Here is a 56,242-nt window from a genome sequence, read left to right as displayed (position 1 = left end):
CGCCGGAGCGCGACTACTACCTGGTCTCGGGCCTGGAGCTGGAACTGTACCCGGACGAGAACGAAGGCTATTTCGAGAACGTGATGGCGCCCGAGTCGAAGGTCTTCGTGTTGTGGCGCATGGAAGAGGGCCGGGCGATGCCGGTGCGGGCCTCGGTCAGCTATGTCGAGGGCACCCGCATGTTCGACTCCGGCGAGAACGCCGACGGCGTGACCATGCCGGCCGATATCTATGCCTGGGTGGCCGGCTACCTGCGCGAACACTACCAGCCCAAGCCGCGCCGCGGCCGCCAGCACGGATAAGGAAGCGCATGGCCGAAGAAGGTTTCCTGCGCCGTTGGGCGCGCCGCAAAGCCGAAGTGCAGACCGAGGGTCGCGACACGCACGCACCCTTGCCAGACTCGGCGCTGGCGCCGGTGCCCTCGCTGGGAGGCCAGCAGCCCGCCATGCCGGCGGCAACGGCACTGGCGGCCGACACCGCAGCCCGCCAGCCGGCACCGGCGCCCGCCCCGACCCCGGAACCTGCGCCGGCGCGCCCGCTGCCCACCATGGAAGACGTCGCCAGGCTGGACAAGGACGCCGACTTTTCCGCCTTCGTCGCGCGCGGCGTCGACCAGGCGGTGCGCCGCAGCGCGCTGAAGAAGCTGTTCGCCGATCCGCATTTCAATGTGATGGACAAGCTGGACGTCTATATCGACGATTACACCAAGCCCAGCCCCATGTCGGAAGCCATGCTGGCCTCGCTCGAGCACGCCAAGAGCGTGTTCGCGAGCATGCTCGAGGAGAAGCCGGAGCAGGAAGACGACGCAAAAACCGAAACACAAACACAAACACAACAACCACCTGAACAAGAGACACAATGAATATCCGTTTCATCGAAGGGCAGGGTGCCGATCCGGCCCGCGAGGCGAGAAACCTGCTCGCCAGGACGGCCGCCATCGCCTCGCTCGCCGGCATCGAAGCGCCCGAGGCGCTCGACACGGTCGGCTACAAGTCGGCCGGCCATACCCTGGTCATCGGCAGCAGCGAACAGGCCTTGCCCTGGGCCGACCGCCTGGCCGGCGGCCTCAACGTGACCGTGCTGCTGCTGGATGCCGACCAGGCAACCCGGCCACCAATGCGCATCTACCCGGTGTTCGCGGTGCGCGCGGTGGTGCTGTCCGGCTGGCTGGGCGCCTTCCAGGCGACCTGGCAGGCGCCCAAGCGCGCGCCCGAACACGGCAAGTTCGACCTGGTGCTGGATCTCGGGGCGGTGCCGCAGATCGGCACCCACCAGCGTCCGCACGGCTACTACGCGCCGGGCCCGGACGAGGCTGCGCGCGCGGAAGCCGTCGAAGAGCTGCTGGAGATGGTCGGCGAATTCGAAAAGCCGAAATACTTCAGCTACAAGGAGCGCCTGTGCGCCCATAGCCGCAACCAGTTGGTCGGCTGCAATGCCTGCGTCGAGATCTGCTCGGCCGGCGCCATCGAAGGTGCCGGCGACCTGATCAAGGTGAATCCTTACCTGTGCGCCGGCTGCGGCGCCTGCACCACGGTCTGCCCGACCGGCGCGATTTCCTACGCCTACCCGGCCGCCAGCCACACGGGCGGGCGCATCAAGACCGTGCTGCAGGCCTATGCGCAGGCCGGCGGCGAGGAACCGGTGCTGCTGCTGCACGGCCTCGAAGGCGCCGCGCTGCTGGCCCAGCTGGGCGAAGCCGTTCCCGGCCGCCTGCTGCCGCTGGGTCTGCATCACACGGCATCGACCGGCATCGACGTCTGGCTCAGCGCGCTGGCCTATGGCGCGTCCGGCATCACGGTCTTGACGACGGAGGCCGAAGCGCCCCAGTACGCGGCCGCGCTCGGCCAGCAGATGGAGATCGCCCAGGCCATCCTCGACGGTCTCGGCTATGCCGGCCCGCACCTGCAATTGCTGCGGGTGAGCAGCCCTGACGAACTGGCGGTGGCGCTGCAGCACGCGCCGCGCGGCGAGGTGCCGCCTCAACCGGCCGGTTTCAACATCGCCGCCGACAAGCGCAACACGCTGGATTATGCGCTCGACCACCTGGTCAAGCACGCGCCGGTCAAGGCCGAGCAGATCGCGCTGCCGGCCGGCGCGCCCTTCGGCACGCTGGCGGTGGACAGCGCCGCCTGCAGCCTGTGCATGTCCTGCGTCGGCGCCTGCCCGAGTTCGGCGCTGATGGATGGCCAGAATGCGCCCCAGCTGCGCTTCGTCGAAAAGAATTGCGTGCAGTGCGGCCTGTGCGCAACCACCTGCCCGGAAGATGCGATCCGCCTGGTGCCGCGCATGAACCTGACGGAGACACGCAAGCAGACCGTGGTGCTGAACGAAACCCAGCCCTTCCACTGCATCCGCTGCAGCAAGCCTTTCGGCACGCTGCGCATGGTCGAGACCATGCTGGCGCGCCTGGCCTCGCACCCGGCCTTCGCCGGCAACCTGGACCGCATGCGCATGTGCGGCGACTGCCGCGTGATCGACATGATGACGCCGAAGGACGAGATGTCGATCGGCGAAGTGAAAGAATTACGACGTTCGTAGGGTGGGCACCCCGTGCCCACGCACAAGCTTCGTGTGACCGCACGGCCGTAAGCCATGGCAGAATGTTCGAAACAGAACATACAAGGAGACAGCCATGGCCGCATCCCCCCACGAGCGCTTCATCCAGGCGCGCGACTTCCTGCAACAGCACCGCCTCGACTACGACACCGCCTACCGCGACTACTGCGCGCCCGAACTCGATGCGTTCAACTGGGCGCTCGATTACTTCGACGTCCAGGCAAAAGGCAGCGACACCCCGGCCCTGTGGGTGGTCGAGGAAGACGGCAGCGAAAGGAAGATCAGCTACGCCGACATGTCGGCGAGGTCAAGCCAGGTGGCCAACTGGCTGCGCGCGCAGGGCGTCCAACGCGGCGATCGCGTGCTGCTCATGCTGCCCAACCGCGTCGAGCTGTGGGAGATCATGCTGGCCGGGATCAAGCTGGGCGCGGTGCTGGTGCCGACCACCATGCTGGTGTCGCCGGCCGACCTCGAAGACCGCCTGCAGCGCGGCCACATCCGCCACGTGATCGCGCAGGCCTCGGAAGCGCACAAGTTCGCAACGCTCCCAGGGGACTATACCCGCATCGCGGTCGGCACTGTGCCCGAGGGCTGGCGCGACTTCGCCGACAGCGCCACGGCGCAGCAGCAGTTCACTGCCGAAGGCGTCACGCGCGCCACCGATCCGCTGCTGCTCTACTTCACCTCGGGCACCACCGCCAAGCCGAAACTGGTGCTGCACAGCCACCAGAGCTATCCGGTCGGCCACCTGTCGACCATGTACTGGATCGGCCTGAAGCAGGGCGACGTCCACTGGAACATCTCTTCGCCCGGCTGGGCCAAGCATGCCTGGAGCTGCTTCTTCGCGCCCTGGAATGCCGGCGCCACCATCTTCGTCTACAACTACGAGCGCTTTTCGGCGCGCGCCTGCCTGGACGTGATCTGCCGCTGCGGCGTGACCTCGCTGTGTGCGCCGCCCACGGTCTGGCGCATGATGATCAAGGAAGACCTCACGGCGTGGAAGCCGCCGCTGCGCGAGCTGGTCGGCGCCGGCGAGCCGCTGAATCCGGAAGTCATCGAGCAGGTCGAACGCGCCTGGGGCATCCGCATCCGCGACGGTTTCGGCCAGTCCGAGACCACCTGCCAGATCGGTAATCCGCCAGGCCAGCTCGTCAAGCCGGGCTCGATGGGACGACCGCTGCCGGGCTACAAGGTAACCCTGCTCGACCTCGACGAACAGCCGGCCCAGGAGGGCGAAATCTCGCTCGTGCTGGACCCTGCACCGCTGGGTCTGATACTGTGCTACGAAGGCGACGAAGCCAAGACCGCGGACGTGATGCGCGGCGGCCACTACCACACCGGCGACACCGCCACCGTCGACGAAGACGGCTACTACTTCTACGTCGGCCGCAACGACGACGTGTTCAAGTCCTCCGACTACCGCATCAGCCCCTTCGAGCTGGAGAGCGTGCTGATCGAGCACCCGGACGTGCTGGAAGCGGCGATCGTGCCGAGCCCCGATCCGCTGCGCCTGTCGGTGCCGAAAGCCTTCGTCACGCTGCGGCCGGGCGTCGAGCCGACCCGCGAACTGGCCGGCGCGATCTTCGCTTTTGCGCGCGAACGGCTGTCGCCCTATAAGCGGATCCGGCGCATGGAGTTCACCGAGCTGCCGAAGACGATCTCCGGCAAGATCCGCCGGGTCGAGCTGCGCAAGGCCGAGCAGGCAGGCGGACGGACGGGGACCGAGTACCGCGAGGAGGATTTCACAGCTTGACCGATTGGGCCGGCTGGGGGCGGGTCTCGTGATGCTGCGCGGTCGCCGGGTCGATGGTCCCCATCAGCCGGTCCCAGATCAGGAAGTAGTAGCCATAGTTGTGGCGCCCCTTCGCATGGTGGGCGTTGTGCGCGGTCGCGGTGTTGATCCACCGCCCCAGCCAATGCCGGCTCATCGAAGGCGGATACAGCTCGTAGCCCAGGTGCCCGTACACGCCGTAGATCACGTTCAGCCAGCCGGCGATCATCAGGGCAGTGAGGTGGGCCGGTACGGCAAACAGCACGATCAGGTTCACGCCGCTGAGCACGAGCGCCTCCAGCAGGCTCATCGAATAGGTGCTCCAGGGATTCGGATTGACCGAGCGGTGATGCTGCAGGTGGAACCAGCGAAACAGCCGGCGGTGGTGCATCAGGCGATGGGTCCAGTAAAACCAGGTGTCCTGGATCAGCAGGAGCAGGACGATGCTGAAGAAGAAATACGGCCAGCCGCGTTCCCCGATATGGCGGTACACCTGCGTGTGCTTGCCCAGGCCAAACAGGAACAGCACCGGCACGAACAGCCCGAATACCAGCACCGGCCCGATGCTGGCGAGCAGTTCGCGGCCGATCTGCCTTGCCGCCACGGGCTTTTGCTGCAAGGGTGCGCGGCGCGCAGGCCGGGCACGCCACCACAGCCAGGCGGCAGTGAACAAGGTGGCGACGATCAGATAGATCATGGCGTTGGTCCAGACGCTCGCGCCTGCACGTTTGAGCCAGAACTGAAAATGGTAGGGCAGCGCCAGCGAGTCGCTCAATTGCTTCCTCCTTGTTCGAGCTTGCAGAAGAAGCAAATGTAAGCCATCTAGACCATGTTGTCTACATTATCCTGTGTTACAGCGCCAGGCCGATCCCGGCGGCGCCGGCAAGCACCAGGCTGGCGCCCCAGACCGCATCGAGGTTGAGCCAGGCGCGCCGCAGGAAGCGCAGGCCGAGATAACGGTAGACGATCCATGCCATGGCCATACCGGCCAGCAGGGTGGCGAGCGTGTGCACGGTGGCGACCAGCACCGTGGCGGCGAGATTCGTGCCGATGTTCGCCTGCGCCCGCGCCAGCCCGGCCGCGAGCGCATCGTGCCCCGGCGCGGCGCACAGCCCGAGCATGAAGGGCGCCAGCATCAGCCCGGCGCCGTGGGCGGTCGCCATCAGGAAGGACCACCACGCCAGCCGGGTCGGCGGAATGCGCGCCAGCAGGCGCGGGTGGCGCCGGTTGATCAGCTTGAACACGCCGAACAGCAGCACCGCCGCGCCGGCGCCGATGCGGATCGCCTGGCTCCATGCCACATACCAGCTGAGCAGGGCGAAGGGCGCCAGCCCCACGGCGATGGCGGCAAAGTGTCCGCCGCCCAGCGGCAGCAGGGTGGCGAATACCGAGGCCGCGCGCCGGTCCGCCATGCCGTTCGCGACCGCCAGCGGCCAGCCCATGGCCGGGTTCAGGCCATGGTAGAGGCCCAGGCCGATCACCGCGAGCCAGAGGACGCCGGTATTCAAGCAGATGGATAGCAGAACGAATCGGTCGAGCAGTCGCCGCCCTGCAGGCGGATCTGGTGCGCCGCGTAATCCGGCCCGAAGTCGACGTAGAAGGCGGGGTCGAGCTCAATGCCGCCGTTCTCGCCCACCTTGCACATCAGCTGCACACCCGGCACGCCGTCCGGATAGAACTGCGCATCCCAGCTGCTGTACAGCGAATTGGTGAAGTAGACCCGCTTGCCGTCGCGGCTGATCTCGGTCATCTGCGGGCCGCCGCCGATCGGCCGGCCGCTCGGGTGCTGCGCATGGCGGGCGATGCCGCCGGCGCGCACGCTGCCCGTCAGTCTGGGGTGCATCGGGTCGCTCACGTCGTACTGGCGCAGCTCGCCGGTACCCCAGCAGGCCACGTACAGGAAGCGGTCGTCGAGCGAGAGGTCGATGTCGCTGATCAGGGGCGGCACCGCGCCGAAGCCCTTCAGCAGCGGCGGCAGCTGGTCGGCCTCGGCCGGCTCGGGCGGGATGGTGGCGGTTTTCCTGATGTGGAACTCGCCGTTTTCGCGGTACCAGGTCCAGATCGAGCCTTCCAGGTTGGTGGTGTCGACCACCACGCCCAGGAAGCCGTATTCGCGCGTCGGGTCGTGGGCCGGGCGGATCTCGAGCGCCATCTGGTGATTGCTGCCCAGGTCGATGGTCTGCAGGTGCTTGCGCTCGCGCAGGCTCCAGAAATGCACGGCGTGGCCGTATTTATTGGCCAGCAGATCCTCGGCGACGATGCCGTTCTCGAACTGCGGCGGCAGACCCCATTCGCTCGACACCATGTAGTCGCGCGGCAGGTTCCACCAGAAGTCGTAGTGCAGCTTCTGCGGCCCACGCTCGATCTCCCAGCGCCCGAGGATCTCGAAGTTTTCGCAATCCATGATGGCGATGCCCGGCGGCCCCTGGGTGCCGTCGGCGCCGGCGCCGCCCAGGGTGCTGATGTAGATGCCTTCCGGGCCGCAGTGCACGGTGTGGGGCCGCGAGTAGCCGGTCTTGCGCAGCAGCTCTTCGGGTTCGATGGTCTTGACCAGTTGCGGCTTGCGCGGATCGGGTTGGGTGTCGACGATGTAGATGCGCGAGGAGCGGATGCCGGGAATGACAAGAAAGCGGCGTTGCAGGTGCGCGTGGCCGGACATCGGCGACAGCGCCGAGCTGCAGGCATTCCAGCCGAAGTGGTGGAATTCGTCGCCCAGGTTGGGCATGACCAGCCGGTCGATCACCGTGCCGTAAGTGTTTGACGCCGGATCGACGTCGACGACCGCCAGCGCATCGGGTTGCGAGCGGTCGGGCGACAGCAGCACCGTGTAGGCGATCCGTTCGGGTTCCGCTTCCATCGCCAGCCGCGGCGAGGGATGGAATGTGGGATCAGGACGCATGGTTTGCAGCATGATGGCTCCTCATTCAAGAAAGCAGCGAAAATCGGCCGAGCCTTCAAGACTGTGCCCCGCCTTGGAGACTGTCAAGGACGCCGCCGATCTCTCTTGCCATAGGTCAGATCAAAAACCATTCGCGTGCGGCACGAATCATGCTTTTCGGTCAATAATAGGCATCCTCTTCGTTCATCCACCGTCCACGAATCTGTAATGAGCCCATCTGCGAAAAGCTACGAAGTCAGGAAGTCTCCGGTACACGGCAATGGCGTGTTCGCGCTGCGCCCGATCGGCGCCGGGGAACGCATCATCGAATACCGCGGCGAACGCATCTCCTGGGATGACGCCACCCAGCGCGCCGTCGAGCGCGGCGGTCCCGTCAACCACACCTTCTATTTCAGCCTCGCCGACGGCAATGTGATCGACGGCGGCAGCCGCGGCAACGATGCGCGCTGGATCAACCATGCCTGCGAGCCGAACTGCGAAGCCTATGAGGAAGACGGCCGGGTCTGGATTCACGCCCTGCGCGATATCGACGAGGGAGAGGAACTGAACTACAACTACGCGCTCATCTACGACGAGCGGCACACGCCGGCACTCAAGCGCCTGTTCGCCTGCCGCTGCGGCGCGCCGTCCTGCAGCGGCACCATGCTGGCGCCGAAGCGCCGCACCAGAAAGCGTACCGGCACGAGCACCGCCGCTGCCGCCTGAATAGAAAGGTCTTCATGAAACCCGTTGTCCGCAGCCTGTTAGAGACCGATCTCTACAAATTCACGATGTGGCAGGCCTTCCTGCACATGCATCCGGGCGCCACCGGCGAATACGAATTCAAGTGCCGCAACACGCCGGCCTATCCGCTGGCCGAACTGAAGGACGACGTCGAGCGCGAGCTGGACCTGCTGTGCGAGATGATGTTCACCGAGGACGAAGTGAACTACCTGCGCACGCTGCGCTTCATCAAGAGCGACTTCGCCGACTACCTGACCCTGTTCCGCTTCCAGCGCAAGTTCATCCAGGTCGAGACCGACGGCCCGCACCTGCGCATCCGCGCCTGCGGCCCGATCGTGCACGTGATGGGCTTCGAGATCTTCGTGCTCTACATCGTCAACGAACTCTACTTCCGCCGCTTCGACCAGGCCGCGGCGCTGGAGGAGGGCCGCAAGCGCCTGGCGCAGAAGGTCGAGGAATTCCGCGCCTTCGACCTCGAACCCAAGCGCCTGAACCCCTTCGAGTTCTTCGACTTCGGCGTGCGCCGCCGCTTTTCCGGCGAGTGGCACGAAGAGGTCGTCGAGACCATGGCGCGCGAACTGCCGCGCTTCTTCAAGGGCACCTCGAACGTCTACCTGGCCAAGAAATTCAACCTGGTGCCGATCGGGACCATGGCGCACGAATACATGCAGGCTTTCCAATCCTTCGACGTGCGCCTGCGCGATTTCCAGAAGAAGGCGCTGGAAGACTGGGTGCAGGAATACCGCGGCGACCTCGGCACGGCGCTGACCGACGTGGTCGGCATGGACGCTTTCCTGCGCGACTTCGACCTGTATTTCGCCAAGCTGTTCGACGGCCTGCGCCACGATTCCGGCGACCCCATCGAGTGGGGCGAGAAGGCGATTGCCCACTACGCCAAGCTGCGCATCGACGCCCGCACCAAGCGCCTGGTATTCTCGGATGCGCTGACGGTGCCGAAGGCGCTGAACCTGTACCGCCACTTCGCCGACCGCGTGCAGCTGGGCTTCGGCATCGGCACCAAGCTCACCAACGATACCCAGTACGAGCCGCTGAACATCGTCATGAAGCTCACCCGCTGCAATGGCCAGCCGGTGGCCAAGCTGTCCGACAGCCCGGGCAAGGGCATGGGTACCGACGAGACCTTTATCGCCTATCTGCGGCAGGTGTTCGACCAGCACATTTGAAAAAGGAGGCCGGCCGTGAAGCTCGACGGGCGCAGTGCCATCGTGACCGGCGCGGCCGGCGGCATCGGTCTTGCCACCGCGCGCCGCCTGCTGAGGGATGGCGCCAGCGTGCTGCTGGCCGACCTGAACCAGGACAAGCTCGAGGCGGCGGCGTCGCAGCTGGCGCTTGAAGCCAAGGCCGACCCCAGGCGCATCGCCACCGTGGTCTGCGACGTCAGCCGCGAAGACCAGGTCGTGGCCGCGGCGGACGAGGCCATCGCCCGCTTCGGCCATTGGGACATCGTCGTCAACAATGCCGGCCTGATGATGTTCAAGCCCATCGAAGAGCAGACCGTCCAGGACTGGCAGCGCATCCTCGGCGTCGACCTGCTCGGCGCCTTCCTCTTCATCAAGCAAGCCTTCCTCAAGATGAAGGGCGGCGGGGCGGTGGTCAACGTCTCCAGCGTGCACGCGGTCGAGACCGAGCCGCTGGTCGCGCCCTATGCGGCGGCCAAGACCGCGCTGCTGTCGCTGACCCGCTCGGCGGCGCTGGAGGGCAAGCCCAAGGGCGTGCGCGTGAACGTGGTGCTGCCGGGTGCGGTCGACACGCCGATGTTATGGGATAACCCGAACGTGCGCTCCGGCGCCGAAGTCATCAACAAGGCCGAAGTCGGCACCCCCGACGATATCGCCGCCGCCATCGCCTTCCTGTGCGGCGAGGATGCCGCCTTCATCTGGGGCGCCGAGCTGCGCGTGGATGGCGGGCGCCTGGTACGGCTTTGATCTTCCAGCGACGACATCGCTTGCACATCGCTTCATAGCACCTATCCTGCATAGGACGGCGCCGGCCGGCGCCGACCTGCTGGGGGTGCAAGCATGACGAACATGAAAAACGAAGTGGTCGATGCATTCAAGGCCACGCTGCGGGAACCGGTGCTGCAGCCGGGCGACCCCGGCTACGACGACGCGCGCGCGATCTGGAACGCCATGATCGACCGCCGTCCCGCCATGATCGCGCGCTGCGCCGGCACCGCCGACGTGGTGGCAAGCGTGAACTTCGCGCGCGAGAACGGCTTGCCGCTGGCCGTGAAAGGCGGCGGCCACAACATCGCCGGCAGCGCATTGTGCGAGGACGGCATGGTGATCGACCTGTCGCCGATGCGCGACGTCCACGTGGACCCGCGTTCGCGCCTTGCCTGGGCCGGCGGCGGCGCGCTGCTGTCCGACATCGACCATGAAACCCAACCCTGCGGCCTGGCGGTCCCGCTCGGCATCAACTCGACCACCGGCGCCGCCGGCCTGACCCTGGGCGGCGGCTTCGGCTGGCTGAGCCGCATGCATGGCCTGGCGGTCGACAACCTGGTCGGCGCCGAAGTCGTCACCGCCGACGGCCGGCGCCACTGGGCCAGTGAAGAGGACGAGCCCGACCTGTTCTGGGCCATCCGCGGCGGCGGCGGCAATTTTGGCGTGGTCACGCTGTTCCAGTTCGCCCTGCACCCGGTCGGACCCGAAGTCACGGCCGGGCTGGTCGTGTTCCCGGCCGCGCAGGCGCAGCAGGTGATGCGGCATTACCGCGACTTCGTCGACGCGCTGCCCGACGAGATGAGCGTCTGGGCCGTGCTGCGCCAGGCGCCGCCGCTGCCCTTCCTGGCGGCCGACTTGCACGGCACGCCCATCGTCGCGCTGGCGCTGTTCTCGCCGCAGGCGCCGGATGCGGTGGCGCCCATGCTCGAACAAATACGCGGCTTCGGCCAGGTGCTGGGCGAGCACGTCGGCGCCGTGCCCTACGAAGCCTGGCAAAAGGCCTTCGATCCGCTGCTGGCGCCAGGTGCGCGCAACTACTGGAAATCGCACAACTTCACGCGCCTGTCCGACGAAGCCATCGACGTGGTGCTGCGCTACGCCGGCGCGGTGCCGACGCCGCACTGCGAGATCTTCCTCGGCCTGATCGGCGGCAAGGCGAATACGCTGCCGCCCGACGCCACCGCCTACCCGCACCGCGACGTGCAGTTCGCGATGAACGTGCACGGACGCTGGATCGATCCTGCGGACGACGACAAGGTGGTGAGCTGGGCGCGCGAATTCTTCGCTGCCGCCGCGCCGCACGCCGCCGGCAGCGTCTACATCAACTTCCTGACCCAGGACGAGGGAACGCGCATCCGCGAAGCCTACGGTCCCAACTACGGGCGCCTGCAGGCGATCAAGCAGCGCTACGACCCCGACAACCTGTTCCGCTTCAACCACAACATCCGTCCTGACGCATGACGCGTCGGATCGATGCCCGGAGGCCGTCCTCGCGGCGGCTTCCGGGACCCCTCGGCCTGGTGCTACACTAGCCCGATGGTTTCCACCGTCGACCTCCACCTGCGCAGCTACGGCGCGCTCAGCGCCCCGGACCGCCACGACTACGGCCAGCTGGTGCTGCCGCTGCGCGGCGCGCTGCTGCTCGAGGTCGAAGGGCGGCAGGGCATGCTGGATCCGCTGCGCGCCGGCTTCGTCGCGCCCGGCGCCTGGCATGCCCAGGTCGGCGATGCCGGCAACCGCTCGTTCATCGTCGACATCGCCGCCGAGGGGCTGGCGCCGGAGACCGCAGGGCGCCTGTTCGAACGCCCGTTCGCGCCGCTGGGACCGGCCGCGCGCAAGCTGGTCGAGTTCATGGCGCTGATGACCCAGGCCGGCGCGGGTTCGCCATCGGCGGCGCCTGTGGTCACGCCCGCGGTCCTGCGGGGCTGGGTGCCGCTGCTGGTGGACACCCTGGCGCTGGGCACGCCGCGCCCGGCATCGCGCCTGGCCGCGCTGCTGGCCCGGATCGAGGCCGAGCCCGGCCTGCCGTGGAGCACGGAATCGATGGCGCGCGCCGCCGGCTTCAGCGTCAGCCGCCTGCATGCGCTGTTCCGCGAGGAGCACGACAGCACGCCGCATGCCTGGCTGCTGGCGCGGCGCCTGGAGCGCGCGCGCGAATGGCTGGCGGGCAGCGACGCGCCGATTGCCGAGATCGCGCTGCGCGCCGGTTTTTCGGAGCAGAGCGCCCTGACGCGGGCGCTGCGCAAGGCCACCGGGATGACGCCGGCGGCTTACCGGCGCCGGCAGCGAAGCCCGGGCGGATGACATCCGGCTTGAACACGCGCGACTTGCTGACCGCCTTCGGCTGCGCCCTGGCCGCGGCCTTGCTTTGCTCGCTGCGGTTCGGGCTGGCGCAAGGCAATCCCGCGAGCTTCGTGATGCTGTCCCTGTTTGCGGTCCCGCTCGCGCTCGGCGCGACAGCCCTGGTCCTGCTGCCGGCGCTCGTCGCCATGAAGGCCTGGCGCTGCCGGCGTGCGTTCGGCTACGTTGCCGTGCCCGCGGCCGTGGTGCTGGCCGTGTCGGTGGCACCCATGCTGATCCCCGGCCCGACCAGTTACCTGCGGATCGACGGCAGGCAGCTGATCGAGAACGGGCATGCGGTCTGGGCGAACTTCGGCTGGATCGTTTTCTTCAATAGCGAGCCCGCGCTCTGGGCCGGCGGGGCGGGCTTTGCGTACTGGTGGCTGCGGGTCCGGCGCGATGCGGACCTGCAGAAAAGGTCAATCTAGCGCGAGGCCAGGTCAAGAATTATCCGAGCGGTTCCCCCATCATGCCCGCTCGGGAGGTTTTACTTACATGCTTACACGAAATCACTGGCTCGGCATCGGCGCGAGCATCCTGGCCGGCGCCTTCTGGGGCCTGGTCTTCCTGACCCCCGAGCTGACGCGCGGCTTTTCGCCGCTGCAGCTCTCTGCCGGCCGCTACCTGGCCTATGGACTGGTGGCGGCCGTGCTGCTGGCGCCGTCCTGGCGGCGCGTGCGCCCGATGCTGGGCTGGCGCGACTGGCGCACGCTGGCCTGGCTCAGTTTCGCCGGCAACATCATCTATTACGTGTTCCTGGCGAATGCCGTGCAACTGGGCGGGGTGGCCATGACCTCGCTGATCATCGGCCTGCTGCCGGTGACGGTCACGCTGGCGGGCCGGCGCGACGTCGATGCCGCGCCGCTGCTGCGGCTGCTGCCCTCGCTGGCACTGGGCATTGCCGGGCTGGTCTGCATCAGCTGGCAGTCGCTGTCCGCGCCGCGCCATGGGACCATGCAGGCGGCGCTCATCGGCCTGCTGTGCGCGACCGGTTCGCTGGTGTCCTGGACCCTGTACGCGGTCGGCAACAGCCGTGCGTTGGCGCGCCTGAAGGGCGTCTCGGCGAATGACTGGAGCCTGCTGGTCGGGCTCGTCACCGGTCTGCAGGCGCTGCTGCTGGCGGTGCCGGCTTTCATCCTGCATCCGGGGACGCATGCGACCTCGTCCTGGCTTTACTTCGCCGGCCTCGTCACCACCGTGGCGATCCTGTGCTCGGTGGTCGGCAACGCCCTGTGGAACCACGCCAGCCGCCTGCTGCCGCTGACCATGACCGGCCAGATGATCGTGTTCGAGACCCTGTTCGCGCTGCTCTACGGCTTCATCTGGGAACAGCGCCTGCCGACCGGGCTGGAATGGCTGGCGATGGCGCTGCTGATCGCGGGCGTGCTGAGCTGTGCCTCGGCGCACCGGGAGCGCAAGATCAATCGCCAGGCAGGCGCAGCCGCCACAACTGCGTCGGCAGGGCAAGGGGCGCATCCCGGTTGAAGAACGCGGAGTCCTGGATGCGCGAACTCGTCACGTAGAGGCTGCCGTCCGGTCCCTGGCTCAGGGTGTCAGGCCAGCGGAGGCGCGGATCCTGGGCCACCACGCGCACGCCGCCCGCCGGGCCCTGGCTCAGGTCGCGCGCCTTGACCGCGTTGTCTTCGATCGAGGTGATGAACAGGGTCTGGCTGTGGCGCCCGATCCAGAAGCCGTCGGTGGGGCCGACCTGGCCGTAGACCTGCACGTTGCCGGACACGTCCTGGCCGGCGAAGCCGCGGGTTTCCAGTACCGCCGCCTGGATCCGGTACAGCGTGTTGCCGGTGAGCGGCTTCCAGTAGAGGTAGGCGCCATCATTGGACAGGGCGATGCTGTCCGCCGCGAAGCGCACCTTGCGGCCATCCGGATAGCGCAGCGGACGGCCGTCGGTTTCCACCACCACGCCGCGTTCCGGCTGGGTCGAGGGATGGCCGTCCAGCACGCGGCGTGCCTGGCCGCTGGCCAGCTCGACCACGACGAGGGCGCCGCGCTGCCCGGAATCGGTGATGAAGGCAAACCGGCCATCCTTCGAGAAGCGGACATCGTTCAGGTAGGACCCGGGAATCGCAACGCTCTGGTCGAAGCGGATCACCTGGGCCACGCGGTTGCTGGCCAGATCGATGCGGACCAGCTTCGGCCCGCCCGGCACCAGGCCGTCGACGGCGGGCGCGGCCGGGTCGAGCACCCACACGCTGCCGCGGCCATCGGCCACTACGCTCTGCACGCAGACCCAGTAACGGGCCGGATCGAGTTCGTCGGCACGGACGTTGCGCCAGGCATTCCAGCGGGCGTCCGGGTAGGGCCGCAGACTGCCGTCGCGCATCACTTCGGCGACGGAGATTGGACTGTCTTCGGTCCAGCGCGGGAAGTTGACGAAGATCCGTCCGCCTTCCGTGACGGTAACGCCGGTAACCTGGTGCGCGAATTGCGCCACGGGTTCCACGGCGGCGGTATTGCCGGTCCAGCCCGAGGCCGGGAGCAGCCAGGCCAGGCTCGAAAAAGCGGCACCCGCCAATGCGATTACGGACAGACTGCGTCTCAGCGTCATGTCGGCCTCCTTATCGGTCAGGCCATCAGTCTGGCATGACGCCGACGCCATTCGGGTAGGCGTACGCTGGTTAGCGGCTAGGAATCGGCTTCAAAAATGCCGCAGCGCCCACAGCCAGGCCGGCATCGTCGCCGCGCAGAGCAGGCTGGACAGCAGGATGGCGGAATGGACCAGTTGCGTGCCGTCGCCCGCCGGCTTGACGACGAAGGCCGCGTTGATGCCGACCGGGCAGGACGCCAGCACGATCAGCACCATCGCCGCCGCCATCGGCAGGTGGAACACGAACACCGACAGCAGCGCCACGCCCAGCGGCAGGAGCAAGAGCTTGGCCAGCACGATGGCGCCGGTGGCGGCCCAGCGGCCGGGTTTGAGTGTGGCCACCGAGGCGCCGAGCGACAGCAGCGCACAGGGCAGGGCGGCGGCGCCCAGCATGCCGAGCGCGCGCAGCAGCGGCTGTGGCAGCCCGACCCGCGCCAGATTCAGCGCCAGGCCCAGCAGCAGCGCGGCAACGATCGGATTCTTCAGCGTGTTCAGCAGCGGGCCGAGCCAGCCCGACGGTGCGCGATCCTCGCTCAGGTGGTAGAGCGTGAAGCAGAACAGGCTGTGGAAGGCGATGACCGGATAGGCGAACTGCAGGCTGCCTTCGCCCAGTACCTGGACCAGCACCGGCACGCCGACGAACACCGTGTTCGAGTAGGTGGCGGCCAGCGCCGCCGCGGCACCGCCGCCACGGCCGGCCGCGAGCAGGCGCGCGGCCAGGAACAGCAGGCCCAGCGGCAGATAGAAAGCGCACAGCACCTTCCACGACATCGACGCCGGCATACCCGTGCGCCAGGCGCTGACGAACAGCAGGCAGGGCACCAGGAACTTCGCGGTCAGCTCGGTGGCGCCGGCATGCCAGCCCGGCTTCAGCCAGGGCAGTTGCACCAGCAGGGCGCCGAGGCCGGCAAGCAGGAAGATGGGGAGCAGGAGCGTGAAACTCATGCGCGCCACAGCATGGTCTGCACCTGAATGTGAGGATGGCTGGCCACCCTTGAACGGATCGTCATGCCCGCCAGCTTATCAGTTCCACACCGAGAGTGTTGCTTTCGAGTCAGTCGTTACAATTCGCGTATTTTTGCCACGCAAGCCTTGGTATGCTGAGTCGAATGTTCCCTGCATAAATACACCAAGGAGACCTCATCATGCGCCGTTCCCTGCCTTCCACCCGCCTGCGCCGCCTCGGTCCGCTGGTCGCCCTGGCCCTGCTGGTGGCCGCCGCCAGCCTGGGACTGGCCCATGCCGACACCAGCCTGCCGGCCGCCAGCCAAACATCAATCGTCAAATAATCGTCAAATTTCCGGGCGCGCCGTTCGCCGGCGCACAGTCGGCACGGCGCCGCGCACTTACAGTCCTCGCATCGGCCATCCCGGCCTTCGGAGAGGACTATGGATTCGATCAACCGCAACCAGCCCGAAAACAACCGCAAGGATCTCAGCGGCCATGACGCCGTCAAGCGCGTCAAGGACATGGCCGATGACGCCGAGACCTGCTTTTTCGTGACCGCCACGGCGACCGGCGAAACCAATGGCGTGCGCCCGATGAGCGTGCGCCAGACCGACGACGCCGGCAACCTGTGGTTCCTGAGCGCCAGCGACAGCCACAAGAACCAGGAGCTGGCCGCCAACCCGGCCGTCAAGCTCTACTTCCAGCTCGGCCACCACGCCGGCTTCCTCGAGCTCGAAGGCCAGGCCGAAGTCATGCAGGACAAGGCCAGGATCCATGACCTGTGGAACAGCATGCTGAAGACCTGGTTCACCGAAGGCGAGGACGACCCGCGCATCACCGTGATCCGCTTTCGGCCGCAGTCGGGCTACTACTGGGACAACAAGCACGGCACGGTCGTTGCCGGCGCCAAGGTGGCGGTCGGCGCGCTGGTCGGCAAGACCCTCGACGATTCGATCGAGGGCCGCCTGAGCTTTTAAGCGCGGACTCAAGCGCCCAGGTTCAGCTTCCAGAGTTGCGTCGGCAGGGCTGCCGGCGCATCCGGCTTGAAGAAGGCCGAATCCTGGATGTGCGAGGTGGTCACGTAGATGGTGCCGTCCGGTCCCTGGCTGAAGGTGTCCGGCCAGCGCAGGCGCTCGTCCTGCACCACCACCCGGGCCTGCGCCTGCGGTCCCTCGGCCAGGTCGCGCACCTTGATGCTGTTGTCCTGCACCGAGCTCAGGTACATCTTGTCGGTGCCGCGGGCGATCAGCAGGCCGTCGTTGACGCCGTTGGTGCCGTATTGCTCGACCTGGCCCGAGACGTCTTCGCCCTGCATGCCGGGCCCGGTCAGGGCGGCGGTCGGGATGCGGTACAGCTCGTCGCCCTTGATCGCCTGCCAGTACAGGTATTGGCCGTCCTTCGACAGCTCGATGCCGTCGGCCGAGAACTCGACGCCGCGGCCGTCCGGACGGCGCAGCTCCTTGCCGTCCACCTTCACGTTCAGGCCCTTCTTCATCTGCGTCGACGGATGGCCGTCGAGCAGGCGCACGGTCTTGCCGGCGGCGATGTCGACCACCAGCAGCGCGCCGACCACGCCGGAATCGGTGATGTAGGCATACTTGCCGTCATCCGAGAAACGCACGTCGTTCAGGTAGGAACCCTGCGGCGCGGCGTCCTCGTCGAAGGCGATGACTTGCGCTACCTTGTCGGTCGCCAGGTCGATCCTGACCAGCTTCGGGCCTTTCGAGACCATGTGGGCCTGGGCCGGCGCTGCCGGGTCCAGCACCCACAGGCTGCCGCGCTGGTCGGCCACGATGCTCTGAACACAAACCCAGTGGTCGTCCGGGGTGATCTCATCCTTTTTCGCGTTGCGCCAGGCGTTCCATTCTTCGTCGGGGTAGGGCTGGACTTCGCCGTCCTTCAGCTCCGCTACCGAAATGGCCGTGTCCTCGGTCCAGCGCGGGAAGTTGACGAAGATGCGGTTGGTTTCCGAGACCGAGACGCCGGTCACCTGATGGCCGAAATCGGCCACGAGTTCGATGCTTGCTGTCATTGATTCTTCCTTTCCTTGTTGGTAGGGTCAGGCGGCCTTGCGGCGGCTCTGCACTTTCTTGGGTTCCGGCGCGTCATGCGCCAGGCGCTGCTGCAGCATGGCCAGCACCGCTGCTTCTTCGGGTTGCAGGTCCTGCAGGTCCTCGGCCAGGCCTTCCTCGGCGCGCGCCAGCAAGCCCTCGATCATGGTGCCGTCCATGTAGGAGTCGAGCACGGCCGGGTGGACGTAGCATTTGCGGCAGACCGAGGGCGTGTTGCCGAGCTTTTCGGCCACCGACTCGATGGCGCGCACCACGTTCTTCTTGGCCTGGGCCTCGGAGTCGAATTTCTCGAATTCCTGCAGGGCGATCGCGGCCAGCACGGTGCCCGACCAGGTGCGGAAGTCCTTGGCCGTGTAATCCTCGCCGGTGATCTCGCGCAGCCAGTCGTTGACGTCGGACGAGTTGACGGTGTGCGGCTGCTTGTCCTCATCCAGGTATTCGAACAGGTCCTGGCCGGGCAGGTCGCGCGAGCGCTGGATGATGCGCGCCAGGCGCCGGTCGTGCACCTTGACGTCGTGGTAGACCCCGCTCTTGCCGCGGAAGCGGAACTCGACCTCGCTGCCGTCGATCTTCACATGGCGGTTGCGCAGGGTCGTCAAGCCATACGATTTGTTCTCCCGCGCGTATTCGTCGTTCCCGATCCGCATCATGGTCGCTTCCAGCAGGTAGACGATGGTCGCCAGCACTTTTTCGCGCGGCAGGCCCGGCAGGCTGAGGGCGCGGTCGACTTCCTTGCGGATCTGCGGCAGGGCCTTGCCGAACTTGATCATGCGCTCGTACTTCACCTCGTCGCGCACTTCGCGCCATTTCGGGTGGTAGCGGTACTGCTTGCGGCCGCGCGCGTCGCGCCCGGTGGCCTGCAGGTGGCCATTCGCCTGGGGGCAGATCCAGACGTCGAGCCAGGCCGGCGGGATCGCCAGCGAGCGGATGCGCTTGAGCGTGGCCTCGTCCTCGACCGGCTCGCCGCGCGCGTCGAGGTAGCGAAAACCATCCTGGTCGGGCTCGCGGCGGATGCCGGGACGGTCGTCGTGGACGTAGCGCAGGCCGGCGGCCTTCGCTGCGGTGGGCGGGTCGGCGTTCGGTATCGAATCGCCTTCCGCGGCACGTTGTTCAAGGTCGGTGTCGCTCTTCATGATGGTCCCGTTCGCGCTGCATGTCAGGGTAGGGTGGGCATACCGCGCCCACGCCGGGTCATGCGAAGTCTACGCTTTCAGGACAGGCGCACCGTACGGGAGCGCACGTAGATCTAGCGTCCCGCTTCCGGCCGCGTCGCCAGCGCCACCACCGCGGCACCGGCGCCGACGACCAGCGCATCCTCGATCAGGCCGCTGCGGGTCTGGCCGATGCGCGCCATCGCCTGCTTGCGGCCGGCCAGCGTCAGGTAGGCCAGCGGCACGGCGGTGGCGATCGCGGCCGCGACGCCGGCCTGCTCGCGACCGCGCGGCGCCAGCGCCGCACCGGCGATGCCGGCGCTCATCACGCGCGCCAGCAGTCCCAGGAAGACCGTGCGGTCGGGCGCGGTCTTCATCTTGTCGCCGGCCAGTTCGCCGACGCCCATGGCCAGCGCGCCGTACTTGAACAGCGGCCGGTCCAGCAGCGCCAGCGTGCCGGTCGTGTCGCGGCCGGCCAGGCGCGCGGTGGCGAGAGTGGCCATCGGCGTCATGGAGCGGGCGCTGGCGACGGCGCCGATCAGGATGGAGGGAAGCAGGCTGCGTAAACTCATCGTTGTCGACTCCTCGGTTGGGTGATCAGGATTCCCGCTCAGTTTTCGCGATACCGCGCCTCGACCAGGTCGATCTCGCGCAGCAGTTTGCGCGCGGTCTCGTCCGAGATCTCGCGGCGGCGCCCCAGGCGCAGGATGGTGTCGCGCTCGGCGCGCAGCGCGGCCAGCCGGTAGTCGCGCTCGGCCCGGCGCGCCGCATGCACGTCCGGCCCGCCGCTGCCCTCCTGCTGGATATCGCGCAGGCGGTTGCGGTAGAGATTGGCCACGGTGCCGCAGGCGTTGGCGTGCAGCTCGGCGTCCGGGCCGCCGGCGTGCTCCAGCCCGGCCCGCTCGACCGCGTCGACCGCGGCCTGGACGGCGGCGGCGCGGGCCCGGTCTTCTTCCTGCTCGGCGTCGGTCTCGGCCGGTACCTCCAGTCCGCGCAGCAGGCGCGGCAGGGCCACGCTGGCCAGCAGCAGGGAGACGATGATCACGGCGCTGGCCAGCAGGATCGCCAGCTGGCGGCCGGGGAAGGGCGAGCCGTCGGGCAGGGCCAGCGGCAGGGTCATCACGCCGGCCATGGTCAGCGCGCCGCGCACGCCGGCGAAGGAGGTCGCGAAGATCAGGCGCATGCGCGGCTTGAACACCTGCTGGCCCAGGCGGCGCTGGTTCAGGATGGTGAGGCGCAGCGAGACCCAGACCCAGACGAAGCGCAGCAGCACCAGGCCCAGGCTCAGCGCCAGCGCATTGCCGGCAAGCCACCATGGATCGAACAGCTCGCCACCCTCGGGCGGGTGCAGGGCTTCGCGCGCGATGTCCGGCAGCTGTTCGCCCAGCAGCACGAACATCACGCCGTTCAGCGCGAATTGCAGGGTGTCCCAGATGACGTTGCGGCGGATGCGGGTCGAGGGCGTGGCGGTGCCGCCGAGCTCCACATAGCTCATCGTGATGCCGGCCGCCACCGCGGCGAGAATGCCGGAAGCGCCGATGTGCTCGGCCGCAAGGTAGGCACCGAAGGGCGTCAGCAGGTTGATCAGGATCGGCATGCCGTCGTCTTCGCCGAAGCGGCGCTGCAGGAACGCGTGGGTGCGCGAGATCAGCCAGGTGACGCCGACGCCGGCGGCGATGCCGGCCAGCGCCACCCACAGGAAGGTCAGGCTGGCGGATGCGATCGAGAAGCTGCCGGTCATGGCGGCCGCCACCGCGAAACGGAAGCACACCAGGCCGCTGGCGTCGTTGAGCAGGGACTCGCCTTCGATGATGTGCATCAGGCGCGGCGGCACCGGGATCCGGCTGGTGATGGCCGACACCGCCACCGGATCGGTCGGTGCCACGATCGCGGCCAGTGCGAACGCGACCGGCAGCGGCAGCGAAGGAATCAGCCAGTGCATCAGGAAGCCGGCGCCGACCACGGTGAACAGCACCAGGCCCAGGGCCAGCTCGATGATCGTGCCCTTGTCGCGGAACAGGCCGACCTTGGGGATGCGCCAGCCGTCCAGGAACAGCAGCGGCGGCAGGAACAGCAGGAAGAAGATGTCCGGCTCGAGCGCCACGCCGTGGCGGAACACCCCCGAGATCACGGCGCCCAGCGCGATCTGGATCAGCGGCAGCGGTACGCCGAAAGGCAGCATGCGCCCCAACCATCCGCTGGCGACCACCGCCAGCAGCATTGCGAGGACGACTTCGACCGACTCCATCCATTATCTCCTTATCAAAACCTGATGATAAGGGATGCGGGCCGAAAGTGTGGTCCGGTTCGCCGGACGGCACCCCCGGCGCCCGCTGTCAGCGCTTGATGTTGGCTTCGGCCGCCGCCGCCAGGATGTCGGACAGCTGGGTAGTGTTGACCGGCTTGACCAGGTAATGGTCGAAGCCGGCCGCCATCGAGGTGTCGCGGTCCTGCTGGCGGCCGTAGCCGGTCATGGCGATCAGGGTCGCGCCGCTGGCCTGCGGCAGGCGGCGCAGGCGGCGCGCCAGTTCGTTGCCGTCGAAGTCGGGCAGGCCGATGTCGAGCAGGCAGACGTCCGGCTGCACGGTCCTGGCCAGTTCGAAGGCATCGCCGGCCGAATACGCGACCTCGACCTGGTGGCCGGCCGCGTGCAGGAACAGCTGCAGGGTATGCACCGCATCGACGTTGTCGTCCACCAGCAGGATGCGCAGCGGGGCGCCGCCTTCGAGCGACTGTTCGCCGGCGGGCTGCGCGGCCAGCACCACGTCCTGGCTGTGGCGCGGCAGGCGCACCGTGAAGGTCGAACCCTGGCCCAGACCCGGGCTGGCAGCCTGCACGGTGCCGCCATGCAGCTCGACCAGGCTCTTGACCAGCGCCAGGCCCAGGCCCAGGCCGCCCTGCGAGCGGTCCGGGGTGCGCTCGGCCTGGGTAAACAGGTCGAACACGCGCTCCACCAGCGCCGGCTCCATGCCGATGCCGTCGTCCTGCACGGTGAGCACGAAGTCTTCGCCCTCGGCTTCGAGGCGCAGGCGCAGGGTGCCGCCTTCCGGCGTGTACTTGGTCGAGTTGTTCAGCAGGTTGGCCACCACCTGCACCAGGCGTTTGTGGTCGCCCTTGACGTGGGCCGGGGCCGGGGGCAGCTCGACCAGCAGGCGGTGGCGGCGTGCGGTGATCAGGGGGCGGATCTGCTCGGCCGCGTCGTCCACCACGCGCTTCAGGTCCAGCACCTGGGTCGACAGCGAAACCAGCCCGCGCGTCACGCGCGAGACGTCCAGCAGGTCGTCGACCAGGCTGGTCATGTGGTCGACCTGGCGCACGATGATCGAGCAGGTCTGGGTGATCTGGGCATTGTCCGAGTGCAGCAGCTTCAACAGGTGGGCGCCGGTGCTGATCGGCGCCAGCGGGTTGCGCAGCTCGTGGGCCAGCATCGCCAGGAACTCGTCCTTGCGCTGGTCGGCGGCGCGCAGCTCGCGCTCGGCCAGCGAACGCGCCGCTTCCTTCTTCTGCAGCGAGGCCGCCATGCGGTCCAGGGCCTGGGCCAGGTTGCCGATTTCCTCGCTGCCGTAGGCGATGCCGGAGCGGGCGTCGAGGTCGCCGGCGGCGATGCGCTCGGCGGTGCCCATCAGCTTGCGCACGCGCTGCACGATCAGCACGTCGCCGACCAGCCAGGCGGCCAGCAGCGCCAGCATGGTGGTCGCGCCCAGGCCCAGCAGCGACATCAGCTGGTCGTGGCGCGCGCTTGACGTGATGGTCTCGGTCGGGATGCCGATGGTGACGGTGTAGTCGCTCAGGGCCGGCGCGCCGACGCGGGCGAAGGTGTGCAGGCGCTCGACGCCATCCTCGCCGCGGATCGTCACGGCGCGCTGGCCGGCGGTGGCGGCGCCCTGCAGGGTCGCCTCCGACAGGCGCTTGCCGAAATAGCGTTCCGGGTCCGGGCGGCGCGAGATGATGGTGCCGCGCGCGTCGGCGGTCGCCAGCACCGAGCCGGGCGGCAGGTTGATGTCGTTGATGAAGGTGTCCAGGCCTTCCAGGTCCATCGCCGCGAACACCACCGCCAGCACTTTGCCGGACCGGTCGATGACCGGGTAGGTGAGGTTGATCGTGTGCTTCTTGATCACGCGCCCGAACACGTAGTCGCCGGCGATGAAGCGGCGTTCGTTGATGGCGCGGCGGAAGTGGCTGCGGTCGCCCAGGTTGACCGGGTGCAGCAGCGGCACGGCGGAACAGGTGACGTCGCCGTTCAGTTGAATCAGGCCGAAGTTGACGAAGCCCTCGTTGCGGTCGAGGACATCCGACAGCAGCGAGGTGCACTTGGCGGTATCGCCCATCAGGTCGGGCACGCTGGCCAGGTCGACCAGGATCTGGCGCGCGCCCTCGAGCGACTGGGCTTCGTTGGCGGCCGCCATGCCGGTCAGGCGGCGCAGGTTTTCCTCGGACGCCTTGATGGCGTGTTCGCGCTCGCGTATGCCCGACAGGATCGTCATCACGGCAAGCGGCATGATCGCCAGTGCAACCAGGAGCATCAGCCGGCTGCGCAAACTGTTCAGCCGAAAACGACCTTTACTACGGCCCAACCCGAATGTCATTATTATCTTTTTACTGCCTTGTAGGCGTCGCCAAATTCTATGATCCTGCGGATGCCGTCGCGCAGCGTCGCCACGTCGTCGGAAATGTAGCCAAGGCGGATGAAACCCGGTACGCCCAGCGCATCGCCGGGCATGATGGCCACTTTCTTCTCTTCGATCAGCCGTTCGGCGAAGCCGACGGTGTCCATCGTCAGGCTGCGCACGTCCCCCCACAGGTACGGACCGGAGGCCGGCGCGTGCATGACGATCCAGGGGACCTCGGCAAACAGCCTGACCGCCAGATCGCGCCGCTGGCGGTAGTCCGCCATCATCTCGGTGGGCGCGCCGGTGGCGAAGGCTACGTCGGCCGCCACCTGCGACAGGTGGGGCGCGGCGGCCGTGATCGGACCCTGCAGCGTCTGCATCGCGTTGACCACTTCGGCGGGGGCCAGCGCGAAGCCGACCCGCCAGCCCATCATGGCGTAGCTCTGCGAGGCCGAGAAGATGGTGATGACGCCGATCTTTCGCCAGTCGCACAGGGCCGCCAGGCTGGTGTGCGCGCCATCGAAGATCAGGTGTTCGTAGCTCTCGTCGACGATCACCCTGGCCCCGATACGTTCCACCCAGGCACGAATGTGTTCCAGTTCGACGGGAGTGTACACCTTGCCGGTCGGATTGTGCGGGTTATTGATGATGACGACCTTCGGCGTTTCCAGGCTGTCCAGCAGCTGTGGCGTGATGGCATCGGGCAATTCGACCAGGATGGGACGCAGGCCCAGCAGCTGCGAAGTGGCCACATAGGCCGGCCAGTGCGGCTTGAAGACCAGCACGCTGTCGCCCGGGTCGGTGATCGTGTACAGCGCTTCGTACAGCGCCTGCTTGGCGCCGTTGGTGACGATGATTTCGCCGACATCGGCGTCGATGCCGTTTTCCTTGCGCAGCTTGTCCGCAAGGCGGGCGCGCACGTCGAGGGCGCCGACCACGCTGGTATAGGGCATGGTGCGCTCGCGTTCGACGGCGTGGGCCACCGCGTCCAGTACCGGACGCGGCGCCGGGAAGTGCGAAATCGCGATCGAGAAATCGATGACCGGCACACCCTCCGCGCGCAGGCTCTCCACCCGCCCGTGCATGGCAGTGGTGGCAAGTGGGCGGGAGGAGGCGATTCTGGCGGATGTATGCATGAAGAAGTCTCCGAAAGTGTCTGGGGGCAGCCTTGAGCGCTGGACCACGGTTTAATGTTTCCTAAATGTACTAGTTTTTCGCCGAACGTGGCGCACAAGACACAAATATAATTTTTAGGCAATCTTGGGCGGCAAGCGCGATCGCGCCGCACGCGCGGGTGAGCGCCGCGCCGGGGCCGTTTCTGGTACGGTGGGCTTGACCGTCTTATTGTTGGAGCAAGCCATGCAAAACCCCATCGTTCGTACCTTCAAGCAGCTGTCCTCCGCCGAACAGGCACGCCAGGAGCTCCTGGCGGCCGGCATGTCGGCCGACGACGTGAAAATCGATGTCATGATCTATGAAACCGGTGCCGTGCAGGGCAATTTTACCGTCGGCGACACCCCCGAAGTGAAAGGCAAGACCGCCTACACGCATACCTACGCGCCGACCGCGCAGGACGACGTGCGCGACTGCATGATCGTCGTGAACGCGCTCGATGACGGCATGGCGCAGCGCGCCGAAGCCATCCTCGAGCGTCACGGTGCGCTCGACCCGGATCCGGCACACCGGGCGGCGCAGGCTAACATGAACCGCCACTGAGTACCAAGCGATGAGCGCCATTCATCTCGAACCGAGCGACGCCCTGCTCATCATCGACATGCAGGTCGACTTCCTCCCCGGCGGCGCCCTGGGCGTCGCCAGCGGGCATGAGGTGGTCGCGCCGATCAACCACCTGATCGCGCTGTTCCGGGAGCAGGGCTTGCCGATCTACGCCTCGCGCGACTGGCATCCGCAGGACCACTGCTCGTTCGCGGACCAGGGCGGTCCCTGGCCGCCGCACTGCGTGGCCGGCACCCCGGGCGCCGAGTTCAGCGCCGAGCTGGCGCTGCCCGACGACGCCATCGTCGTCTCCAAGGCCGACACCGCGCCGGTCGACGCCTACTCGGCCTTCGCCGGCACCGGCCTGGCCGGCCAGCTGCGGGCGCGCGGCGTGGGCCGGGTCACGGTCTGCGGCCTGGCCACCGACTACTGCGTGCTGAACACCGTCACCGATGCGCTGGAAGAAGGCTTCGATGCGATCATCGTGCCGGAGGCGATGCGCGCGGTGGACGTGAAGCCGGGCGACGGCACGCGCGCGATGGACCGCATGGTGGCGCGCGGCGCGGTGCCGGTGCGGCTGGGGGAGGTGGGGATGATGGCGCTGTCGGTGGCTTAGGGCATCGTGCTGCCCTTGTGCAGCAAGACCAGATGGCCCGGCACATCCTTGCCGTGTTCGCGGCGCAGGGTGGCGTTCTGGGTTGCCGTCACGGCGAGCCCGCAAGCGGCGCCAAGGCGCTCGATGTAGGCCAGCGCGTGCACATAGCGGTTCGAGGCCGTGATCGCGTATCCGGCGCCGTCGTCGGCGCCGTCCTGCGCTTCCAGCGCTTCGCAGGAAAACGCGAACAGCCCGCCCGGCCGCAGCGCCCGCGCTACTCCCCCGAACACCGGCGCCAGCTCGCCGATGTAGACGAAGACGTCGGCGGCCAGCACCAGGCCGTAGTCCTGGCCGCCGCGTTCCAGGAAGCCGGCGATGTCGCCCAGGGCCAGTTCGTCGTACAGGCCCAGCGTCCCGGCCTGGTCCAGCATCTTCTGCGACAGGTCGACGCCGATGAGTTTACCCGCCAGCGGCCGCATGAAGGGCGCGCACAGGCCGGTGCCGCAGCCCAGGTCCAGCGCCTGCTCGAAACAGGGCAGCGGGGCGGCGGGCAGGTGGGGCTGCAGCAGCGCGTGCAGCAGTTGCGGCGTGCGGTAGCCCAGCACCTCGACCAGGTGACGGTCGAAGTGGCCGGCGTACTGGTCGAACAGGCCTTTCACGTAGTCGGCCGGCGCCGCGGCCGGGGTCGCGCCTTCGCCCAGCGCCGCCAGCGCGAAGCCGATGTCGGCCGGATCGGCGCCCAGGTCGCGCGCGCGGCGATATGCCTGGATCGCCTCCTCGCGCCGGCCCAGCGCGCGCAGCACGTTGGCGCGGTAGTGCTCGGCCATCGCGTAATCCGGCCGTTGCTGCAGGGCCTGTTCATAGCTGTCCAGCGCCTGTTCCAGCATGCCGGACTTCTTCAGGGCGGCGCCGCGCGCGCACCAGATTTCAGCCTGCTGCGCCGGCTGCGCAGCGGCGAGTGCGCGCTCGTAGGCCGCGACGGCGTCCGTCAAACGTTCGAGCGCCTGCAGCGCATTGCCCAGGGCCTGCAGGGCGTCCGCATAAGCCGCGCGCATCGCCAGCGCCTGTTCGGCGCTGGCCACGGCATCGGCATGGCGGCCGAGGTCGTTCAGCACGATGGCGCGGTGGCACCAGGCTTCCGGATATCCGGGCTGGACCGCGAGGGCACGCTCGTAGCTGTCCAGCGCTTCCCTGGCGCGGCCGAGCCGGCGCAGCGTGTTGCCGCGGTTGTTCCAGGCCAGCGCATAGCGCGGGTCGAGGCGCAGCGCGGCATCGATGCTGTCCAGCGCGGCCTCGGGCTGGCCCAGGTCGTTCAGGGCCGCGCCCAGATTGGCATGCGCGCGCGCCTGCTGCGGATCGACCTGCAGCGCCGCCCGGATCAGCGCCGCGGCGCGCGCCGGGTTGCCGCGCTGGCGCTCGATCACGCCGCTCAGGTGCAGCGCGTCGAACTGCTGCGGGGCGCGCGCCAGCACCTGCTGGTAGAGGGTGTATGCCTGCTCCAGCCGTCCCTGCTGGTGCAGTGTGACGGCCTGTTGGAGCAGTGTTGCCGGGTCCACGCTCATTGCAAACTCAGCTCCAGCTGAGGTCCGCTTTACTCAAGGGCAGCTCGCGCACGCGCTTGCCGGTGGCGGCGAAGATCGCGTTGCAGACAGCCGGCGCCAGCGGCGGGAACACCGGCTCGCCCAGGCCCGTGACCGGATAATCGGTCTTCAGGAAGTGCGCTTCGATCCTGGTCGGGGTGTCCGGCATGCGCAGCAGCGGGTAGTCATGGAAGTTGCTCTGCACGATGCGGCCCTTCTCGACGTTCAGCGACGGGTACATCAGCGTCGACAGGCCATCGATCACCGAACCCTGCACCTGGTTCTCGGCGCCGGACAGGTTGACGATCTGGGCGCCGATATCGGTCACCACCACCACCCGGTCCACCCGCAGCTGGCCTTCCTTCGAGACCGTCACCTCGGCCACCTCCGCCACATAGCCGCGGTGGCTGAAGTGGAAGGCCACGCCGGCACCCTGGCCGCGCGCGAACTTGCGCTTGCCCCAGTCCGACTTCTCGGCCACGGCCTTGAGCACATTGCGCATGCGCGCCACGTTATAGGGCACGCCGCGTTCGCCGGTGCCGGCCACCATGTCCTTGTCGCCCAGGATCTCGAGGCGGAATTCGATCGGATCGCGGCCTGCCGCATGCGCCAGTTCGTCGATGAAGCTGTGGAAGACCCAGGCGAACACGTTCGAGCCGGGCGCGCGCCACGGTCCCATCGGGATCCTGCATTCGAGCGGGGTCTGCTCGAGCAGGCAGTTGGCGGTCCAGCGGCCGGGGAATTCGTCGCCCGACAGGCTGGCGCCGCTGCCGGGGCGCAGCACGCTGCCGGTGGTGCCGTCGCTTTCCTTCTGCTCGACGCGGTTGGCAAAGGTGACGAAATGGTTGTGCCATGCCACCAGCTTGCCTTGGGCGTCGACGCCGCCGCGCAGGAAGTGGAAACCGCCGGCGCGGAAGTGGTCGTGCTGCAGGTCGTCCTCGCGGGTCCAGGTCAGCTTGACCGGCGCTTTGACCTTCTGCGCGATCGCCACCGCGTCGACGATGAAGTCGGAGGACAGGCGCCGCCCGAAGCCGCCGCCGCTGCGCGTGATGTGCAGTTCGATCTTCTCTTTCGGGATATTGAAGGTGCTCGCCACCAGGGCCTGGCCGGCGCCCGGATTCTGGGTCGGCGCCCACAGCTCGACGCTGCCATCCTTCGGGTCGACCACGGCGGTGCAATTCTGCGGCTCCATGCTCGCGTGCGAGATGAAGGGGTAGGTGTAGGCGGCTTCGACGGTGCGGGCGGCGCCGGCCAGCGCGGTCTCGACGTCGCCGTCGCGGCGCATGGTGACCGCGCCCGGCTGCTTGCTTGCCGCCTGGGCCTGGGCCAGGAAGCCTGCCCAGCTGTGATTGGCGCCTTCGCCTTCGTCCCACTGTACGACCAGCTTCTTGCGCGCACGGATCGCATTCCAGGTGGAGTTGGCGACGATCGCCACGCCCGGACGCAGGCCGTTCAGGTTGTCCGTGCCCTCGACGATGAAGGCATCCTTCACGCCGGGCATGGCCTTGATCGCCGCCAGGTTCGCCGACACCGGGCGGCCGCCCAGCACCGGGCACTTGACGTAGACCGCGTGCAGCATGCCGGGCAGCTGCACGTCGATGCCGAACAGCGGTTTGCCGGCCACGACCTTGTCGTTGTCGACGCCGCCGACGCGGGTGCCGAGCAGGCGGTAAGTCGCGGGATCCTTCAGTTGCACACCCTTGGCGTCGGGCACCGGCAGCACGGCGGCAGCCTTCACCAGCTCGCCATAGCCGAGGCGGCGCTTCGATGCCTCGTGCAGTACGGCGCCACGCTCGGCGCGGCATTCGCCGGCCGGCACGCCCCAGGTCTGGGCGGCGGCCTGGACCAGCATGGTGCGCGCGGTGGCGCCCAGGCGGTGGAAGTTCTCGTAATTGGTCGGGGTCGAGGTCGAGCCGCCGGCGCCTTGCGAGCCGTAGGCCGGGTTCAGGTCGCCCTGGACCACGCGCACGTCTTTCCAGTCGACTTCCAGCTCCTCGGCGATCACCATCGGCAGCGAGGTCTTGATGCCCTGGCCGATCTCCGGCTGCTTGGACACCAGGGTCACGATGCCGTCCTGGGCGATGCGGATGAAGACGTTGGGCGAGAATTCCGTGGCAGCGGCAGCTTTGCTACCGGCCTGGCCCTGGGCCAGCGCGGCGATGGCGCCGTTATGGAACAGGCCGAGCGCCAGCAGCGAACCGCCGGCGGCGGACTGGCGCAGGAAGCTGCGGCGCGAGCTTGATGCCGGGGCCGGAGCGGCCTGCAGGTCTTTGTCGCGTACGTTCATTTCTTGCCCTTTCCGGCCGGTGCCGCGGATGCAATCTCGGCGGCGCGGTGGATGCCGGCGCGGATGCGGACGTAGGTGGCGCAACGGCACAGGTTGCCGGCCATGGCATCGTCGATCTGGGCGTCGGTCGGGCGCGGGTGCTGCTTGAGCAGGGCGCAGGCACTCATGATCTGTCCGGACTGGCAATAGCCGCACTGGGGCACGTCGAGTTCCTGCCAGGCCTGCTGCAGCGGATGCGCGGCCTTGGCGTCGAGTCCCTCGATGGTGGTGATCTTGCGCTTGCCGATGCTCGATACCGGCATTTGGCAGGCGCGTGCCGGCTGGCCATCCACGTGAACCATGCAGGCGCCGCAGGCACCGACGCCGCAGCCGTACTTGGCGCCGACCAGGCCCATGGTGTCGCGCAGGGCCCACAGCAGGGGCGTATCGGCTTCGACGTCAACGAGTTGCGCCTTGCCGTTGACGTTCAAGGTGTATTTACTCATGTGTTGTTTAAGTTATTGCCAGAACAGAACAACACAATCGTAAACCAAAGCGGGGCGTCAAGACCAAGGATTTATTGCTACAGGCCTCCCGGATAGGTTTCCGGCGGCTCTTCCGAATGCCAGCCGCCGCCCGGATCGAGGGGCGTGACCGCTGTGGTGCGGTCGATGTGGATGACGGCGTCGAACTGCACCGCCATCTGGGCCGAGAAATAATGGCTCTGGCGCTCCGTGCGCGGCAGGTAGATCACGCCGATCGCGCGTTCCAGGCGGCGATGCATCAGCGCTTCGCGCGCAGGGTTGTCCCCACGCAGGGGGAGCAGGAAGCGCTCGATGCCGGTGTCGTGCAGCAGTTCTTCGTAGCTGCCGGGCATGCCGGGACGCACGCGCTTGTGTTCGGCGGGGCCATCCCATTCCGAGGCGGCGGTGACGAAACCTTCGTAGGTCGAAAAGCCGATCAAGCGGGTCTGGCCGTCGTAGGCCTTGCGCGCCAGCTCGCCGACATTCCATTCGCCCAGTTGGCCGACCTCGGTGGCGCGGGCGTCGCCGATGTGGGAATTGTGTTCCCAGACCACGATCTTGGCCGGCTCGCCATCCTTCGACAGATGCTGGGCCAGGGCTTCCAGGGTCTCGGCCATGTGGCTGTCGCGCAAATTCCAGGACGACACCCGGCCGCGGAACATGGTCCGGTAGTATTCCTCGGCATTCTTCACCAGCCGCGCGTTCTGCTGGGCGTAGAAGAAGGCGTCGGCGCTGCCGTCCTTTTGCGAGTATTCGTGGTGGCGCCGCTGCAGCTGGTTGAGCTGCTCGATCACGCCTTCCTCGCAGGAAGCGGACAGGTCCAGGTTGGCGGAATAGCCGTAATGCTGGCTGTCTTCGTAATAGTGGTCGAAGCAGGCATAGCGCTCGCGCGCCACCTGGGCCGCCTTCGGGTCAACCTTGTCGAGGTAGGCCAGCACTTCGCGCAGCGAGGTAAACAGGCTGTACAGGTCGAGACCGTAGAAGCCGACCTGCTTGCCGCCCGCGGCCTGCTGTTCGTTGTGCCGGCGTAGCCACTCGACAAAGGTGGCTACGTCGGTATTGCGCCACATCCAGTTCGGGAAGCGCTCGAAGCCGGACAGGGCGGCATTCGCATCCGCGTCTTCGCTCTGGCCGCGGACGTAGCGGTTGACGCGGTAGGCGTCCGGCCAGTCGGCCTCCACCACCACCGCGTGGAAGCCTTTTTCCTCGATCAGCCGCTGGGTGATCTTCGCGCGTTCTTCGTAGAACTCGTGGGTGCCGTGGGTGGCTTCGCCCAGCAGCACGAAGCGCGCGTCGCCGACCAGGTCGAGCAGGGCGTCGTAGTCGCGCGCGCCGCCGCTCAGGGGCAGGGCGGCGGCGCGGATGGCCTCAACGGGATCGAGGGCTGCCATGATGCCTCAGCCGTGCTCAGTGAAGAAGGCGGCTGGTCCAGCTGGACTGGGCGGCTTCGCGCGGCATCGACCCGCGCTCGATGAAGTCGCGCATGCGCGCCAGGTCTTCGTCCATCTTGGACTTCGGATCCGAACCGAGCAGCAGGGCAAAGGCATGGCCCAGGGCGCCGGCCGGCGGCGAGTAGGACATGCGCACGGTGACCAGGGTGCCGCCGCGGTGGCGTTCGAACTGGATCGAGCCGCTGTTCGGGATTTCGGCCCCGGCTTCGCTGCGCCAGGCCAGGCGGTTTGGACGGCTCTGCTCGGTCAGCACGGACTTCCATTCGAAGCGCGAACCGCCCGGACCCTTCACGGTCCAGTGCGAGCGGCGATGGCCGAGATCCTTGACCTCGGTCACGTGCGACATATAGCGCGGGAAGTTTTCGTAGTTGGCGAACTGTTCGTAGACCTCGTCCGGCGCGGCATCGATATGGATGGTCTTTTCGAAGTCGATGGTCTGGTCCATGCTGATGCCGTTCGCCACGCCCTTGGCCATGCCGAGGCCGGCAGCGCCGCGACTCGCGAGCGAGCGCAGCGGCTGGTTGGCGGCGCCGCGCGCGAGCAGGGCGGCGCCGGCCAGACCGATCAGGGCGCCCATCGGCGAGCGGCGCATCAGGCCCATCAGGGCCAGCACGGCACCGCCGGCCAGGGCGGAATTGCGCATCGTCGGGGCCCAGGCGCCCTCGCTGTCGCCACGCACTTCCTGCGCCACGCGGCGGCCGAGGCGGCCGGCGCTCTTGCGGGTGTCGTCGTAGAAGTCGGCGGCGGTGTCGGCAGCGCGGCTGACCGCCTTGCTCACGGTGCTGCGCGCATTCGAATAGGTGTCGCTGTCCTTCGCATCGCCGGCCAGGTCGGAGGCAGCGCTGGAGGCGCGGTTCATCGCATCCACGGCAACGTCCCTGGCTTTCGAGAACGCGTTCGAAATCGTGCCGCCGATGCTGCCGTCCGGCTTGGCCATGTCGATGGCGTCATCGGCCGCGGCGCCCATGCGGTCGCCGGCGCCACGCCAGACGTTGCCGAGGGCGCTGGTGGTGCGCGAGCCGGCGCTGCGCACGGCGGCCGCCGATTGGGCGCGGCGTGCGCTGCCGCGGTCTGGGTCGAGCATGTACATCAACAGGGCGCCGGCGGCGGCACCACCCAGCCATTTGGCAAGTTCAAGCCCGGTGTCCGTCGTCGTCGTGCTTTGCGTCGGCAGTCGTTGCATGGTTTCGGTCCTCCTTTGGTTGTTGTCGTTCGGCCGTCCGCGCATGCCAGGCGTCGGCCAGCAGATCCTGTACTTCTTCGTCGCCGGTCTGGTCGAAGGCGTCGTACCACTGGCCCACGGAGCGGAACAGCGGCGGCGCCGACAGGCATACCAGCCGGTCGACCTCGCGCTCGAGCACGGCCAGCGTCTGCGGCGGCGCCACCGGCACCGCCAGCACCAGCTCCTCCGGTCCAAGGCCGCGCGCGATACGAATCGCCGCCAGCATGGTCGAGCCGGTGGCGACACCGTCGTCCACCAGTATTGCCGTGCGCCCGCTCAGCGCCAGCGCTTCGCGCGCGCCGCGGTAGGCGCGCTCGCGCCGCTGCAGCTCGGCCAGCTCGCGCTGCGTGACCGCCTCGACCTGTTCGGCGCTCACGCCCATCAGGCCGGGTACGCCCGGCTGCAGGACGCGCACGCCGCCGCTGCCGACCGCGCCCATGGCATATTCCTCGTGCCCCGGCAATCCCAGCTTGCGTACCAGGAGGATATCGAGTTCGATCCCGAGCCGCTGTGCGATGGCGAACGCAACCGGCACGCCGCCGCGCGGCAGCGCCAGCACGACGGCATCGGCGCGCCCGGTGTACTCGCGCAGCTCCCGGGCCAGCAGTTTGCCGGCCTGGGTGCGGTCCTTGAAGCGGCGATACTCGGCCATGCCTACTGGATCGTCAGGCGTTTGGCAGCGTTGCCTTGCCGCTTGGGCAGGGTGAGCGCCAGGACACCGTTCTCCAGCCGGGCTTCGGCCGCGGCATCGTCGACTTCCGACGGCAGCGTGAAGCTGCGCTGGTACCTGCGGGTCGAGCGTTCAGAATACACCACCTGTTCGCCCTGGCGCTGTTCGTTTGCCTGCTGACATTCTCCCTCGATGGTGACGCGCTGGCCGTCGATCGAGACCTTGACGTCGTCCTTCTTGACGCCAGGAAGTTCGGCATGCACCTCGAAGGTTTTCTCGGTCTCGCTGACGTCCAGCCGCGGCATTGCCAGACCATCGTCCAGCATGCGCGCGCCCTGGGCCAGCGGGGCGAAGAAATCCTGGAACATGCTCTCGACCATGCGGCCGAACTGGTCTTCCATCGGGCCGCCGCGCAGGGTGGACAGCGGACCGTTGCCTCTTCTCGTCAGGTTCATGATGACCTCCCTTGGAGTGGATGAATCTACTCCTTTTATAGGGCGGCCGAAAAACGATTTCAAGCGGTGAGGACGCAAATTTGATGCCCGCCAGCCGGCGGGCATTTTGCGGGAATTTACGCGGGGAGGGGTGCTCAGCCGAGGCTCATTTGAGGCGGCTGGCGTGGAAGCGCAGGTGGTCTTCGACGAAGGTGGAAATGAAGTAATAGCCGTGGTCGTAGCCGGCATGGCGGCGCAGTTCGAGCGGCTGGCCGACGGCGCGGCAGGCTTCCTCGAAGGCTTCCGGATACAGCTGTTCGGCGAGGAATTTGTCGGCCAGGCCCTGGTCGACCAGGATGCCATCCGGGAACACGGCGCGGCCGGCATCCTTGACCAGCTCACTCGCATCGTGGGCGCGCCAGGCAGCCTGGTCCGGACCGAGGTAGCCGCCGAAGGCCTTCTGGCCCCAGGGGCAACGGGTCGGCGCGGCGATCGGCGCGAAGGCCGACACCGAGCGGAACAGGTCCGGGTGGCGCAGCGCCAGCGTCAGCGCGCCATGCCCGCCCATCGAGTGGCCGAAGATGCCGACGCGCTGTGGATCGGCCGGCAGCAGGCCCAGCGCCAGCTCGCGCAGTTCGAGGATGTAGCTTTCCATGCGGTAGTGGCGGGACCAGGGCGCGGCAGTGGCGTCGAGATAGAAGCCGGCGCCGACGCCGAAGTCCCAGCTGTCCGCTTCGCCGGGGACGCCGGCGCCGCGCGGGCTGGTGTCGGGCGCGACCAGGATCACCCCCAGTTCGGCCGCCACGCGCTGGGCGCCGGCCTTGATCATGAAGGTCTCTTCGGTGCAGGTCAGGCCGGCCAGGTAGAACAGCACCGGCAGCTTCTTGTCCTCGGCATTGGGCGGCAGGTAGACGGAAAAGCGCATCGGCAGGCCGATGGCGCTGGAATCGTGCTGGTAGAAGCGCTGCGGGCCGCCAAAGCAGGCATGTTCGCTGAGCACTGTAGGTTGAGCAAGCTCGGTCATGTTGGTCTCTCGTCAGGTGAGCAATAGCGCAAGTATGCCGTCTATGCCAGGACCGTGCACGGGCTGGTGTAAAACGTCTATGGCAAGGGATGCGGCCACCCGACGCGAGGGCGAAGACAGTGCGCAAGCACGGCGAGCCCTCGCAACGCCGCCATAGGCGTTTTACACCAGCCCGAAGGCGCCGAGCAGGGCGCCGGCTGCCAGCACCCACAGCAAGTGCAGCCGGGTACGCCAGATGACGAGGCCGGCCGCCACCGCCAGCAAGACCAGGCGCCAGCCGGCCGCCGCATCCTGCGTGAGCTGCGTCACCGAGCTGCCGAGGATCCACGCGGTCGACAGCAGCAGGGCGATCACCACCGGCGCCATGCCCTGCTTGAAGGCACGCACCGCGCGCAGTTCGCGGTTGCGGTGGCCCCAGCGCGCCGCCGTGTAGGTGATGATGGTGGAGGGCGTCATGATGCCGACCATGCTGACCAGCACGCCGAACAGCGCCGCGCCCGGGCTGCCGGCGTTCATGCCGACGTGCCAGCCCATCAGGGCCACGAACAGCACATTGGGGCCGGGCGCGGCCTGGGCCAGCGCGATCGCCGCGTTGAACTGTTCCTGGCTCAGCCAGTGATGCTGTTCGACCAGGAAGCGGTGCATTTCCGACGAGGTCGAGATCGCGCCGCCGATCGACATCAGGGACAGCAGCAGGAAATGGCCGAACAGGCTCAGCCAGTCGGACCAGGTCAGGACCAGCTGCAGGGTCTCGGGCGCCGCGCTCATGCCGGCAGCCTGCGCCAGGCCAGGATGCAGCCCAGGCCGCCAAGGCCGAGCAACACGTAGATGAGCGGACATTTCAGCAGCGCGACCAGTACGAAGCCGAGTGCGGCGATCGCCACGCGCCAGGACATGGGCAAGGGGCTGCGCTTCAGGGCTGCGGCCAGCTTGAGGCCGGCAGCGCCGATCAGGCCGGCCGAGACGGCGGCCATGCCGCGCAGGGTGCCGGCCACCTGCGGGTTGTCGGCGTAGCGGTCGTGCAGCAGCGCCAGGCCCAGCACCAGTACCAGCGGCAGGGCCAGCAGCCCGGCCAGTGCGGCCAGGGCGCCGGGCAGGCCGAAATACCGTCCGCCTATCATCAGGGAGAGGTTGACGACGTTCGGGCCCGGCATGATCTGGGCGACCGCCCAGTCTTCGATGAATTCTTCCTGGCTCAGCCAGCGCTTGCGCTCGACAAGCTCGCGCTGGACGACGGCGAGCACGCCGCCGAAGCCCTGCAGGGCCAGCCAGGTGAAGGAAAAGAAAAGATCGGAAAGGGATTGCGGTCGGTGAGAGGAGGGCGTCATCGCTGGATTATCGCGCCGCCCCCTCGCCGTGTCCAACCGGCGCTCAGCCGCCGCCGATGCCGCGCATCACGCGGCCGCTGCCCTCGCATTCCGGGCATTGCTTGCCGTCGGCGAGCTTGCCGCTGCCGCCGCAGGTTTCGCACAGGTCCTCGCCCGCACCTGGGGTGCCCGGCTCGGCTTCGTCGCCCGGTTTCAGGTCCGGATCGGGAGTCGTGGTCATGGAATCCTCGCTGTTGATGGATGACGGGACCATTCTAGGCCGGGCTGCGTGGAGGCGGCGCACGCGGTCGCGTTGCGATGGCGCCGGCCTGTCATCATGCCGTCATGAACCGGTGCCAAATTCTTCTTGTATTTGGGCTGTGCGCATGCATACTGCATGTGCGGCAGGCAGCCGCGAACGATCAGACGGGAGCATGCATGGACCAGATCCGCCCCAGCCAGCGCCAGGACGCGCACCGCCGCGACATCGTCGAACTCGGCATCGTCTTGCAGCAGCAGAGCGGCACCGTATCCGCCGTGGAATTCCTGCGCTCGCAGGACATTGCTGCGCCGGTCATCGAAAGAGTGCTGGGCGAGCCGCAACGGCGCCGTTCTTCCAGCGTTTGATGCGCTTTCCTGCAAGCCGTGGTTATGCACAAATTTTTCCCGTGTGCATCTTGCAAAAATATTCGAATCGTGCGCTACTTGACTTTGTAAACCATTGATTTTCTGGTCTTAACAAGCTGCACGCGCAACGGGCAAGTTGTTGAAACCCGCATCAATCCTCGCTTTTCGCATGTCAAGGGGGTGTTTTTCCACATGCTTGTCCACAGTTTTTGTGGATATCTGGGCAAGCCAGGCGATCGATGGGGCTTGCGGAACTCTACTGGATAAATGTACAGTTCTGTCATCATCCGAACTGTCGTCCCATGCCAGATACCGTCGACCCCAGCGTTTCCGATCCCGCGCTCGCGGACCCATACGCGTCCCTCAATCCTGAACAGCGCGCGGCCGTCGAACATGACGTCGACGCCGCCCAGTCGCGGCCGCTGCTGGTCGTCGCCGGCGCCGGTTCCGGCAAGACCAATACGCTGGCGCACCGCGTCGCGCGCCTGATCCAGTCCGGCGCCGACCCGCAACGCATCCTATTATTGACGTTTTCGCGCCGCGCTGCCAACGAGATGGTGCAGCGCGCCGGCGGGGTCTTGCAGCGTATCTTCGGGACCTCGGCCCAGGCCGTGGCGGCGCTGCCCTGGGCCGGCACTTTCCACGCCATCGGCGCGCGCCTGTTGCGCGAGTACGCGGGCCGGATCGGGCTGGAATCTTCGTTCACCATCCATGATCGTGCCGATTCCGAAGACCTGATGGGCATGGTGCGCCAGGATATCGGGCTGACCGGTGGTCAAAAGCGCTTTCCGCTGAAAGGCACCTGCCTGGCGATCTACTCGCGGGTCGTGAACAGCCGCGATACGCTGGCCGAGGTGCTGCAGTCGACCTTCCCCTGGTGCAGCGAATGGGAGGAAGAGCTGAAACGCCTGTTCGGCGCCTATGTCGACGCCAAGCAGGAACAGAACGTGCTCGACTACGACGACCTGCTGCTGTTCTGGTCCGAGATGGCATCGGACCCGGAACTGGGGCCGGAGCTGGGCGCGCTGTTCGACCACGTGCTGGTCGACGAATACCAGGACACCAACCGCCTGCAGGCCGCGATCCTGCGGGGCATGAAGCCGGACGGGCGCGGCGTGATGGTGGTGGGCGATGACGCCCAGTCCATTTATTCCTTCCGTGGCGCGAAGGTGCGCAACATCCTCGATTTCCCGCAGGCTTTTTCGCAGCCGGCGCGCGTGATCACGCTGGACCGCAACTACCGCTCCACCCAGCCGATCCTCGACGCCTCGAACGCCGTGATCGCGGCCGCGCTCGAACGCCATGCGAAGACGCTGTGGACCGATAAAGTGTCGACCGCGAAGCCGCAACTGGTCCTGATCCCGGACGAGGCCGAGCAGGCGCGCTGGGTCTGCAACCGCGTGCTGGAGCAGCGCGAAGCGGGGACCAGGCTGACCCAGCAGGCCGTGCTGTTCCGCGCCGCCAGCCACAGCGCCGCGCTGGAACTGGAACTGGTGCGCCGGAACATTCCGTTCGTGAAGTTCGGCGGCCTGAAGTTCCTGGAAGCGGCCCACATCAAGGACATCCTGGGCGTGCTGCGCTTCGCCCAGAACCCGAGCGGGCGCCTGGCGGGTTTTCGCGTCGCCCAGCTGATTCCCGGCATCGGCCCGGCCACCGCGGCGCGCCTGCTGGATGCGGTGGGCGAGGCCGCCGAGCCGACGGCGGCCGTGGAAGCCTTCGAGGCGCCGGCGCGCGCCCAGGGCGACTGGGAACCCTTCGTTGCGCTGTTCAAGACCTTGCGAACGCCAGGGCTGCGCTGGCCGATGGACATCGAGCTGGTCAAGAACTGGTACCTGCCGCACCTGGAGCGCCTGTACGACGACGCCCCGGTGCGCGCCGCCGACCTCGAGCAGCTGGTGCAGCTGGCCGGCGGCTACGGCTCGCGCGAAAGCTTCCTGACCGAGCTGACGCTGGACCCGCCCGACGCCACCAGCGACCGCGCCGGCGCGCCGCTGCTCGACGAGGACTATCTGATCCTGTCGACCATCCACTCGGCCAAGGGGCAGGAGTGGAAGGCCGTGCACGTGCTGAACGTGGTCGACGGCTGCATCCCGTCCGACATGGCGACCGGCAGCGCCGAAGACCTGGAGGAAGAGCGGCGCCTGCTGTATGTGGCGATGACGCGCGCCAAGGAGCAACTGCACCTGGTGCTGCCGAACCGCTTCTTCATCAAGCAGCAGGCGCAGATGGGCGACCGTCACGTCTACGCACAGCGCAGCCGCTTCATCAGCCCGGCGATGCTCAAGCATTTCGAAGAATGCACCTGGGTGAATGCGGAAACGCCGCACAGTCGCAAGCCGATGCCGAACGAAGTGCGGATGTTGGTTCGCGAACGGGCAAGAAATGCGTGGAAATAGGGATGCAGCGGGGGTAAGCCGAACGAGTTATCCCCCGTGTCCTACACTTGTAGGAATTTGCCGCATAGCCATATCCTGTACAAAACAAGCGCTTGTGTAAGTCTTTGATTTGTATAGGCTTAAAATTTGCCTGTTGAACGGGCAATTTGTTGAAACCCGCACCAATACTGCGCTTCCGGCTTGTCAAGAGGCGCTTGTCCACACAGTTATCCACATTTCCTGTGGATATGAAAATAAAGGCTGAGGAATCAAGGATTTAGGACTTGAACTTGATGAAAGTCTTAGCATTTTCGTAAGACCAACTCTTGCAGTGCGCTACTGTAGTCGTCTCAATTCTTGCTGAAAGAAAATTTCACGTGACATGCACAAGTGAAAGAATATTTCATTGGCGCAAGGTTATGCATAGCCGCCGCAAGACATCCAGCGCACCGGCCGCGATGCTGACGTCCTGGGCCGAGCGCACCTCAGGCTCGCGCGGATTGATGCGGATCAGCGGCGCATTCTGGCTTTCGCACATGCGACGCACTGAAGGCACGTCGGTACCGGCGCCCAGTTCGATCACGGCCAGCCGTCGGACCTCTCCGAGCCAGGCCTCGAAACGGCCGTACTGCGCTTCGGTGCGCCCGTCCACCCAGCGGCCGTCGTTAAACATCAGCACATTCGGCCGCGCCAGCGCGCCGCAGTGCGGGCAGCTGGGCAGTGGCGGGCGCATCAGGCAGTCGGCGGGGTCGATGTGCGGCTGCACCGCGTCCGCCGGCCAGATCGCCTCGCTGCAGGGGCGGCTGCACTGCAGGTGGTGAATGGAGCCATGGCACTCGAGCACCTGCCCGTCTGCGAAGCCGGCTTTCTGGAACTGGCCGTCGACATTGCTGGTGAAGACGAAGGCGCTCAAGGGCAGCGCGGCGCCCAGTGCGCGCAGGATCGCAAAGCCGTCGTGCGGCACGGTTTCGCGGTACAGCGCCAGCCGGTGGCCGTAGAAGCCCCAGGCCAGCTCCGGCTGTGCGGCAAAGCTGCGCGGATTCGCGATCTCGAAGAAACGGATACCCAGCCTGGCGAGCGGCGGATAGGCGCGCCAGAAGCCATGATCTCCGCGGAAATCGGGCAGGCCGGAATCGATGCCGATGCCGGCGCCGGCGCCGATCAGGAGGGCGTCGGCGTCGCGCAGCAGGCCGGCGGCGCGGGCGATGGCGGCGTCGAGAGCATCAGTCATGGACATCTCCGGCATCGATGCGCTGTGTCAGGTGATCAAGCTCGATCAGGAACCGTTCCGCCGCCACCACCGGCGGCCAAGGCTCCCACGGCCGGCAGCGATAGCGCTCCGCCAGCGGATCCTCTTCCAGCACGGCGGCACGGATCTTCAGCGTATTCCACACTTCCTCTTCCTTCCAGCCGACCACGTGCACGGCCTCGCTGGCGGCGGCCAGGCGGTCGGCCTGCTTGTGCTTCGCATGCTCGGCAGGTGTCCAGGCCGGCAGGCCGTAGCGCAAGAACACCATCTGCTCGAGCCGCTGGGTGAGCGCCTTGAAGCCCTCGCCCAGGAAAGGTTTCAAAGGGGAGACGGCGTCGAAGCCGAGCAGGCCTTCCTCGGCATCGTGCAGCAGTTCGCGCAGCTCGACCACGGGCGCCAGCGGTACGTCGGACGCGGCGCGGCGCAGCAGCATCACGCAGATCGAATGCTGGGCCACGGACAGCGGCAGCGGCCAGGCCGAGTGACCGCCCCAGCGGTAGGTGCGGGCCAGGCCGAGAGCGAGGTCGGCATCGTCCCAGTCGAAAGGGGTAGGATTGAGCAGGTCGAGGCGCTTGCCGGATGGCATGCGAACCCAGGCGCGTATCGTCATCCGGGAATTCTACATTGATATGGCTGAACACCCGCGGCCGCGCGCCCACTACACTGGACTGCTGCGCAGACCCGGGAGGAAGGATGAGCGAACATTCACGAGGTGCGGCTGGCCGACGCATCGATTATGACGTACTGGTGGTGGGCGGCGGCATCAACGGCGCCGGCATCGCGCGCGACGCCAGCGGGCGCGGCCTGCGCGTGGTCCTGTGCGAGAAGGACGACCTGGCCCAGCACACGTCCTCGGCGTCCAGCAAACTGATACACGGCGGGCTGCGCTATCTGGAGCAGTACCACTTCGGCCTGGTGCGCAAGGCGCTGGCCGAGCGCGAAGTGCTGCTGAAGAGCGGTCCGCACATCATGCGTCCGCTGCGCTTCGTCATGCCGCATGCCAGCAGCGCCGGGATGCGCCCGGCCTGGATGATCCGTGCCGGCCTGTTCCTCTACGACCACCTGGCGCGGCGCGATTTCCTGCCCGGCTCCGAGGCGCTGTCGCTGCGCGACCACCCGGCAGGCAGCCCGCTGCAGCCGCAGTTCAGCCGCGCGTTTGCGTATTCCGATGCCTGGGTCGACGATGCCCGGCTAGTGGTACTGGCCGCCATCGACGCCCGCGAGCGCGGCGCCCGCATCCTGACCCGCACCCGCTGCACGCAGCTGGTGCGCGAACCGCAGCGCTGGGTCGCCACCCTGCAAGGCGTCGACGAAAGCCTGCGCGTGCATGCGCGCTGCCTGGTGAATGCGGCCGGGCCGTGGGCGGCGGACTTTCTCGGCCTGGCAGGCGGTACCGGCAAACCGGCGCGCACGCTGCGTCTGGTGAAGGGCAGTCACATCGTGGTGCCGCGCCTGTTCGCGCACGACAGTGCGTATATCCTGCAACAGCCCGATGGCCGTATCGTGTTCGCGATTCCCTACGAAGGGGCCTACACCCTGGTCGGCACCACCGACGTCGATTACCGGGGCGACCTCGACCGGGTCGCCATCGACGACGCCGAGCTGGATTACCTGTGCGGCGCCGTCAACCGCGCGTTCGCGCAGCGCATCGGCGTCGAGGACGTGGTGTGGAGCTATGCCGGCGTGCGGCCGCTGATCGAAGATGCGGCCGGCAGCGCATCCGGCGCCAGCCGCGACTACCGGCTGGAAACCGACCGCGAGGGCGCGCCGCTGTTGTCCGTCTTCGGCGGCAAGGTGACCACGTTTCGAAAACTGGCCGAGCAGGCCGTCGACTGGATCGCGCCCGCGCTGGGCCGGCGCGTGCCCGGCTGGACCGATCAGGCCTGCCTGCCGGGCGGCGACCTGTTCGGGCGCCAGCCCAGTGCGCGCGGGGTACGGCAGTTCGAGGCCTGGACCCGCACCCGCCAGCAGCAATATGCCGCACTGCCGCCGGCGCTGGTGGCCCGCTATGCGCGCGCCTACGGCACCCGGCTCGGCACCATGCTGGGGCCTTGCCGCAGCCGCGCCGACCTGGGCGCGGAGATCGTGCCGGGCCTGTTCGAGGTGGAGGCGGACTGGCTGGTCAAGCAGGAGTGGGCCCAGACCGCGGACGACATCCTGTGGCGCCGCACCAAGCTGGGGCTGCACCTGCCGTCCCCGGCCCGGCCCGATGCCACGCGCCGGCTGGATGCCTGGCTGGCGGCGTGGGCTGCAAGGCGCGGCGCTTCCGCACCGGCCGCCGTGCTGCGCGCGCTGGAAAAGTAGCAGCGCCCGACAAGCGCCGCGTGCAGGGGCGGCGGCGCGCCGGCGCAGCGCCGCCATCGGGCGCTACAGCCGTCTCGGGCGTCTCAGGTGTTTCAGCGGCTATGCCGCTGCAGCCAGGCGTCGATCTCCGGCAGGCGCGCCGCATTGGTCTTGATGCGGTCCTGGATCGCCGCGATCGCCGCCTCGACGTCGCCGCGCGAGCTGGCCGCCAGGCTGGCCTGGGCGTAACCCTTCAGCTTGGCGATGGTCGCCGGATTCGAGGACCCCATCGCCAGGCGCGCGAAGTAGCGGCTGCGCGAGCTGGCGTCGACGCGCTCGTTGATCTTCGCCGTGTTGGCCAGGGCGAAGTCGAGCGCCATGTCCGGATAGCGCTGGGCCACCGCCGAGATCATCGCCGCGCTGTTGGTCAGGCCCGGCTCATCGGTCAGCGCCAGCTGCAGCGCGCGCTCGGCCAGCGCCTTGTTCTCGACGCTGGCGAGCAGCACGTACAGGTGATCGCGCAGCAGCGGATTGGTCTCGGCGCGTGCGCGGGTGCGCAGGCCGTCCCAGGTGGCGGCATCGGCGTGCTGGGCGACCACGGCGAGGACCGTCTTGCGCAGCGGACCCGGCACGATCGACGGATCCTTGTCCATCGCGGCGTAGCGGCGCCGTGCCTCGGCGATGACGGTGGCGTCGCCCAGTTCGCTCAGGGTGCCGATCAGCTCTTCGCGCAGGTTGGCGACGGCGGGCGCTTCGCCGCTGCGTGCCTCCCAGCCGGTCTGCGCCATCACCGGCGCCAGGCGTGCGATCGCGAAGCTGTTCAGGCGCTGCCGGCCGGCCCCGCCGTTCTCCGGCCAATTCTGGAAGCGCCAGTGCAGGCCTTCGAACAGGCGCGCGATGCGGCTCCAGACCTGCGGGTCGGCGCTGACCGGCGCGGCCTTGGCCAGGTCGAGCGCGTTCGATGCGGGCTGCAGGCCGGCCAGGCCCAGCGACTGGCTGTCCGACAGCAGGCCGATCTGGTCGATCGGCGCCAGCGTCGCGAAAGCCTGCGCCAGTTGCGCGAATTCCTTCGGCGCGTACAGGGTGCGGTAGTAGCCGCTCTGGCCGGCGTTGACGATCACCGCGCCGCAGCCGGGCAGGGTGATGCTGCCCTTGCCGCCAGAGACCAGCGTCGACGCCTGCTTGTCGTTGCCGGCGACCTGGGCGATGACCGGCACGCGCCAGGCCAGCGGCTTCTTGTCGGGCCGGTCGCGCGAGAACTCGGCCTGGGTCAGCGGCACGATGGTCGAGCCATTCCTGCACACCGGTTCGCCGACGCGGATCAGGGGCACGCCCGGCTGCAGCGTGAAGTCGTGGGCGATCGCCGTCACCGGCTTGCCGGCGGCTTTCTCGATCTGCTTCCACAAATCGTCCGACACCGTATTGCCATAGGCGTGGGCCTTCATGTAGCTGCGCACGCCGCTGCGCCAGGCGTTCTCGCCCACATAGGCTTCGAGCATGCGGATCACCGCTTCGCCCTTTTGATAAGTGATCTCGTCGAAGGCCTGGTTGGCCTGCTCGACGGTCTCGATGTGCTGCACCACCGGGTGGGTGGTGGCGACCGAGTCGCGCTGCATGGCGCCGTCGCGGCTGCCGACCGCGCCCAGGCGCGTGTTCCATTCCGGGTGCAGGCGCGCCGTCATGCGGCTTTCCATCCACGAGGCGAAGCCTTCGTTCAGCCACAGGTCGTCCCACCAGCGCATCGTGACCAGGTCGCCGAACCACTGGTGCGCCATCTCGTGGGCGGCGGTGGCGAAGATCTCCTGGCGGTCGTGCTGGGTCGAGCTGGCCGGATCGAACAGCAGCGCGTATTCGAAGGTGAAGATCGCGCCCCAGTTTTCCATCGCGCCGAAGAACTGGCTGCGGCCGGGGCCGGCGATGTTGTCGAGCTTGGGCAGCGGATAGCGCACGCCGAAGTAGTCGTTGTACTCGCGCAGAATGTCCTTCGAGGCGTCGAGCGCGAACCTGGCCTGGTCGATGGCGCCGCGGCGCGTGACGACGCCGATCTCGGTGCCTTCGGCCTTGACGGTCGCGCGCTCGAAGTCGCCCAGCGCGAAGAACAGCAGGTAGGTCGACATCTTCGGCGTCTTCGCGAAGCTCACCTTCTGGCGACCGTCCGGCAGCGTAGTGGTGCTCGCGGCCGGCATGTTACTGACCGCCATCTGGCCGGCCGGGATCGTCACGTCCAGCGCGAAGGTGGCCTTGTAGGCCGGCTCGTCCCAGGATGGGATCATGCGGCGCGCGTCCGAGTTCTCGAACTGGGTGTAGAGCGCGCGCTGCTGCTTGCCGTCGGCGCCCGGGTAGTCGAGCGAGAACAGGCCGACCGCCTGGGTGCCGATCACGCCGCTGTAATCCAGCGTCAGCTTGTAGAGGCCGGGCGCGAGCGGCTTGTCGACGCTGAAGGTGGCGGTCTGCGCCGCGGCATCGACGCTGGTCTTCGCGCCCTGGGCACTGCCGCCGGCGAGCGGCGCCACGCTGGCGCTGTCGAAGCGCAGGTCGGCTGCGTTCAGCGTGATGCTGCTGGTGGCTTTGGTGACGCTGATGGTGATCGTCGCCCTGGCGGTGAAGCGCCCCTTGGCCGCGTCCGGCGTCAAGGCGATCTCGTAATGGCTGGGGACGACGCCGCGCGGCAGCTGGGTGGTGGCTTCCTGGGCCGCTGCCGCCTTCGGGGCGGCGATGGCTTGTTGAAGCGGGAAGGCGGCGAGCGCGAGGGCGACGGCGGCGGAGATCAGGCTGCGGTGCATGACGGTCCTATCTTGTATGTATGTCGTGCTTGCCTCGGTCAAGGGGCAAGGCCAGCCTGCCAATCTACGTGCAAGAATGCATGGCTGTCAATCGACGCGCATGCTGCGCTATCATCGTCGGTACAACCATGGAGGAGACACCGCATGAAGCTTTACACCAGCCACCGCACCCCGAATCCGCGCCGCGTGCTCATGTTCATCGCCGAGAAGGGCATCACCGGCATCGAGCTGGTTCCCGTCGACCTGTTCAAGGGCGAGCACAGGCGCGAGGAATTCACCGGCATGAACCCGATGGCGCAGATCCCGGTGCTGGAACTGGACGATGGCCGGCAACTGGCGGAGACGCGCGCGATCTGTACCTACCTGGAGGGTCTGTATCCGGAGCCGAACCTGATGGGGGCGGGCTTCGAGGAGCGCGCCTTCATCGAGATGGCCGACCGCCGCGCCGAGCTGCAGCTGTTCCTGAAGATCGCCAACTGCATTCGCCACACGCACCCGGGCCTGGCGCCGCTGGAGCAGCCGCAGTTCGCCGACTTCGGCGCGGCGCAGGGGCAAAAGATGCGCGACACGGCGCGCTGGCTGGACGGCGTGCTGGCAGGCCAGCAATACGTGGCCGGCGACCGTTTCACGATCGCCGACATCACGGCTTTCTGCGCGCTGGAATTCGCGCGCGGCCTGATGAAGTTCCGGCCGGGCGAGGAGGGCTTGGGCCACCTGCAGGCATGGCGCGACCGGATGGCCGAGCGGCCGAGCGCGCAGGCCATATAACGTCGTTCCCGCGAAAGCGGGAACCCATACTGAGGCGCCGACGTCACGTAGTTTGGCGTTGACGCGTTAATTCAGGCATACCGAGTCCTGCACCTCAGCATGGATTCCCGCCTTCGCGGGAATGACGGCAATAAATCAACCGACCCGCTTGTACCACGGGCGATCGCCTTCGATCGCCTGGTAGGTGTTGGCATGGGCATCCGCCACCGACATCGGCTGGTCCAGGCACAGCACGCCGAAACGCGCCAGGCTGTCGTGGAACAGGCGCAGCACGCGCTGGCGCAGCACCGGTCCGAAGTCGCTCAGCGCATGGCAGCACAGGATCGCCTGGAACTCGTTGAACGAGGCGTCCGTCACCAGGCTGTACTGCGACCAGGTGATGCGGCGGCGCAGGTCGGCGCGCAGGCGCGCGCATTGGCCGTCCTCGCCATCCTCGATCTCGAAGAAGTCCAGCAGCCTGCCGCGTCCGCCGCTGTCGAGATGGCGCTGCTGCGCTCCTTCGACCTCGGCCAGCGGCAGGCAGGCATCCTGCATCGCCGCCACCATCTCCTCGTTGGCGAGGGTGGCATGGATGTCGAGTTTTCCCAGCACGCCTTCCTCGGCCAGCACGATCGCCAGCGTCCACGCTTCGCCCACGCCGGCGCATTCGGCCAGCCAGACCCGCGGGATGGGCCAGCCGCGCAAGGACGGCGCCAGCACCGCGCGCAGCCTTGCTGCATGGCCGACGCAGTCGAACAGCGGGGCAGGTGCCACCGACAGCGTGCGCAGCAGCCTCGATGCCGCCCTGGTGTCGTGCAGCGCCTGCTCCTGCAGCCCGGACAGCGTGGCCGCACCGCCATCGCGCATGGCCTGGGTCAGCCTGGTCCGCAGCGCCGCGCGATCGTAGGCGCGGAAGTCGTAGCCGAAACGCTGGAAGATCGCTTCCAGCAGCAGCTCCGTTTCCAGCTCCTCGATCGCGAGCCCGGCGGCCAGTCCGGTCCACGCGTTCATATCAACCTCCTCAATGCAACCACACGCGCATCATCGACAGCAGCTGGGCCACATCCACCGGCTTGGTGATGTAGTCCGAGGCGCCGGCGGCGATGCACTTGTCGCGGTCGCCCTTCATCGCTTTCGCGGTCAGGGTGATGATCGGCAGCGACTTGAACTTCGGGATGCGGCGGATCGCCCGCATCGTGTCGTAGCCGTCCATCTCCGGCATCATGATGTCCATCAGGACGATCTCGATGCTCGGGTCCTTCTCCAGCACCTCGATGCCGTCGCGGCCGTTCTCGGCAAACAGGACCTGCATCTGCTGGCGCTCCAGCAGCGAGGACAGCGCGAAGATGTTGCGCAGATCATCGTCGACGATCAGCACCTTGCGGCCGGCCAGGCCGGAATCGAGTGCCTGGATCTGTTCGAGGATCCGGCGCTGCGTATCCGGCAGGCTGGCGTGCGAGCGGTGCAGGAACAGCGCGGTCTCGTCCAGCAGGCGTTCCGGCGAGCGGGCGTCTTTCATCACGATGGTCTTGGCGTAGCGCTTGAGCTTCGTGACTTCCTTGCGGCCCAGTTCCGCGGCCGTGTAGATCACGATCGGCAGGTCGCGCAGGGCCGGCTGCTTGCCGATCTGGTCGAGCAGGTCGAAGCCGGAGATGTCCGGCAGGGTCAGGTCCAGCACCATGCAGTCGAAGTGCGATTCGGCCAGCGCCTGCATCGCCGCGGCACCGGTTTCCACCGTCACGATGCGCACGTCGGAGTCGCCGATCAGCGAGATGATCGATTCGCGCTGGGCCATGTCGTCCTCGACCACCAGCAGCGAACGTTTGCCGCCCATCAGGAACTTCTGGATGCGCGTGAATTCTTCATTCAGCATGTCGCGGCTGACCGGCTTGTTGATGTAGCTGATCGCGCCCTGGCGCAGCGCGCGCTCGCGCTCGCGCATCGCCGACAGCACGTGCACCGGGATGTGGCGGGTGCCCGGATCGCGCTTCAGGCGCTCCAGCACGGTCAGGCCGTCGATGTCCGGCAGGTCGATGTCGAGCAGGATCGCGGCCGGCTGGAAGTCGCGCGCCAGCGACAGCGCCGAGTCGCCGCGGTGGGTCACGATGCCCTTGAAGTTCTTCTCGCGGGCGAAGTCGAGCAGGGTCTTGGCGAAGCGCTCGTCATCCTCGACGATCAGCACCGAAGGGTCGCCCGGCACGATCAGGCCGCGGTCGTCCAGCATGCTCGCGTACTCGACCAGGCCGGTGCTCGGGTCCGGCACAGCGACGGCGGTGCCGACCGCGGTGGCGGTATCGGTCGATACCTCCAGCAGCATGGCCGGGGCCGGGGCCGGCAGCGGTGCGGGCTGCTGCGGCGGCGCCAGGCGCGCCGGCTGCGGCTGGCGGGTCTGTTCGTAGTTGATGAAGCCGGCGCGGTTGTACGGCAGGTAGAGCGTGAAGGTCGAGCCGACGTTGACCGTCGATTCGACGCGGATCTCGCCCCCCAGCAGACGCGCCAGTTCGCGCGAGATCGACAGGCCCAGGCCGGTGCCGCCGTATTTGCGGGCGGTCGAGCCGTCGGCCTGCTGGAAGGCTTCGAAGATCAGCTGCAGCTTGTCGGACGGGATGCCGACGCCGGTATCGCTGACCGAGAAGGCCAGCACCGCATCCGCGTGCAGCAGGTGCGGGTGGTCGGCGGTCCAGCCGCTGGTCACCAGGCTGATGTTCAGCGCGACCTGGCCGTGGCTGGTGAACTTGAACGCGTTCGAGAGCAGGTTCTTGAGAACCTGCTGCAGGCGCGTGGTGTCGGTCATCAGCGCGGTCGGCAGGTTGTCCGCCAGGTCGACCTGGAAGCCGAGATGCTTGGCTTCGGCCATGTGGCGGAAGGTGCGGTCCACGTAGTTGCGCAGGGCCGAGAAGCGGTACTCGGACACGTCCAGCGTGACGGTACCGGATTCGATCTTCGACAGGTCCAGAATGTCGTTAATCAGGGTCAGCAGGTCGGAGCCGGAGCCGTGGATGGTCTTCGCAAATTCCACCTGCTTGTTCGACAGGTTGCCCTCGGGGTTATCCGAGAGCTGCTGCGCCAGGATCAGCAGCGAGTTCAAAGGCGTCCGCAGTTCGTGCGACATATTCGCCAGGAACTCGGACTTGTACTTCGAAGACAGCGCCAGCTGGGTCGCCTTTTCTTCCAGCGCCAGCTTGGCCTGTTCCACCTCGCGGTTCTTGCGTTCCACCTCGATGTTCTGCTCGGACAGCAGGCGTGCCTTTTCCGCCAGTTCCTGGTTGGTCTGCTGCAGTTCCTGCGCCAGCGACTGCGACTGGGTCAGCAGCGATTCGGTACGGCTGTTCGCCTCGATGGTGTTCAGCACCACGCCGATCGATTCCATCAGCTGGTCGAGGAAGGACAGGTGGGTCTCGGTGAAGCGGTCCAGCGACGCGATCTCGATGACTGCCTTGACCTGCTGTTCGAACAGGATAGGCAGCACCACGATATTGGTCGGCGGCGCCGCGCCCAGACCGGACGACACCTGGATGTAGTCGCGCGGGACGTCGGTCAGCCAGATGCGGGTCTTCTCCAGCGCGCACTGGCCCACCAGGCCTTCGCCCGGCAGGAAGGAGGTCGGCAGCTTGCGGCTGGAACGGTAGCCGTAGGAGGCGATCAGGCGCAGGCGCGCGTCGTTGCCCTCCGAGTCCATCATGTAGAACACGCCGTGGTGGGCGGTAATCAGCGGCGCCAGTTCCGACAGGATCAGCTTGGTCACGGCCTGGAGGTCGCGCTGGCCCTGCAGCAGTCGGGTGAAGCGCGCCAGGTTGGTCTTCAGCCAGTCCTGCTGCGCGTTCTTCTGCGTGGTCTCCTTCAGGTTACGGATCATCTCGTTGATGTTGTCCTTCAGGTAGGACATCTCGCCACGCGCTTCCACCTGAATCGAACGCGAAAGGTCGCCGCGCGTCACCGCCGTCGCCACCTCGCCGATCGCCCGCATCTGGTTGGTCAGGTTTGCCGCCAGCTGGTTCACGTTCTCGGTCAAGTCCTTCCAGGTACCTGCCACACCGGACACGTTCGCCTGGCCGCCCAGCTTGCCCTCGGTACCCACCTCACGTGCGACGCGCGTCACCTCGGAGGCGAACGAAGACAGCTGGTCCACCATCACGTTGATCGTGTCCTTCAGTTCCAGAATCTCGCCCTTCACGTCCACCGTGATCTTCTTGGACAGGTCGCCGCGCGCCACCGCGGTCGTCACCGCCGCGATGTTACGCACCTGGCCGGTCAGGTTCGAGGCCATGAAGTTCACGTTGTCGGTCAAGTCCTTCCAGGTACCGCCGACGCCCGGCACATAGGCCTGGCCGCCCAGCTTACCCTCGGTACCCACTTCACGGGCGACGCGCGTCACCTCGGAGGCGAAGGAGGACAGCTGGTCCACCATCACGTTAATCGTGTTCTTCAGTTCGAGAATCTCGCCCTTCACGTCCACGGTAATCTTCTTGGACAGGTCGCCGTTCGCCACCGCAGTCGTCACGTCCGCGATGTTACGCACCTGGCCGGTCAGGTTACCCGCCATCGAGTTCACGCCGTCGGTCAAGTCCTTCCAGGTGCCGGCCACGCCAGGCACGTTCGCCTGGCCGCCCAGACGGCCCTCGGTACCCACCTCGCGCGCCACACGGGTCACCTCGGAGGCGAAGGAGTTCAGCTGGTCGACCATCACGTTGATGGTGTTCTTCAGCTCCAGAATCTCGCCCTTCACGTCCACGGTAATCTTCTTGGACAGGTCGCCGTTCGCCACCGCGGTGGTCACGTCGGCGATGTTACGCACCTGGCCGGTCAGGTTGCCCGCCATCGAGTTCACCGAGTCGGTCAAGTCCTTCCAGGTACCCGCGACGCCCTTCACCTGCGCCTGGCCGCCCAGCTTGCCCTCGGTACCCACCTCACGCGCGACGCGCGTCACCTCGGACGCGAAGGAGGACAGCTGGTCCACCATCACGTTGATCGTGTTCTTCAGTTCGAGAATCTCGCCCTTCACGTCCACGGTGATCTTCTTGGACAGGTCGCCGTTCGCCACCGCGGTCGTCACCGCCGCGATGTTACGCACCTGACCGGTCAGGTTGGAGGCCATGAAGTTCACGTTGTCGGTCAAGTCCTTCCAGGTGCCGCCGACGCCCGGCACGTAAGCCTGGCCGCCCAGCTTGCCCTCGGTACCCACCTCGCGCGCCACCCGGGTCACCTCGGAAGCGAAGGAACGCAGCTGGTCCACCATGACGTTGATGGTGTCCTTCAACTGCAGAATCTCGCCGCGCACGTCCACGGTAATCTTCTTGGACAAGTCGCCGTTTGCCACCGCAGTGGTCACCTCCGCAATGTTACGCACCTGCGAAGTCAGGTTACCCGCCATCGAGTTCACCGAGTCGGTCAAGTCCTTCCAGGTACCCGCGACGCCCGGCACATAGGCCTGGCCGCCCAGCTTGCCCTCGGTACCCACCTCGCGCGCCACGCGCGTCACCTCGGAGGAGAAGGAGGACAGCTGTTCCACCATCGTGTTCGCAGTGGTTGCCGCGCGCAGGTACTGGCCCTTCAGCGGGTGGCCGTCCACCTCGAGCGCCATGGTCTGCGACAGGTCGCCTTTTGCCACCGCGCCGATGACGCGCGCCATTTCGGTGGTTGGGCGCACCAGGTCGTCGATCAGGGTGTTGACCGAGCTGATGATGGTCGACCAGCCGCCGACCACGCCCGGCACGTCCGCGCGCTGGGTCAGGTGGCCTTCGCGGCCGACGACGCGCGACACCTCCGTCACCGTCTCGACCATTTTCTGTTTGGTTTCGATGATGTCGTTCAGGGTATCGGCGATCTTGCCGGAGACGCCGGTCCAGTCGGAGGGCATGCGCACCGAGAAGTCGCCTTTTTTCAGCGCCATCAGCGTCGACAGCAGCAGCTTGACATCCAGCTGTTCAGCCATGTCAGTCATGTTATTCATTGGCCAGGGTTCCTCGAGGTAGAGAAGGAGTAGAGCGGGCAGAGAGGTTTTTGTTAAATCTTAGAAAGACGTAAAGATACTCTTGTGTATGGTCAAGTCAAGCACCAGCAGAGCAATATAGACAACTGTGTTACATGGCCGCCATAAACTTGCATTCTTGCAATTTGCGTTAGACAATTCGCGCGAGGATAGCTGATCAGTTAAACAGGCGGCGCACGATTGGCGCGACTGTAAAGACGTTGTTGTAGCAAGGCGACAACTATTTGTTCATTTTGTCGACCGCAAAGATGGCTAAAAGAATAATTTCCCGTGCTTTTTGGTTACAACTCAACTAGCATACGGATGTTACGGAACAGGTTGTTACACCATCAACAGCGCGGGGTTACCATGATGACCGTCGAACTAGACGAGCTGATGCATTGCGACACGGCGTCGAGCTGGGGAGAAGCGCTGTTTTCCCTGGGGCGCCACTACGGTTTCGATAAAGTCCTGTTTGCGATGTCCGGTTCGCGCCATGCGCGTCTCGAGCACGCTTTCTTCCAGACGAATTATCCGCGCCAGTGGCGGGATCGTTATGAAGCGGAGCGCCTGGCCTATGTCGACCCGCTGGTCAGCCACTGCCTGTCGAGCACCTTGCCGCTGGTGTGGCAGGCCGACACCTTCCGCAGCCCGGCGCAGCGCGCCATGTATGACGATGGATGCGTGCACGGCATCCGCGCCGGGGTGAGTTTTCCGGTTCACGGGCCGAACGGCGAGTTCGGCATGCTCAGCTTCGCCTGCGATCCCGACGCGGCGCAGTCGGCTTTCAAATCGGATTTCGCAAGGGAGGTCGCTGCGCTGCTGCCCGAACTGGCGCTGGTGCGCGACCATGTCTTTGCCTCGGGCGTGCGGTTCTGCCCGCCGGCCACCCACGAAGCTGCGCCACGGCTGACGCCGCGTGAGCTCGAGGTGCTGAACTGGGTGATGGTGGGGAAATCTTCTTGGGAGATTTCAAAGATTACCGGCTGCTCCGAGGCGACGGTGAATTTTCATATGGGCAATATTCGCCAGAAATTCAACGTCAACACCCGGCAGCAGGCGGTCGTGCGCGCGATCTCGCTGGGCTTGATTACCCCAGAAGATCACCATCGTTGAGTTTGCCGTTCACATAGAGTTTGAGCAGCAGGGCAACCGGGGCCGGAATCGCCAGGCCCGTCTCGAAACGGCTGCCGCTCGATTGCGTCACGCCGAAGCGTCCCCAGAATTTCTCCTGACTTTCCCGTTTGCTGATGCGGTACTTCTTCAGTTCGCTGACGGTTGGAGCCAGCGCTGCCTGGAATTTTGCATTGACCGCCTCGGGCTCCCGCAGGCTTGCTTCGGTAACGAAATCATTGGCCATCGCCGCTCCTCCTTAGAAAGGGTTGTAAAGATGTGTGGAAGACAAGTATTCCATGCATCATTCATTCGGCGACCTAGCAATACTGATAGTTCCTGCAGGAATGCCCCTAGAGAGGAGGAGAGTGTTGTTACGCTACTTGAGCTAACGCAAACCTTATGATTTCGGGCTTGATTTCCGGGTTAGTTCTTGCCAGAGGAACGTATAGGTCAAGGCCCACATGGTCGCAGTCTGCTCATTGTTGGCCGCGCCGGCGTGCCCGCCCTCGGTGTTTTCCCAGTACAGCACGGCGTGTTCCTGGGCCCGCATCAGGGCCGCCATCTTGCGCGCGTGGCCCGGATGGACGCGGTCGTCGCGGGTCGAGGTCGTGAACAGCACACGCGGATAGCGCCGGCCCCGGGACACCTGATGGTAGGGCGAGTACCTGGCGATATACGCCCATTCTTCCGGATCGTCGGGATCGCCGTATTCGCCCATCCAGGAAGCGCCCGCCAGCAGCTGGTGGTAGCGGCGCATGTCGAGCAGCGGCGCCTGGCAGACCACGGCGCCGAACAGCTCCGGACGCTGGGTCAGCGCGGCGCCGACCAGCAGGCCGCCATTGCTGCCGCCCATGATGCCCAGGTGCTCGGGGCTGGTGAGCCGGCGGGCGACGAGGTCTTCGGCCACGGCCAGGAAATCGTCGAAGGCGTTCTGGCGCAGGTGTTTGAGCGCGGCCTGGTGCCAGCGCGGGCCGAACTCGCCGCCGCCGCGGATGTTGGCCAGCACGTAGACGCCGCCGCGCGCCAGCCAGGCTTCGCCGGTGACACCGCTGTAGAAGGGCGTGAGCGAGACCTCGAAGCCGCCGTAGCCGTACAGCAGGGTTGGATTCGTGCCGTCCATCGGCGTGTCCTTGCGCATCACCACGAAGCAGGGGATGCGGGCGCCGTCTTTCGATACCGCCTCGAACTGGCCGACCGTGTAGGGGCTGGCGTCGAAAAACGCCGGCATCGCCTTCAGCAGCTCGCGCTCGTCGCTGCCGCTGTGCGCCAGGTAGAGCGTGCTCGGAGTCAGGAAATCGGTCACGGTCAGGAAATAGTCGTTCGATGCGATCTCGTCGACGCCCGACACGCCCAGCGCGCCCATGCCGGGCGCCGCGACCTCGCGCCGCTCCCAGGCGCCACCGACGTGGCGCAGTTCGACGATACGGTTCTTGACCTTGTCCAGCACCGTCAGCAGGACCGCATCGCGGGTCACGCCGATGCCGTCCAGCGAGGTCGCCTCGGTGGGCGTGAACAGGGCCTGGAAATCGCGCGCGCCGGCCATGAAGCGCGCAAAATCGATGGCCAGCAGCGCGCCTTGCGGCCAGCGCGCGTCGCCCAGGTCCCAATCCGAGCGCAGCTGGACCAGCAACTGGTCGCGTACCGTGAAGGCGTCCGCATCCTCGGGCTTGTCGACCCGGGTGAGCGCGCCGCCGGCCGGGTCGCGCACGAACAGTTCGCTGCTGTAGAAGCCGATCTGGCGCTGCACGAACTGGCGCTCGTGGCCGGGCGTGTAGTCGAACCAGGCCGACGCCGAGAGATCGTCTTCGTTCGCTTCGTACACCGGGCGCGCGTCAGGCAGCGGCGTGCCGCGCCGCCATTCCTTGACCACGCGCGGATAGCCGGAACTGGTCATCGAGCCGGGGCCGAAGTCGGTGGCCACGAACACGCTGTCGCGGTCGATCCAGCTGGCGCCACCTTTCGCTTCGGGCAGGATGAAGCCGTCGGCGACGAAGGCCAGGCGTTCGAGGTCGAATTCGCGCACCACGTGGGCATCGCCGCCGCCGCGCGAGAGCGAGACCAGGCAGCGTCCACCCTGCGGCTTGAGGAAAGAAGCCCCGGCCCAGACCCAGTTCTCGTTCTCCTCGAACGCCAGCCGGTCGAGGTCGAGCACCGTTTCCCATTGCGGCGCCGGCTTGCGGTATTCCTCCAGCATGGTGCGGCGCCAGATGCCGCGCTCGTGGTCGGCGTCGCGCCAGAAGTTGTAGTAGCGGCCCTGGTACAGGCCCACGTAGGGGATGCGGTCCTTCGAATCGAGGATGGTCTTGAGGCGTGCGCGCAGCGCCGCGTAGCCCGGCGCCGCCGTCAGTTCGGCCTCGGTTTCGGCGTTGCGTTCGCCGACCCAGCCGAGCGCCTGTTCCGAGGCGACTTCCTCGAGCCAGAGGTAGGGGTCCTGTTCCATCGTGTGCATGCGCTTTCCTTATTGCCGGGCTCTCGCCATTTCAATCCGATTGCGTAATACTAGCAATTATTCAAAATCTTGCCGCACGAGCAGACCGACATGCCAGATGCAAGCACGCGCAACATGGGCAAAACCTTCGGCGCCAGCGGCCCGATGCGCATGGCTCTGTGGATCGGCGGATTGTGGCTGGCGCTGCTGGTGGGGGCGGCCCTGCATCTGGGCG

General features: G+C 67.0%; 50 protein-coding genes (2 of these 50 only partly in view). 21 read left to right on the top strand and 29 right to left on the bottom strand.

Translation table 11 applies throughout. The annotated features are described in order from the left end of the window. The 4 genes from NX782_RS01210 to NX782_RS01195 form a co-directional block, all read left to right on the top strand. Positions 1 to 302: the 3' portion of a DUF3305 domain-containing protein gene (locus NX782_RS01210; RefSeq protein ID WP_258843654.1), read on the top strand. 139 nt of this gene lie to the left of the window's left edge; only the last 302 of its 441 coding nucleotides appear in the window; its start codon lies beyond the left edge, outside the window; the stop codon is at positions 300 to 302. Between the two features lie 8 nt (positions 303 to 310). Further along, positions 311 to 862: a DUF3306 domain-containing protein gene (locus NX782_RS01205; protein ID WP_258843653.1), complete on the top strand. Its 552-nt coding sequence runs from the start codon at positions 311 to 313 to the stop codon at positions 860 to 862. Further along, positions 859 to 2,538 carry a 4Fe-4S binding protein gene (locus tag NX782_RS01200; RefSeq protein WP_258843652.1) on the top strand — a complete coding sequence of 560 codons (1,680 nt, stop codon included), beginning with the start codon at positions 859 to 861 and terminating at the stop codon, positions 2,536 to 2,538. Before NX782_RS01205 ends, NX782_RS01200 begins: the two co-directional genes overlap by 4 nt. Before the next feature lie 94 nt (positions 2,539 to 2,632). Beyond that, positions 2,633 to 4,309 (top strand): AMP-binding protein, encoded by a 1,677-nt coding sequence (locus tag NX782_RS01195; protein ID WP_258843651.1) that lies wholly within the window; start codon positions 2,633 to 2,635, stop codon positions 4,307 to 4,309. On the opposite strand, the gene NX782_RS01190 is transcribed toward NX782_RS01195, so the two are convergent. From NX782_RS01190 to NX782_RS01180, 3 genes are all read right to left on the bottom strand, one after another. After that, a complete protein-coding gene (locus tag NX782_RS01190; protein ID WP_258843650.1) occupies positions 4,299 to 5,102 on the bottom strand; it encodes a sterol desaturase family protein in 804 nt (267 codons plus the stop codon). The genes NX782_RS01195 and NX782_RS01190 overlap by 11 nt on opposite strands. A 76-nt stretch (positions 5,103 to 5,178) precedes the next feature. Beyond that, positions 5,179 to 5,835: a hypothetical protein gene (locus tag NX782_RS01185; protein ID WP_258843648.1), complete on the bottom strand. Its 657-nt coding sequence runs from the start codon at positions 5,833 to 5,835 to the stop codon at positions 5,179 to 5,181. Further along, the gene (locus tag NX782_RS01180) at positions 5,832 to 7,238 is read right to left on the bottom strand and encodes a selenium-binding protein SBP56-related protein (protein ID WP_258843647.1); all 1,407 of its coding nucleotides are present in this window, start codon (positions 7,236 to 7,238) and stop codon (positions 5,832 to 5,834) included. The genes NX782_RS01185 and NX782_RS01180 overlap by 4 nt, the downstream gene beginning before the upstream one ends. A gap of 195 nt (positions 7,239 to 7,433) precedes the next feature. Between NX782_RS01180 and NX782_RS01175 the strand changes: the two genes are divergently transcribed. The 7 genes from NX782_RS01175 to NX782_RS01145 all read left to right on the top strand — a co-directional run bounded on the left by NX782_RS01175 (position 7,434) and on the right by NX782_RS01145 (position 13,741). After that, complete coding sequence (locus NX782_RS01175; RefSeq protein WP_258843646.1) at positions 7,434 to 7,931, top strand: SET domain-containing protein; 498 nt, start codon at positions 7,434 to 7,436, stop codon at positions 7,929 to 7,931. A 14-nt stretch (positions 7,932 to 7,945) separates the two neighbouring features. Beyond that, positions 7,946 to 9,133, top strand: a complete 1,188-nt coding sequence (pncB, locus tag NX782_RS01170; protein WP_258843645.1) for a nicotinate phosphoribosyltransferase — start codon at positions 7,946 to 7,948, stop codon at positions 9,131 to 9,133. A 15-nt stretch (positions 9,134 to 9,148) separates the two neighbouring features. Beyond that, complete coding sequence (locus NX782_RS01165) at positions 9,149 to 9,895, top strand: SDR family NAD(P)-dependent oxidoreductase (protein WP_258843644.1); 747 nt, start codon at positions 9,149 to 9,151, stop codon at positions 9,893 to 9,895. 93 nt (positions 9,896 to 9,988) lie between these two features. Continuing rightward, the gene (locus tag NX782_RS01160) at positions 9,989 to 11,377 is read left to right on the top strand and encodes an FAD-binding oxidoreductase (RefSeq protein WP_258843643.1); all 1,389 of its coding nucleotides are present in this window, start codon (positions 9,989 to 9,991) and stop codon (positions 11,375 to 11,377) included. Between the two features lie 75 nt (positions 11,378 to 11,452). Then, positions 11,453 to 12,220, top strand: coding sequence for a helix-turn-helix transcriptional regulator (locus NX782_RS01155; RefSeq protein WP_258843642.1), 768 nt, complete (start codon positions 11,453 to 11,455; stop codon positions 12,218 to 12,220). Between the two features lie 8 nt (positions 12,221 to 12,228). Beyond that, entirely contained in the window at positions 12,229 to 12,684 is a 456-nt protein-coding gene (locus NX782_RS01150) for a hypothetical protein (RefSeq protein WP_258843641.1), read from the top strand. Between the two features lie 67 nt (positions 12,685 to 12,751). Continuing rightward, on the top strand, positions 12,752 to 13,741 hold the full coding sequence (locus NX782_RS01145; protein WP_258843640.1) for a DMT family transporter: 990 nt from the start codon (positions 12,752 to 12,754) through the stop codon (positions 13,739 to 13,741). Here the strand turns inward: NX782_RS01145 and NX782_RS01140 are convergent. Next, entirely contained in the window at positions 13,677 to 14,822 is a 1,146-nt protein-coding gene (locus NX782_RS01140; protein ID WP_258843639.1) for an L-dopachrome tautomerase-related protein, read from the bottom strand. The two genes, NX782_RS01145 and NX782_RS01140, sit on opposite strands and share 65 nt — an antisense overlap. A 90-nt stretch (positions 14,823 to 14,912) precedes the next feature. Further along, positions 14,913 to 15,806 carry an AEC family transporter gene (locus NX782_RS01135; protein WP_258843638.1) on the bottom strand — a complete coding sequence of 298 codons (894 nt, stop codon included), beginning with the start codon at positions 15,804 to 15,806 and terminating at the stop codon, positions 14,913 to 14,915. A 200-nt stretch (positions 15,807 to 16,006) separates the two neighbouring features. On the opposite strand from NX782_RS01135, the gene NX782_RS01130 reads away from it, so the two are divergent. Then, positions 16,007 to 16,150, top strand: coding sequence for a hypothetical protein (locus NX782_RS01130; protein WP_258843637.1), 144 nt, complete (start codon positions 16,007 to 16,009; stop codon positions 16,148 to 16,150). A gap of 99 nt (positions 16,151 to 16,249) precedes the next feature. Then, entirely contained in the window at positions 16,250 to 16,786 is a 537-nt protein-coding gene (locus NX782_RS01125) for a pyridoxamine 5'-phosphate oxidase family protein (RefSeq protein ID WP_258843636.1), read from the top strand. A gap of 8 nt (positions 16,787 to 16,794) precedes the next feature. On the opposite strand, the gene NX782_RS01120 is transcribed toward NX782_RS01125, so the two are convergent. The 6 genes from NX782_RS01120 to NX782_RS01095 form a co-directional block, all read right to left on the bottom strand. Next, entirely contained in the window at positions 16,795 to 17,841 is a 1,047-nt protein-coding gene (locus NX782_RS01120) for an L-dopachrome tautomerase-related protein (RefSeq protein WP_258843635.1), read from the bottom strand. 27 nt (positions 17,842 to 17,868) lie between these two features. Then, positions 17,869 to 19,014: a DNA topoisomerase IB gene (locus NX782_RS01115; protein WP_258843634.1), complete on the bottom strand. Its 1,146-nt coding sequence runs from the start codon at positions 19,012 to 19,014 to the stop codon at positions 17,869 to 17,871. Positions 19,015 to 19,127: 113 nt separating this feature from the next. Continuing rightward, positions 19,128 to 19,604: a hypothetical protein gene (locus NX782_RS01110; protein ID WP_258843633.1), complete on the bottom strand. Its 477-nt coding sequence runs from the start codon at positions 19,602 to 19,604 to the stop codon at positions 19,128 to 19,130. A 38-nt stretch (positions 19,605 to 19,642) separates the two neighbouring features. Then, positions 19,643 to 21,280, bottom strand: coding sequence for a Na+/H+ antiporter (locus tag NX782_RS01105; protein ID WP_258843632.1), 1,638 nt, complete (start codon positions 21,278 to 21,280; stop codon positions 19,643 to 19,645). 88 nt (positions 21,281 to 21,368) lie between these two features. Continuing rightward, positions 21,369 to 23,555 (bottom strand): hybrid sensor histidine kinase/response regulator, encoded by a 2,187-nt coding sequence (locus tag NX782_RS01100; protein ID WP_258843631.1) that lies wholly within the window; start codon positions 23,553 to 23,555, stop codon positions 21,369 to 21,371. Between the two features lie 65 nt (positions 23,556 to 23,620). After that, entirely contained in the window at positions 23,621 to 24,778 is a 1,158-nt protein-coding gene (locus NX782_RS01095; RefSeq protein WP_258843630.1) for a pyridoxal phosphate-dependent aminotransferase, read from the bottom strand. 223 nt (positions 24,779 to 25,001) lie between these two features. Here NX782_RS01095 and NX782_RS01090 point away from each other — a divergent pair, with 223 nt between their 5' ends. Together NX782_RS01090 and NX782_RS01085 are read left to right on the top strand one after the other, a co-directional pair. Continuing rightward, positions 25,002 to 25,358 (top strand): hypothetical protein, encoded by a 357-nt coding sequence (locus NX782_RS01090; RefSeq protein WP_258843629.1) that lies wholly within the window; start codon positions 25,002 to 25,004, stop codon positions 25,356 to 25,358. Between the two features lie 10 nt (positions 25,359 to 25,368). After that, entirely contained in the window at positions 25,369 to 25,974 is a 606-nt protein-coding gene (locus NX782_RS01085) for an isochorismatase family protein (protein WP_258843628.1), read from the top strand. Here the strand turns inward: NX782_RS01085 and NX782_RS01080 are convergent. The 11 genes from NX782_RS01080 to NX782_RS01030 form a co-directional block, all read right to left on the bottom strand. After that, the gene (locus NX782_RS01080; protein ID WP_258843627.1) at positions 25,971 to 27,515 is read right to left on the bottom strand and encodes a tetratricopeptide repeat protein; all 1,545 of its coding nucleotides are present in this window, start codon (positions 27,513 to 27,515) and stop codon (positions 25,971 to 25,973) included. The two genes, NX782_RS01085 and NX782_RS01080, sit on opposite strands and share 4 nt — an antisense overlap. 7 nt (positions 27,516 to 27,522) lie before the next feature. After that, entirely contained in the window at positions 27,523 to 29,820 is a 2,298-nt protein-coding gene (locus NX782_RS01075; protein WP_258843626.1) for a xanthine dehydrogenase family protein molybdopterin-binding subunit, read from the bottom strand. After that, positions 29,817 to 30,305, bottom strand: coding sequence for a (2Fe-2S)-binding protein (locus tag NX782_RS01070; protein WP_258843625.1), 489 nt, complete (start codon positions 30,303 to 30,305; stop codon positions 29,817 to 29,819). The genes NX782_RS01075 and NX782_RS01070 overlap by 4 nt, the downstream gene beginning before the upstream one ends. A 77-nt stretch (positions 30,306 to 30,382) precedes the next feature. Beyond that, positions 30,383 to 31,714 carry an erythromycin esterase family protein gene (locus tag NX782_RS01065; protein ID WP_258843623.1) on the bottom strand — a complete coding sequence of 444 codons (1,332 nt, stop codon included), beginning with the start codon at positions 31,712 to 31,714 and terminating at the stop codon, positions 30,383 to 30,385. Positions 31,715 to 31,730: 16 nt separating this feature from the next. Continuing rightward, positions 31,731 to 32,957: an SRPBCC family protein gene (locus tag NX782_RS01060; protein ID WP_258843622.1), complete on the bottom strand. Its 1,227-nt coding sequence runs from the start codon at positions 32,955 to 32,957 to the stop codon at positions 31,731 to 31,733. Continuing rightward, positions 32,908 to 33,648: a phosphoribosyltransferase gene (locus NX782_RS01055; RefSeq protein ID WP_258843621.1), complete on the bottom strand. Its 741-nt coding sequence runs from the start codon at positions 33,646 to 33,648 to the stop codon at positions 32,908 to 32,910. Before NX782_RS01055 ends, NX782_RS01060 begins: the two co-directional genes overlap by 50 nt. A gap of 2 nt (positions 33,649 to 33,650) precedes the next feature. Further along, positions 33,651 to 34,121, bottom strand: a complete 471-nt coding sequence (locus tag NX782_RS01050; RefSeq protein WP_258843620.1) for an Hsp20/alpha crystallin family protein — start codon at positions 34,119 to 34,121, stop codon at positions 33,651 to 33,653. A 145-nt stretch (positions 34,122 to 34,266) separates the two neighbouring features. Then, positions 34,267 to 35,124, bottom strand: coding sequence for an S-formylglutathione hydrolase (gene fghA / locus NX782_RS01045; protein ID WP_258843618.1), 858 nt, complete (start codon positions 35,122 to 35,124; stop codon positions 34,267 to 34,269). A gap of 162 nt (positions 35,125 to 35,286) precedes the next feature. Then, positions 35,287 to 35,892, bottom strand: a complete 606-nt coding sequence (locus NX782_RS01040) for a chromate transporter (RefSeq protein ID WP_258843617.1) — start codon at positions 35,890 to 35,892, stop codon at positions 35,287 to 35,289. After that, the gene (locus tag NX782_RS01035) at positions 35,889 to 36,452 is read right to left on the bottom strand and encodes a chromate transporter (protein ID WP_258843616.1); all 564 of its coding nucleotides are present in this window, start codon (positions 36,450 to 36,452) and stop codon (positions 35,889 to 35,891) included. The genes NX782_RS01040 and NX782_RS01035 overlap by 4 nt, the downstream gene beginning before the upstream one ends. A 43-nt stretch (positions 36,453 to 36,495) precedes the next feature. Further along, the gene (locus tag NX782_RS01030) at positions 36,496 to 36,672 is read right to left on the bottom strand and encodes a hypothetical protein (protein ID WP_258843615.1); all 177 of its coding nucleotides are present in this window, start codon (positions 36,670 to 36,672) and stop codon (positions 36,496 to 36,498) included. A gap of 197 nt (positions 36,673 to 36,869) precedes the next feature. On the opposite strand from NX782_RS01030, the gene NX782_RS01025 reads away from it, so the two are divergent. Together NX782_RS01025 and NX782_RS01020 are read left to right on the top strand one after the other, a co-directional pair. Further along, positions 36,870 to 37,058, top strand: coding sequence for a hypothetical protein (locus NX782_RS01025; RefSeq protein ID WP_258843614.1), 189 nt, complete (start codon positions 36,870 to 36,872; stop codon positions 37,056 to 37,058). A 302-nt stretch (positions 37,059 to 37,360) separates the two neighbouring features. After that, on the top strand, positions 37,361 to 39,454 hold the full coding sequence (locus NX782_RS01020) for an ATP-dependent helicase (RefSeq protein WP_258843613.1): 2,094 nt from the start codon (positions 37,361 to 37,363) through the stop codon (positions 39,452 to 39,454). Positions 39,455 to 39,836: 382 nt separating this feature from the next. Here the strand turns inward: NX782_RS01020 and NX782_RS01015 are convergent, their stop codons facing one another. Both NX782_RS01015 and NX782_RS01010 read right to left on the bottom strand, forming a co-directional pair. Beyond that, positions 39,837 to 40,664, bottom strand: coding sequence for an SIR2 family NAD-dependent protein deacylase (locus tag NX782_RS01015; RefSeq protein ID WP_258843612.1), 828 nt, complete (start codon positions 40,662 to 40,664; stop codon positions 39,837 to 39,839). Then, positions 40,657 to 41,292: a phosphohydrolase gene (locus NX782_RS01010; RefSeq protein ID WP_258843611.1), complete on the bottom strand. Its 636-nt coding sequence runs from the start codon at positions 41,290 to 41,292 to the stop codon at positions 40,657 to 40,659. The genes NX782_RS01015 and NX782_RS01010 overlap by 8 nt, the downstream gene beginning before the upstream one ends. 83 nt (positions 41,293 to 41,375) lie before the next feature. Here NX782_RS01010 and glpD point away from each other — a divergent pair, with 83 nt between their 5' ends. Next, positions 41,376 to 42,986, top strand: coding sequence for a glycerol-3-phosphate dehydrogenase (glpD, locus tag NX782_RS01005; RefSeq protein WP_258843610.1), 1,611 nt, complete (start codon positions 41,376 to 41,378; stop codon positions 42,984 to 42,986). A gap of 92 nt (positions 42,987 to 43,078) precedes the next feature. On the opposite strand, the gene NX782_RS01000 is transcribed toward glpD, so the two are convergent. After that, positions 43,079 to 45,748, bottom strand: coding sequence for a M1 family metallopeptidase (locus NX782_RS01000; RefSeq protein WP_258843609.1), 2,670 nt, complete (start codon positions 45,746 to 45,748; stop codon positions 43,079 to 43,081). A 144-nt stretch (positions 45,749 to 45,892) separates the two neighbouring features. Here NX782_RS01000 and NX782_RS00995 point away from each other — a divergent pair, with 144 nt between their 5' ends. Then, the gene (locus NX782_RS00995) at positions 45,893 to 46,516 is read left to right on the top strand and encodes a glutathione S-transferase family protein (RefSeq protein WP_258843608.1); all 624 of its coding nucleotides are present in this window, start codon (positions 45,893 to 45,895) and stop codon (positions 46,514 to 46,516) included. 135 nt (positions 46,517 to 46,651) lie between these two features. Here NX782_RS00995 and NX782_RS00990 read toward each other — a convergent pair whose 3' ends face one another. Continuing rightward, positions 46,652 to 47,506, bottom strand: coding sequence for a CheR family methyltransferase (locus NX782_RS00990; protein WP_258843607.1), 855 nt, complete (start codon positions 47,504 to 47,506; stop codon positions 46,652 to 46,654). Positions 47,507 to 47,516: 10 nt separating this feature from the next. After that, complete coding sequence (locus NX782_RS00985) at positions 47,517 to 52,445, bottom strand: hybrid sensor histidine kinase/response regulator (protein ID WP_258843606.1); 4,929 nt, start codon at positions 52,443 to 52,445, stop codon at positions 47,517 to 47,519. A 387-nt stretch (positions 52,446 to 52,832) separates the two neighbouring features. Between NX782_RS00985 and NX782_RS00980 the strand changes: the two genes are divergently transcribed. After that, positions 52,833 to 53,579, top strand: coding sequence for a helix-turn-helix transcriptional regulator (locus NX782_RS00980; protein WP_258843605.1), 747 nt, complete (start codon positions 52,833 to 52,835; stop codon positions 53,577 to 53,579). On the opposite strand, the gene NX782_RS00975 is transcribed toward NX782_RS00980, so the two are convergent. Both NX782_RS00975 and NX782_RS00970 read right to left on the bottom strand, forming a co-directional pair. Next, a complete protein-coding gene (locus NX782_RS00975) occupies positions 53,554 to 53,823 on the bottom strand; it encodes a helix-turn-helix domain-containing protein (protein ID WP_047826043.1) in 270 nt (89 codons plus the stop codon). The two genes, NX782_RS00980 and NX782_RS00975, sit on opposite strands and share 26 nt — an antisense overlap. Positions 53,824 to 53,976: 153 nt before the next feature. Then, positions 53,977 to 56,028, bottom strand: a complete 2,052-nt coding sequence (locus tag NX782_RS00970) for a prolyl oligopeptidase family serine peptidase (protein WP_258843604.1) — start codon at positions 56,026 to 56,028, stop codon at positions 53,977 to 53,979. A gap of 90 nt (positions 56,029 to 56,118) precedes the next feature. Between NX782_RS00970 and NX782_RS00965 the strand changes: the two genes are divergently transcribed. Further along, positions 56,119 to 56,242, top strand: partial view of an ATP-binding protein gene (locus NX782_RS00965; RefSeq protein WP_258843603.1) — the 5' portion only. The gene runs 2,942 nt beyond the window's last position; 124 of the gene's 3,066 nt are visible here — the first part of the coding sequence; it begins with the start codon at positions 56,119 to 56,121; its stop codon lies off the right edge, out of view.

The organism is Massilia norwichensis, assembly GCF_024753245.1.
GTDB classification, from domain to species: Bacteria; Pseudomonadota; Gammaproteobacteria; order Burkholderiales; family Burkholderiaceae_D; genus Telluria; species Telluria norwichensis.
Note: the sequence above shows the minus strand (reverse complement) of the source record. Positions and strands in the feature narration are given on the sequence as shown.

What these genes read in the sequence shown, in the direction of transcription:
- NX782_RS01135 (WP_258843638.1), bottom strand. Translation starts at nt 15,806, where the DNA reads ATGAGTTTCACGCTCCTGCTCCCCATCTTCCTGCTTGCCGGCCTCGGC.
- NX782_RS00990 (WP_258843607.1), bottom strand. Translation starts at nt 47,506, where the DNA reads ATGAACGCGTGGACCGGACTGGCCGCCGGGCTCGCGATCGAGGAGCTG.
- pncB (WP_258843645.1), top strand. Translation starts at nt 7,946, where the DNA reads ATGAAACCCGTTGTCCGCAGCCTGTTAGAGACCGATCTCTACAAATTC.
- NX782_RS01050 (WP_258843620.1), bottom strand. Translation starts at nt 34,121, where the DNA reads ATGAACCTGACGAGAAGAGGCAACGGTCCGCTGTCCACCCTGCGCGGC.
- NX782_RS01075 (WP_258843626.1), bottom strand. Translation starts at nt 29,820, where the DNA reads ATGAACGTACGCGACAAAGACCTGCAGGCCGCTCCGGCCCCGGCATCA.
- NX782_RS01195 (WP_258843651.1), top strand. Translation starts at nt 2,633, where the DNA reads ATGGCCGCATCCCCCCACGAGCGCTTCATCCAGGCGCGCGACTTCCTG.
- NX782_RS01015 (WP_258843612.1), bottom strand. Translation starts at nt 40,664, where the DNA reads ATGACTGATGCTCTCGACGCCGCCATCGCCCGCGCCGCCGGCCTGCTG.
- NX782_RS01130 (WP_258843637.1), top strand. Translation starts at nt 16,007, where the DNA reads ATGCGCCGTTCCCTGCCTTCCACCCGCCTGCGCCGCCTCGGTCCGCTG.
- fghA (WP_258843618.1), bottom strand. Translation starts at nt 35,124, where the DNA reads ATGACCGAGCTTGCTCAACCTACAGTGCTCAGCGAACATGCCTGCTTT.
- NX782_RS00975 (WP_047826043.1), bottom strand. Translation starts at nt 53,823, where the DNA reads ATGGCCAATGATTTCGTTACCGAAGCAAGCCTGCGGGAGCCCGAGGCG.
- NX782_RS01070 (WP_258843625.1), bottom strand. Translation starts at nt 30,305, where the DNA reads ATGAGTAAATACACCTTGAACGTCAACGGCAAGGCGCAACTCGTTGAC.
- NX782_RS01085 (WP_258843628.1), top strand. Translation starts at nt 25,369, where the DNA reads ATGAGCGCCATTCATCTCGAACCGAGCGACGCCCTGCTCATCATCGAC.
- NX782_RS01030 (WP_258843615.1), bottom strand. Translation starts at nt 36,672, where the DNA reads ATGACCACGACTCCCGATCCGGACCTGAAACCGGGCGACGAAGCCGAG.
- NX782_RS01090 (WP_258843629.1), top strand. Translation starts at nt 25,002, where the DNA reads ATGCAAAACCCCATCGTTCGTACCTTCAAGCAGCTGTCCTCCGCCGAA.
- NX782_RS01010 (WP_258843611.1), bottom strand. Translation starts at nt 41,292, where the DNA reads ATGACGATACGCGCCTGGGTTCGCATGCCATCCGGCAAGCGCCTCGAC.
- NX782_RS01115 (WP_258843634.1), bottom strand. Translation starts at nt 19,014, where the DNA reads ATGAAGAGCGACACCGACCTTGAACAACGTGCCGCGGAAGGCGATTCG.
- NX782_RS01095 (WP_258843630.1), bottom strand. Translation starts at nt 24,778, where the DNA reads ATGCATACATCCGCCAGAATCGCCTCCTCCCGCCCACTTGCCACCACT.
- NX782_RS01205 (WP_258843653.1), top strand. Translation starts at nt 311, where the DNA reads ATGGCCGAAGAAGGTTTCCTGCGCCGTTGGGCGCGCCGCAAAGCCGAA.
- NX782_RS01105 (WP_258843632.1), bottom strand. Translation starts at nt 21,280, where the DNA reads ATGGAGTCGGTCGAAGTCGTCCTCGCAATGCTGCTGGCGGTGGTCGCC.
- NX782_RS01175 (WP_258843646.1), top strand. Translation starts at nt 7,434, where the DNA reads ATGAGCCCATCTGCGAAAAGCTACGAAGTCAGGAAGTCTCCGGTACAC.
- NX782_RS01155 (WP_258843642.1), top strand. Translation starts at nt 11,453, where the DNA reads ATGGTTTCCACCGTCGACCTCCACCTGCGCAGCTACGGCGCGCTCAGC.
- NX782_RS01120 (WP_258843635.1), bottom strand. Translation starts at nt 17,841, where the DNA reads ATGACAGCAAGCATCGAACTCGTGGCCGATTTCGGCCATCAGGTGACC.
- NX782_RS01100 (WP_258843631.1), bottom strand. Translation starts at nt 23,555, where the DNA reads ATGCTCCTGGTTGCACTGGCGATCATGCCGCTTGCCGTGATGACGATC.
- NX782_RS01145 (WP_258843640.1), top strand. Translation starts at nt 12,752, where the DNA reads ATGCTTACACGAAATCACTGGCTCGGCATCGGCGCGAGCATCCTGGCC.
- NX782_RS01000 (WP_258843609.1), bottom strand. Translation starts at nt 45,748, where the DNA reads ATGCACCGCAGCCTGATCTCCGCCGCCGTCGCCCTCGCGCTCGCCGCC.
- NX782_RS01020 (WP_258843613.1), top strand. Translation starts at nt 37,361, where the DNA reads ATGCCAGATACCGTCGACCCCAGCGTTTCCGATCCCGCGCTCGCGGAC.
- NX782_RS01040 (WP_258843617.1), bottom strand. Translation starts at nt 35,892, where the DNA reads ATGAGCGCGGCGCCCGAGACCCTGCAGCTGGTCCTGACCTGGTCCGAC.
- NX782_RS01025 (WP_258843614.1), top strand. Translation starts at nt 36,870, where the DNA reads ATGGACCAGATCCGCCCCAGCCAGCGCCAGGACGCGCACCGCCGCGAC.
- NX782_RS01035 (WP_258843616.1), bottom strand. Translation starts at nt 36,452, where the DNA reads ATGACGCCCTCCTCTCACCGACCGCAATCCCTTTCCGATCTTTTCTTT.
- NX782_RS01055 (WP_258843621.1), bottom strand. Translation starts at nt 33,648, where the DNA reads ATGGCCGAGTATCGCCGCTTCAAGGACCGCACCCAGGCCGGCAAACTG.
- NX782_RS01110 (WP_258843633.1), bottom strand. Translation starts at nt 19,604, where the DNA reads ATGAGTTTACGCAGCCTGCTTCCCTCCATCCTGATCGGCGCCGTCGCC.
- NX782_RS00985 (WP_258843606.1), bottom strand. Translation starts at nt 52,445, where the DNA reads ATGAATAACATGACTGACATGGCTGAACAGCTGGATGTCAAGCTGCTG.
- NX782_RS01065 (WP_258843623.1), bottom strand. Translation starts at nt 31,714, where the DNA reads ATGGCAGCCCTCGATCCCGTTGAGGCCATCCGCGCCGCCGCCCTGCCC.
- NX782_RS01125 (WP_258843636.1), top strand. Translation starts at nt 16,250, where the DNA reads ATGGATTCGATCAACCGCAACCAGCCCGAAAACAACCGCAAGGATCTC.
- glpD (WP_258843610.1), top strand. Translation starts at nt 41,376, where the DNA reads ATGAGCGAACATTCACGAGGTGCGGCTGGCCGACGCATCGATTATGAC.
- NX782_RS01160 (WP_258843643.1), top strand. Translation starts at nt 9,989, where the DNA reads ATGACGAACATGAAAAACGAAGTGGTCGATGCATTCAAGGCCACGCTG.
- NX782_RS00995 (WP_258843608.1), top strand. Translation starts at nt 45,893, where the DNA reads ATGAAGCTTTACACCAGCCACCGCACCCCGAATCCGCGCCGCGTGCTC.
- NX782_RS01180 (WP_258843647.1), bottom strand. Translation starts at nt 7,238, where the DNA reads ATGCTGCAAACCATGCGTCCTGATCCCACATTCCATCCCTCGCCGCGG.
- NX782_RS01140 (WP_258843639.1), bottom strand. Translation starts at nt 14,822, where the DNA reads ATGACGCTGAGACGCAGTCTGTCCGTAATCGCATTGGCGGGTGCCGCT.
- NX782_RS00980 (WP_258843605.1), top strand. Translation starts at nt 52,833, where the DNA reads ATGATGACCGTCGAACTAGACGAGCTGATGCATTGCGACACGGCGTCG.
- NX782_RS00970 (WP_258843604.1), bottom strand. Translation starts at nt 56,028, where the DNA reads ATGCACACGATGGAACAGGACCCCTACCTCTGGCTCGAGGAAGTCGCC.
- NX782_RS01200 (WP_258843652.1), top strand. Translation starts at nt 859, where the DNA reads ATGAATATCCGTTTCATCGAAGGGCAGGGTGCCGATCCGGCCCGCGAG.
- NX782_RS01080 (WP_258843627.1), bottom strand. Translation starts at nt 27,515, where the DNA reads ATGAGCGTGGACCCGGCAACACTGCTCCAACAGGCCGTCACACTGCAC.
- NX782_RS01060 (WP_258843622.1), bottom strand. Translation starts at nt 32,957, where the DNA reads ATGCAACGACTGCCGACGCAAAGCACGACGACGACGGACACCGGGCTT.